Source organism: Kribbella sp. NBC_00359 (assembly GCF_036097425.1).
Lineage (GTDB): Bacteria > Actinomycetota > Actinomycetes > Propionibacteriales > Kribbellaceae > Kribbella.
Window position 1 is genome coordinate 4,646,665 of record NZ_CP107975.1, and the last position, 55,670, is coordinate 4,702,334.

A 55,670-nucleotide genomic window follows, 5' to 3' on the forward strand; every position below is an offset into this window, starting at 1 on the left:
CCCGGCGCCCGCAAGCTCGGCCGCTGCGAGGACTGTCCCTCGAACATCGACCAGAAGCTGTACGACGCCCTGCTCGCCTGGCGCACCGAGCAGGCGGAGACCGAGCGGATGCCCGCCTTCGTCATCCTCACCGACGCCACCCTGACCGCCATCGCCGAGACCCGCCCGACCGACGAGCAGTCCCTCCGCAAGATCCCCGGCATCGGCCACACCAAGCTGACCAAGTACGGCGAGCACATCCTCAACCTCTGCACCCGCTAGTTACCCGCAGGTCGGACGGCCGCGCCTGCCCTTCCGGGCAATCTGGAGGAAATCTGTTGCCAGGCACGGGTTGCGAGGCGCATCCTGAAGGACGTGCCGTGTTCTGCTGATGGCAGACGTGGCAATTAGGTGACAGAGGCAACGATCCCGGAGCGTGCGGATGGCGTCCCGGAGCGTGCCGGAAGCCTGTCCTGGCAGCCAGATCCGGTCGCCTGGGCGGCAACTTCCGGCCAAGTTCGCGAACTGGCGATAAATAGTTTGCGGGCTCCGACTCCGGCGGCGTACTGTTCTTTCTGCGGTCGAAGCCTGGCCGAAAACTTCAAACAACCATAGCGATCGAGCTAACCGCCCGCTTCGCCACAACGAGAGGAGGTGCCCTGGATGAACATCAACACGGTCAAGAAGCCGTTCAGCGACATGGCCGCGCTGCCGTGCGCCCCGATTCAGGGTGCCTCGCCGCGTCTGCACGTCGCGACCGTTGTGCTCATGGCCTCTGGCGCCACCCCGTTCCGGGGCGGAGCTGTCGGCGATGTGAAGTACGGCGGTTCGGGTTCTCGAGCATGGAGTCCACCGGTCTGACATGACGTCAGCCGGCACCTCCAAGGCCGCGGAACCCACCAAAGGGTCCCGCGGCCCTTTTGTTTGTCCCTGAATTTGGCGGTCATCAACCGTTGACCGTCACCGACGACAAGAGATCAGCACAAAAGTCACTGGGAGGTGACCGGAATGAGCGTGAGCTTCCTCGATGTCTTCACCGAGGTGGCAACGTCGCAGGACCTGCCCTGTCGGTCCTACGCGCCAGAACTCTTCTTCGCCGAATCGCCGGCGGACGTCGAGTACGCGAAGTCTCTCTGCACGACCTGCCCGCTGAAGGCCGAGTGCCTGGCCGGAGCGCTCGAGCGTTCCGAGCCGTGGGGAGTGTGGGGTGGCGAGCTGTTCGTCCAGGGTGTGGTGGTTCCGCGCAAGCGGCCACGTGGACGCCCTCGCAAGAGCGACACCGTAACCGCGGCCTGAACGAAACCCAATCCGAATCGAGACTCCGAACCATGACCAACCAGACTTCGCACAGGAGAATTCAGATGCATTTACTTCACGAAGATCTCGCCCGTGCTCATTGTCGTTCTACCTTGCACGACGCCGAGCAGAACCGGCGCTTCCGCCTCGCTCACCAGATCGAGAAGGCGCAGAAGCAGGCCGAGCGGGCCAGCCGGCGAGCTGAGAGGGCCAGCGCACGCGCGCGCCTCGCACTCGCCCGCCTCGTCTGATCCACCCGTAACACACAGCCCGCCGGGCGGTCCGAAAGGGAGGACCGACCCGGCAGGCACCACAGCCTGACCAGCTGAATCACTGAGGGGCGGCATCCACCGGGTGCCGCCCCTCCTTCGTGCCCGAGCCGTGGGGAGGTGCAGACTACTGCCATGGTTAGAGCTACCTGTGCGTTGTGTGGTCAGCAGGCGGAGTCGGAGGACGCGCCGCTGACCTGGGTGACCTCGCTGGAGGACGGCCGCAAGCTGCTGTACTGCGACCGGTGTGCCCGGGAGAACGTCCGCGGCATCGAGGGGAAGCTCGACCCCGTCTATTGGTGAGAAAGTTCTGAACCGGCTGTCGATTCCGGGGTGATCCGCCCGACGCAGGAGTGAAGACCCTCCTGCGGAAGGAACCATCATGACTCTCACCGCCGACGGCGAGACCGTGACGATCGGCCGGCGGCAGTGGATCGCACTGGGCGTCCTCTGCCTCGCCACGCTGCTGGTGTCGCTGGATCTGTTCGTGATGCTGCTGGCCGTGCCGGCGGTGACCGAGGCGCTCGGGGCGTCCAGCAGCCAGCAGCTGTGGATCCTGGACGTGTACGGGTTCATGGTGGCCGGTCTGATGATCACGATGGGCAATCTCGGCGACCGGATCGGCCGCCGCCGCCTGCTGCTGACCGCCGCTGCCGTCTTCGGTGTCGCCTCGATCGTCGCGGCGTACTCGGTCAGCCCCGGCATGCTGATCGGCGCCCGGGCGGTGCTGGGTATCGCCGGCGCCGCGATCGCGCCGTGCACGCTGTCGCTGATCTCGACGCTGTTCCCCGACACACGTCAGCGGGCGACCGCGCTGGGGATCTGGGCCGGATGCTTCACCATCGGCGCCGTGGTCGGTCCGATCGTCGGTGGCGTCCTGCTCAACCACTTCTGGTGGGGCTCGGCCTTCCTGATCGGCGTACCGGCGATGGTCGTGCTGCTGGTGGTCGGTCCGATCCTGCTGCCGGAGTACCGGAACGAGCAGGCCGGGCGGATCGACATACCGAGTGTGGTGCTGTCGCTGGCCGCGATCCTGCCGGCGATCCACGGCCTGAAGCACCTGGCCGCGCACGGCGCCGGCGCGGAGTCCGTCGCCGCCCTGGTGATCGGCGGAGTCTTCGGCTGGATCTTCGTACGGCGTCAGCGTCGCCTGGCCGACCCGCTGGTCGACGTACGGCTGTTCACCCGGCTCACCTTCAGCGTGTCGCTCGGCAGCATGATGACGTACTCGATGCTGTCCGGCGGCGTGATGGTGTTCGTCGCGCAGTACTTCCAGCTGGTGCAGGGCATGACCCCGCTGGCCGCCGGGATCGCGCTGGTGCCGGGCATGCTCACGTCCACCGTCGCCTTCCAGCTGGCGCCGCGGTTGGCCCAGCGGATCCGGCCGGGCGTGCTGATCCCCGCCGGCATCGCGTTCACGATCGTCGGGATGGCCGTGATGACGCAGGCGACCTCGACGACCGTCCTGGTGATCGCGTTCGCGGTCGAGGCCGTCGGCGCCGCGCCGCTGGTCACGCTGGGGACGAACCTGGTCATCGGCTCGGTCCCGCCGGAGAAGGCCGGGTCCGCCGGTGCGCTGACCCAGACCAGCAACGAGTTCGGCTACGCGCTGGGCATCGCGATCCTCGGCAGCGTGGTCACCGCGGCGTACCGCAGCCAGATGGGCGGACGCGGCGGCAACTCCCTGGGCGAGGCGATCACCCAGGGCGTCCCGAACGACGTCCTCGCCGACGCCCACGACGCCTTCACCACCGGCTTCCACCTGGCCGCCGGCATCACCGCCCTGGCCCTGACCGCCATCGCCGTCCTGCTGGCCGTCACCCTTCGCTCGGTGCCGCCGCTCAGTCGGTGAAACCGGGCAGGAACTCCTCCAGGACGGCCCGGAACGGCGCTTCGGCCTCGAGCTGCGAGAGTACGGCGATGCCGCCGATCCAGACGCGGTGGATCAGCAGGTACGACGGCGGCAGGTTGATCTTGAGCGCCATCGACGCGCTGGGGGACCGGAAGTCACCGGTCCGGTTCGCCTGGGCACGCATCCAGGCCCGGCTGAACTGGAACTTCTCGGCCCGGGCCGGTTCGGCGAACGGCGAGAGGTAATCCATCAGCTGGTCAGGGTCGATCTCCATCCGCGGCTTGATGAAGCCTTCCTCGCGCAGCCCGGCCAGGACGGCCGCGGCATCGCCTTCCAGGGAGATCCGCAGCAACCGCCCGATGGCCGGCGGCAATCCCTCCGGCAGCCGCGCGCACAGGCCGAAGTCGACCACGCCGAGCCGGCCGTCGGGCATCACCCGGAAGTTCCCCGGATGCGGGTCCGAGTGCAGCAGACCGGCGTACTTCGGCCCGCTGAACATGAACCGGACGTACTTCAGCCCGATCTCGTCGCGCTCCTGCTGGGTGCCGTCGGTGATGATCGACGACAGTGGCCGGCCCTCGATCCACTCGGACACGATGACGCTGGGGGAGTGCTTGATGACGCGTGGCACCACGAACTCGTCGTGATCCTTGAAGGCGTCGGCGTACTGCTGCTGGGCCTGGGCCTCGCGGTCGTAGTCGAGCTCCTCGCCGATCCGCTCCTGCAGCTCGGCGACCAGCGGCTTCATGTCCAGGCCGGGGACGAACGTCCCGAAGGTCCGGGCGAACCGGCCGAGCTGGCGCAGGTCCGCGCGGAGGGCGTCGGCGGCGCCCGGGTACTGCAGCTTGACCGCGACCTCGCGGCCGTCCATCAGGATGCCGCGGTGCACCTGGCCGATCGACGCGGCCGCCGCGGGCAGGTCGTCGAACTCGGCGAACCGGTCCCGCCAGCGCTTGCCCAGCTCGCGCGACAGGATCGTGTGCACGGTCGAGGCCGGCATCGGCGGGGCGGAGTCCTGCAGCTTCGTCAGAGCGGCCCGGTACGGCGCGGCCAGTTCCTCCGGCATCGCCGACTCCATCAGGCTGAGCATCTGCCCGAACTTCATGGCGCCGCCCTTGAGCTCGCCGAGGACGGCGAACAGCTGGTCGGCCGTGCGGCGCTGGAACTCGGCCAGTACGGTCTCGGCCGGCGTCCCACCGATCCGCTTGCCCAGGCCGACCGTCGCCCGCCCGGCGGCACCGAGCGGCAGGCTGGCAAGTTTGGCGGTCCGGCTCAGCGCCTTACGAGGGAGATCCGACACGCACCCATTCTGTCCGGTCACCCAAGCCGGACGACGGAGGGGCGGTGTCCGGCACGTTCTGCGTGTCGGACCCCGCCCCTACGACTTGGTGCGTCAGGCCTTGCCGAGGATTCGGTTCAGGTTCGTACCGCACTCGGGGCACTTGGCCTTGGCCATGCGCGTGCCCTTGTCGTTGACCTTGACCTCGCCGTCGGCGGTGCGCTTGGCCTTGCACTTGACGCAGTAGAACTCGCCGCTCCAGGTCTCTGCCATGAGGGCCCTCTCCTTGCTCTGTACCAGCCTGGGGTTCCCACCCCAGGCAGTCGTGGATGCTAACGGCAGACTCGTTCTGCCGTAGGCCGTTCGGCCCAGTCGGGATTCACCCTACGGCAGGCGGGAGCAGGCTCAAGCGCACCGGACGGTCCGCGCGCCGCTGGGCTCCGGCGGGGAAAGCCTTTTCCGAACGGTCCGGCAGCACAGAACAGGCTCCCGGTGATCCGCCTTCGGAACCGCTCGGCTTCCCCTCCGAACGGCCCCGGAGGCGATCCGGGAGCCTGTTGGAACTGACGCTAGGAGCCGGCCGCGGCGCTGGCAAGGCCGCGTTGTCCACGCCTGTGGATAACCCTGTGTGCAACCTGTGGGGCGCGCCGCGCGGCACTGTGGACGGGCGGGGGAACAGGGTGTGAACAACCGGAATCGGTGACCCCAAGATCTGGCGTCTGACCTGCGGAAACTCGGATTCACAGGATGTGGACGGAAGAAAGTTGTCAGATTCTCAGGGTACTTTTTGACCCATGGCCGATTCTCCACCGCGACCGATCCCGCCGTTCGTGGACATCCGCCGCAGCAAGCGGCGCAAGCGGACCGTCAGCGCCTACCGGGACGGCGAGCGGGTGGTCGTGCTGATGCCCGACCGGCTGTCCGCCGCGGAGGAGGCGCGCTGGGTCGAGACCATGCTGGCGCGGCTGGACAAGCAGCGCAGCCGATCCCGCGTGTCGGACGAAAAATTGTTGGCCAGAGCACACGAACTCGCGTGTCGTCATCTCCCCGAAGTGCCCGAACCTGCGTCAGTCAGGTGGGTTTCGAACCAAAACAGACGGTGGGGATCCTGCACTCCGGCGGACCGATCCATCCGTTTGAGCACCCGTTTGCAGTCGATGCCCGCCTGGGTGGTCGACTACGTGCTCATCCACGAGCTCGCCCATCTGGTCGAGCCGGCCCACAACGCCGCCTTCTGGGCGCTGGTCCACCGCTACCCCAAGGCCGAGCGTGCCGAGGGGTATCTGGAGGGCATCTCCGCCGCCTCGTCCCTGAACCTCGAGGACTTCTGACCCTCGTGTCGTACGGCGTACGACAAAGGGTGGGGTGGGGCTAGCCCCAGGGTGGACTGGGTGGCTTCCTGCATGGTCGCCGCCTGCTCCGGCCAGCCAGGCTGTGACTCATAGCCAGCGCCGCGCCAGGTGCGCTGGGTGGGGCGCCTGAGGGGGCGCAGAGGGGCAGGGAAGGTATGGCCAGGGGACAGATCACGGTGCGGGCGGCGCGCTGGAGCGCCACCCATCCGTGGCGGGCGATCGCGATGTGGGTGGCAGTCGTGATCGCCTGTTTCGCACTCGGCTCGGTGACCGGGACCAAGCAGTCCGAGAACGAGGGCGACATCGGTGAGGTGACCCGGGCCGACAACATCGTCAAGTCCGGCAACTTCGCCGACCCGGACGTGGAGAGCGTGCTGATCACGGCTCCGTCCGGGACGCTCGACCAGAAGGCGGCCGACCAGGCGGCCGGCGTGGTGATCCAGAAGATGCGCGCCCTCGGTGGGGTCGCGGAGGTCGCCCAGCCGATCGCGTCGGTGAAGAAGGACGCGGTGATCGTCAGGGTCACCCTGAAGGACGGGGAGGGCGACAACCGTGTGCAGCCGCTGCTCGACACGACAGCTCAGCTTCAGCAGCAGTACCCGAACCTCCGGATCGAGGAGGTCGGAGGGCTGTCGATCGACAAGGCCCTCAACGAGACCCTCGGCAAGGACTTCAAGCGGGCGGAGATGTTCAGCCTGCCGGTGACGCTCGCGATCCTCCTGATCGCGTTCGGCGCGCTGATCGCTGCCTCGGTGCCGTTGGTACTGGCGCTGTCCGCAGTCGCAGCCGCGATCGGCCTGTCCGCGGCGGCGTCGCAGCTCGTCCCCGCGGTCGACGCGGTGAACAGCGTGATCCTGCTGATCGGTATGGCGGTCGGCGTCGACTACTCACTCTTCTACCTGCGCCGTGAACGCGAGGAACGCGCGAAGGGTCGCGGTCACGTCGACGCGGTCGAGATCGCCGCCGCCACCTCCGGCCACGCGGTCGTCGTCTCCGGTACGGCGGTGATCATCTCGATGGCCGGGTTGTTCCTGGCCCGGGACGCGGTGTTCTCGTCCTTCGCGGTCGGCTCGATCCTGGTCGTCGCGGTGGCCGTCGTCGGTTCGCTGACCGTGCTCCCCGCCGTACTCGCGAAGCTGGGTCGCTGGGTGGACCGTCCGCGGATCCCGCTGGTGTGGCGACTGACTGCGAACAAGGGCAAGCCGCGCTTCTGGCCGACCGTGCTGAAGCCGGCCCTGAAGCACCCGGTCGCCACGCTGCTGGTCTCCGTCACCGCATTGCTGGCCGTCGCGTCGCCGGCGTTGGGGATGACGCTGAAGTTCCCGGGCACCGAGGATCTGCCGCGGACCACGTCGGTGATGAAGGCGTACGACCGGCTGACAGCGGCCTTCCCGAGCACGGGCACCAGCCACGAGGTCGCCGTCCGCGCACCGGCCAACCAGGCGCCGGCGGTCAAGGCCGCTCTCGCCGAGCTGGTGCAGCGCACGCAGCACGACAAGCTCTTCGCGCAGGACGGTCTCGAGGAGCCGCGGGTCTCCAAGGACGGCACCGTCACGACCCTCGAGGTCGCTACGCCGTACGCGGGTGGCAGCCAGGAGGCGCGTGACTCGCTGACCAAGCTGCGCAAGGAGCTGATGCCGGAGACGGTCGGCAAGGTGCCGGGAGTCGAGTACGCCGTCGGTGGGTTCGTGGCCGCGGACGTCGACTATGCGGCTCACACGCGGGCCAAGTTGCCGCTGGTGATCGGGTTCGTGCTGCTGCTGACGATGATCGTGATGATGGTGACGTTCCGGTCCGTGGTGGTCGCGATCACCGCGATCGGGCTGAACCTGCTGAGCGCGGGAGCGGCGTATGGCGTCGTCACCGCGGTGTTCCAGAACACCTGGGCCGAAGGGCTGCTGCACTTCCGGTCGAACGGGGCGGTGGTCAGTTGGTTGCCGCTGTTCCTCTTCGTGGTGCTGTTCGGGCTGTCGATGGACTACCACGTGTTCGTGGTCAGCCGGATCCGCGAGGCGGTGCTGCGCGGCGTACCGACCAAGCAGGCGGTGGCCGAGGGCATCACCGGCTCGGCCGGCGTGGTCACCAGCGCTGCGGCCGTGATGATCGGGGTGTTCGCGGTCTTCGCGACGCTGAGCACGCTGGACATGAAGCAGCTCGGCGTCGGCCTGGCGGTCGCGATCCTGATCGACGCGACGATCATCCGCGCGGTCGTCCTCCCGAGCGTGATGACCCTGCTCGGCGACGCCAACTGGTGGGCCCCGAAGTGGCTCCGCCGCAAGCCCGCCAAGCACGGGATCCAGCCGCCGGCTCCGGAGGAGGAGCGCGAGCTCACCCCGGTCGGCTGACGGTTCCTTCAGCGCCTCACCCGGTGAAAATCGGGTGAGGCGCTGCCGTTGTTCCGGCAGACTGGCCCGCGGTCCGACACACTGGGGAGACGAACGTGGGCAAGCGTGCTGCGGTGCTGGCCGAGTTGGCCGAGGTGATTCTGGCGGTCGATCGGCCGCATCCGGTCCGGGTGGCCATCGACGGCTGCTCGGCGGCCGGGAAGACGACGTTGGCGGACGAGTTGGCGCAGGTACTGCGCGACCGGACCGACCGCGAGATCATCCGGGCGGGGATCGACTACTTCAAGCGTGCCTTCGCGCTGCGGACGGCGTACCCGGTCGACTCGCCGGAGGGTTACTACCTCGACACCTGGGACAACGAGGCGATCCGCGATCGTCTCCTGATCCCGCTCGGTCCAGGCGGCGACCGGCGCTACACCACCGCCATCATGGAGCCGTCCGCCCGAGCAGCCCTCGAGTCGCCGATCGAGGTGGCCGCCGATGATGCCGTGCTACTGGCTGACGAAGCGTTCCTGCAGCGGCCGGAGCTCGATGATTACTGGGACCTGCGCGTGTACGTGGACGTGAGCTTCGACGTGGTCCTGCGTCGCGGCATCGAGCGTGACCAGCAATGGATGACGTCTGCTGCCGCCGCTGAGCAGCGCTATCTCAACAAGTACATTCCAGGCGAGCGGCTGTACGTCGACCAGCTCAACCCGCGAGACCGTGCACAAGTTGTCGTAGGCAACGAAGACCCGGCCAGTCCCACTCTCACCTTCAACTAGCCTGCCGGGCTCGGTGGGCGGCCGCCTTGACCCGGCTCTGACATTGAGGTGAGCAGAAGCGCCGCTGGCCGTTGCGCGAGACGTCGACGAAGACCCGGTCGCACTGCGGGGCCGCGCACACGCCTAGGCGGCCGGCCAGCCCGGTGCCCAGGGCGAGCGCGAGGCCGGCCGCGCAGCCGGCGGTCCAGCCGTTGACGAGTCCGTCGTCCAGGCCGTGGAAGTGCAGGCTCCAGCCGTCGTTCCGCCGGTCCAGTTGCGGTCGGGAGTTGGTGTCCACGAGCAGCGCGTTCACCTCGTCCGCCGCGCGATCGAGGTCTCCCGCATGCGCGGCTTCGAAGACGATGCGCATCCGCCCCGCGAGCACGGCCAACCGCCGTGCGTCGTCCGCGTCGACGGACGGCCGCGGGTAGCCGATGGCTGCCAAGGCGTCGGAGACGGCCTGCGCCTCGTCGGCCGGCGCGGGGAACGGCGTGCCACCGGAGTAGCCGGGCGTCAGCCGGTTCACGTACTCGACGGAGGCCGCCAGCACGTTGCGGGCGTGACTATCAAAAGACACTTGACCGGTCATGGGTCCTCTCCGTAGGCTCTCGCGTGACCGATCATAGCCACTTAGACAGTCATGGGGGCTGGAGATGAGTGCGGTAGCGACCTTGACCTCGCCCTGGCGCGGGTTGTCTCCGGCGGTGTGGATCCTGGTCACGGCCCGTGCGGTCAACCGGATCGGCGCGTTCACGCTGCCGTTCCTCGGAGTCGTGCTGACCGTCGAGTTCGGCGCGTCGCTCAGCCAGACCGGCCTGATCCTGGCGCTCTTCGGCGCGGCCACGATCCCGTCCCGGTTGCTCGGCGGGGCCGATCGGCTCGGCCGTCGCCGTACGATCGTGCTCGGCCTGACCGGCTGTGCCGTCGCCCAGACCTGGATCGCGTTGAGTCACGCGCTCTGGTCCGCCGTGCTCGCGACCGTGCTGCTCGGCCTCGCTTTCGAGATCTACGAGCCGCCGAGTCAGGCGATGATCGCCGACGTGACCAGTCCGTCCGATCGGCCGGCGGCGTACGGGTTGTACAGCGCGGCGCTGGCCGCGGCCGGAGTGCTGGCCGGCCTGCTCGCCGCGGCGATCAGCCACGTCGACCTGCGCTGGCTCTTCGTCGCCGACGCTCTCACCTGCCTGGCCTGCGCTGTCCTGGTCGCACTCGCCCTTCCAGTCGACGTACGGCGGGAGACGGAAGAGCTCGTCGTCAGGTCCGAGGAAGTCTCGGTGTGGCGGGACCGGCGGCTGTTGCTTCTGCTTGCCTGCGGGACCGTGTTCGCCACCATCTATATGCAACTGGTGATCGGTGTGCCACTGACGTTGCTCGAGCAGGGCCTGCCGAAGTCCGGCACTGGCTTCATCCTGGCGGTGTCTGCGGTGACCTTGATCGTCGCTCAGCGCCTGCTCCGGTTGCAGCAGTTCGACGACTTCCGGGCGATGACAGTCGGCTACGTCCTGCTCGGAGCGGGGCTCGTCGTCACCGCCATCGCGCACAGCCTCACGATCTTCCTGTTCGCTGCAGTGCTCTGGAGCCTCGGCGACCTCTTCCTCCTGACCCGCTATCTCACGCAGGCATCCGGCCTCGCGCCCGAGCACGCCCGCGGCCGCTACCTCGCCGTCTTCGGCCTGAGCTGGGGCATCGCGACCACCATCGCCCCATTGACCGTCACCCAACTTCTCGACGCTGCGGGCCCGAAGGGTCTGTGGCTCACCAGCGCGGCGGTGGCCGCCGCACTGGCTCTCGCCCAACCGTGGCTCAGGAAGCGACTGGCTCGAGCCTGACCGTCAAGCCCTTGGCGACCGGGGTGTTGCTGCCTTTCGCGACGTCGTCGGCCGACATCAGGACATTGGTCTCCGGGTAGTACGCCGCCACACAGCCGCGCGCCGTCGGGTACGACACCAGCCGGAACCCGGAGGCCCGCCGCTCGACGCCCTGGAACTCGCTCACGATGTCGACGTACCCACCGTCCTTCAACCCGAGCTCGGCGAGGTCGTCCGGATTCACGAAGACGACCTCGCGGGTCCCGTTGACGCCGCGGTAGCGGTCCTCGAGCCCGTAGATCGTCGTGTTGAACTGGTCGTGACTGCGCATCGTCTGCAGCAGCAGCCGGCCAGGGGCCGTCGGCAGCCAACTGAGATCGTTCGCGGTGAACTGCGCCTTCGCGTCCGACGTCCGGAACTCGCGCTTGTCCCGGGCCGCGTGCGCCAGCAGGAACCCGCCCTCGTTGGCCCGCAGCCGATCCTCGAAGTCCTCGTACCCGTCAGCCACCCGGCCGATCCGCTGCCGGATCAGGCTGTAGTCCTCGGCGAAGTCGGCCCACGGGATCTGCCCGCTATCCGGTACGACGGCCCGCGCGAGCCCGCAGATGATGCCGATCTCCGACTTCAGCTCCGGAGCCGGCGGTGTCAGATTGCCCGTGGACAAGTGCACCGCGCCTTGCGAGTCCTCGACCGTCACCGACTGCGGTCCGGCCGCGGTGTGGTCGTGATCGGTCCGCCCGAGCGTCGGCAGGATCAACGCCTCGCGCCCGGTGATGGTGTGCGACCGGTTGAGCTTGGTCGAGACGTGCACGGTCAGGTCGCACTCCCGCAGACCCCGGTGCACGACCTCGGTGTCAGGTGTCGCGGAGGCGAAGTTACCGCCCATGGCGAAGAAGACCCGGACCGCACCATCACGCAGCCGCTTCACCGTCTCGGCCGCGTCGATGCCGTGCTCGCGGGGTGAAGTGAACGAGAACTCGGCGTCCAGCTTGTCCAGGAAGGTGTCCGGCATCTTCTCCCAGATGCCCATGCTGCGGTCGCCCTGGACGTTCGAGTGGCCGCGCACCGGGCACGGGCCGGCGCCAGGCTTGCCGATGTTTCCCTGCAGGAGCAGCACGTTGACGATCTCGCTGATGGTCGCGACGGCCTCCCGGTGCTGGGTCAGGCCCATCGCCCAGCAGATCACCGTCGCCTTGGACTTGATGAACCGGTGGGCGAACTCCTCGATCTCCGTCCGGCGCAGCCCGGTCGCGAGCTCGACGGCAGCCCAGTCGAGCTCGGCGTTGTGCTTGGCGTAGAGCTCGTAGCCGCTGGTGTGGCTCTCGATGAAGGACTTGTCCAGCACGGTCCCGGGGCGCGCTGCCTCGGTCTCGAGCAGAAGGTGGCCGACGGCAAGGAACAGTGCCTGGTCGCCGCCGATCCGGATCTGCAGGAGCTGGTCGGCCAGCGTCGTACCCTTGCCGACCCAGCCGCGCGGGCGCTGCGGATTCTTGAAGTTCATCAGGCCCGGCTCGGGCAGCGGGTTCACCGAGACGATGTCGGCGCCGTTGCGCTTGGCGATCTCGAGGTGGCTGAGCATCCGGGGCGCGTTGGTGCCCGGGTTCTGGCCGACGACGACGATCAGCTCGGCCTCCTCCAGCATCTCCAGCGTGACGGCGCCCTTGCCGCTGCCGATCACCCGGGACAGCGCCGTACCGGACGACTCGTGGCACATGTTCGAGCAGTCGGGCAGGTTGTTGGTGCCGTAGGCCCGGACGAAGAGCTGGTAGAGGAAGGCGGCCTCGTTGCTGGTCCGGCCGGAGGTGTAGAAGACGGCGTCGTTCGGGTCGACGAGGGCCTTCAGGTGCCGCGCGACGACCTGGAACGCCTCTTCCCAGCCGACCGGCTCGTAGTGCGTCGCCCCGGCCCGCAGCAGCATCGGCTCGGTGATCCGGCCGAGCTTGCCGAGCTCGAACTCGGAGATCTCGTTCATCGCGTCGACGGTGTGCTCGGCGAAGAAGGCGCGCGGCACGCGCTTGCGGGTCGCCTCCCAGGCCACCGCCTTGGCGCCGTTCTCGCAGAACTCGGCCGCGTGTTTGCGCTTGTGGTCGGGGTCCGGCCAGGCGCAGGACGGGCAGTCGAAGCCGCCGTCCTGGTTCATCTTCAGGAAGACCTTGCCGGTCCGGGCCGGGCCCATCTCACGGAAACCGAACTTGAACGAGGACAGCACGGCGGGGACGCCGGCGGCCTTCTTCTTCGGGTGTTCGATATCGACCATGATTCAACAATAAGTCCAGCTATCACCACGCGCCGGATTGCTGGGCGGGGTTGTGGACAGGTGGCGCTCGGCACCATGGGACGCCGCCTGGATGTGTGACCGCATCCCATAGTGCGCGGCGGCGCGGATTTCTACAGTTGTCGGCCATGGAGACCCGTCGAGCCCTCGTCACCGGAGCTGCGTCCGGCATCGGTGCCGCATGTGCCCGGCGCCTCGCAGCCGACGGCGTACATGTCATCGCAGTCGACTACGACGCCGCCGGACTCGAGGCACTGGACGGTGTGGAGACGGTTGTCGCCGATCTGGCCGACCTGGAGCGACTGCCGGACCTTCCGACGGACGTGGACATCCTGGTGAACAACGCCGGGGTCCAGCAGGTCGCACCGGTCGAGCAGTTCCCGCCAGAGCGGTTCAGCTACATCCTGCGGCTCATGCTCGAGTCGCCGTTCCGCCTGATCCGGCAGACGCTTCCGCACATGTACGGCGCCGGCTGGGGTCGTGTGGTCAACATCAGCTCGGTGCACGGTCTCCGGGCCAGCCCGTTCAAGGCGGCGTACGTCGCTGCCAAGCACGGACTGGAAGGACTCAGCAAGGTCGTCGCCCTGGAGGGTGCGGCCCATGGAGTGACCAGCAACTGTGTGAACCCGGCCTACGTCCGGACGCCGCTGGTCACCGCCCAGCTGGCCGATCAGGCGGCCACCCACGGCCTGTCCGAGGCAGAGGTGCTGGACAAGGTCCTGCTCGAGCCGGTCGCGGTGAAGCGTCTGATCGAGCCGGCCGAAGTGGCGGAGCTGGTCGCGCTGCTGTGCGGCCCGGCGTCCGCCTCCATCACGGGGAGCTCGTTCGTACTCGACGGCGGCTGGACCGCCCACTAGCTCAGGAGAGAGCCCGCCCATGACAACTACAGAACCGGTCCGCACCCGGACGTCGATCGTCCGGGTGGTGGGCGCGAGTCTCGTCGGTACGACGGTCGAGTGGTACGACTTCTTCCTCTACGGCGTCGCCGCGTCGGTGGTGTTCGGCGAACTCTTCTTCCCCAAGGGCGAAGAGCTCACCGGGACGCTCCTGAGCTTCGCGACGTTCGCAGTGGGGTTCTTCGCCCGTCCGATCGGTGGGGTGGTGTTCGGCCACTTCGGTGACCGGTTGGGCCGCAAGCAACTGCTCGTGCTGTCGCTGCTGATGATGGGCCTCGCCACCTTCGCGATCGGCCTGCTCCCGACCTATGCGCAGGTCGGTGCGCTCGCTCCGATCCTGCTGACCGTGCTGCGACTCGTGCAGGGCTTCGCGCTCGGTGGTGAGTGGGGTGGCGCCGTACTGATCGTGTCGGAGCACGGTGACCCCGCACGGCGTGGCTTCTGGGCGTCCTGGCCGCAGGCCGGTGCTCCTGCGGGTCAGCTGATCGCCAACGGCGTACTGGCTGGGCTGGCGGCGTTCCAGTCTGATGCCGCCTTCAACGCGTGGGGCTGGCGCATCCCGTTCCTGTTGTCCGCCGTACTGGTGCTGGTCGGGCTGTGGGTGCGGTTGCGGATCGAGGAGTCACCGGTGTTCCAGGAGGCTCGGGCGAAGCAGGAGCCTGTGGACAAGCTGCCGATCATCGAGGTGATCACGCGCTATCCGCGGGAGGTGCTCACGGCGATGGGCGCCCGGATGGCGGAGAACGTCAGCTACTACATCTTCACCATCGTCATCGCGACGTACGCCAAGGAACACCTGGGCATGGGCAAGTCCTTCGCACTGAACGCCGTCCTGATCGGTGCGGCCGTGCACTTCTTCGCGATCCCGATGTGGGGTGCGCTGTCCGACCGGATCGGCCGGCGACCGGTGTACCTGATCGGTGCGGTGGGTGTGGGTGTCTGGGGCTTCCTCTTCGTGGCCCTGCTGGACACGAAGGACTTCGCTCTCGCCGCGCTGGCCGTCACCGTCGGGCTGGTGCTGCATGGCGCGATGTATGGACCGCAGGCCGCGTTCTTCACCGAGTTGTTCGGCACCCGCGTCCGCTACTCCGGTGTGTCCATCGGCTACCAGCTCGCCTCGATCATCGCGGGCGGTCTGGCCCCATTCATCGCGGTAGCACTGCTCAAGGCGTACGACTCCGGCTATGCGATCGCTGTGTACGTCGCAGTCTGTGCGGTGATCTCCATCGTCGCGGTGACGTCGTACACCGAAACGCACCGCCGGGACCTCACCACCCTCTAACTCCACCCCAAACTCTCTTCTTCTCTCAGGACCACGGAAGACAGCAGAGGTGGCATCATCGCCGGGATGGAAGAGCTTCTGCGGCTGCTGGCCGAGGATGCGCCTGGGAGCGAGCTGGCCCGGGCGGCGGGCGAGGACGCGGTGGCACGCGACCTCGCCCTGCGCATCCGGGCCGGCATCGACGCCAGCAAGAAGCGTGAGGCCGAGCTGTCCGCGCTGGTCGACGTCGCCCGCGAACTCGCCTCGGCGCGCGACCCGGGCGGCGTACTCGACACCATCGTCCACCGGGCCAGGACTCTCATCGGCACGGACGTCGCGTACCTGACCTTGTACGACGCGGCCCGCGGCGACACGTACATGCGGGCGACGGACGGATCCGTCTCGGCCGCCTTCCAGCAGCTTCGGCTGCCCCTCGGCGCGGGCCTCGGTGGACTCGTCGCCGAGACCTACAAGCCCTACTGGACCGCCGACTATCCCTCCGACCGGCGCTTCCGGCACACCTCGCCGATCGACAGCGCGGTCGGCGAGGAAGGACTGGTCGCCATCTGCGGTACGCCACTCATCGTCGACGGAGCCTTCGTCGGAGTGCTGTTCGCCTCCAACCGGACGCGCCGGCCGTTCAGCCGCGAGGAGGTCTCGCTGCTCGGCTCGCTCGCGGCCCTGGCGGCCGTGACGATCGTGCAGGTCCGGGCGGCCACCGAAACAGCGGCGGCACTGGATCAGGTGTCAGCGGCGCACGCCGGCGTCGAACACGCGGCCGCTGCGCACGACCGGTTCGCCGAGATCGTCCTGTCGGGCGGTGACGTGGATGCGATCGCGGCGGCCGTGGCCGAGTTGCTCGACGTGTGGGTCGTGCTCGTCGATGCCGTCGGCAACGAGTTGGCCGTGGCGGGGGACACGCACCGGGCAGCGGTGCCCTGGCAGGAGTCCGAGTCCGGCCGGTTGACCCGGATCGGTGACTGTTGGGTGGTCGCCGCGACCGCGAAGGGTGAGCGCCTCGGCGCTCTCGTCATCGGCGGCGTCGACGACCTGTCCGGCGCGGACCAGCGCATCGTCGAACGCGCCGCTGTGGTCACCGCACTGGTGTTGCTGTTCCGCCGTCAGGCCGCCGAGCAATCCCAACGTGCACAGGCGGATCTGCTGGCCGATGTTCTCAGTGGCAGTGCTGATCCGAGGACACTGACCGATCGACTCCGTCTGCTCGCGCCGAACCACCGCCACGACCGCCTGGTCGTAGCAGTGGTGCGCGGGGACCACTCCGCCGTACGGGCTCGGCTGTCGGCACCACTGGAGGAGAAGCTGGTGCTCTCTGGTCCGTTTGGCGGAGACCTGGTGCTGTTGCTCGCCCGCACCGACCCTGTGTCGGCTGCGCGAGAGTTGGCTGACGTTGCCAAACGGGCCGCGGTGACGATCGCCGTGACCGGTCCGGCGGGTTGGAGCTCGCTGGTCGATGCGCATCGTCAGGCTGCGCGGCTCGCAGCGACCATGCTCCGGCTCGGACGCAGCGGCGAGTCCGCGACACCTGACGACCTCGGAGTCGCCGGTCTGGTTGGTGCCGCGGACGTCGACGTACGGGCGCATGTGCGGCACGTCCTGGGCGCAGTACTCGACTATGACGACCAGCGTGGCACCGATCTGGTCGGCACCCTGCACGCGTACTTCGCAGCCGGCCAGAGTCCGACCAGAGCGGCGACGTCGCTGCACATCCACCCCAACACTGTCCAGCAACGCCTGGACCGCATCGCTGCCCTGCTTGGCGACGGCTGGCAGTCACCGGAACGCGCCCTGGACATCCAGGTCGCGCTCCGGCTGCAGCAAGCCATCAGGGGGTGAGCACGAGCCGTCCGCGGACGCCGCCCTTGGCAAGACGCCGGTACGCCGTTGCCGCATCCTGTAGGGGATAGGTTTCGGCAACCCGCGTCGAGATTGCACCTGCCTCGACCAGTTCGACCAGCTCGGTCAGGTCGCGCCGGTTGGCGTGCAGGAAGAGCTGCTCGACGGTGATGTTGCGGAGGTGCGGCGGCCGTGGCCCGCCCTGCAGATGGACGTGTTGGCCCCCGTTGCGGACTGCCTCCTGTGCACCGACCCCGATGATCGCCGCATCCACCAGAGCATCCACGCCGGCCGGGACGATCTCGCGGACCGCGGTGGCCAGGTCGGCCGAGCGTCGTACGAAGTGATCCGCGCCGAGACGACGTACCAGGTCCTCGTCCTGGTCGCCGGCGGTGGCGATGACGGTGAGGCCTTGGTGCTTGGCCAGTTCGACCGCATACCCACCGACGCCACCGGCGGCGCCAGTCACCAAGACGGTCTGCCCCGAGATGGCGCGTAGTGCTTGCAGTGCGGTGATTGCGTTCAGTGGGATCGTCGATGCGGCGACAGGGTCCAGCGTGGTCGGCGCGACGGCGTCCGCGTCCAGTACGACGTACTCCGCGTGCGTCTTGAGCGATCGTCCGAGCAGATCGGCCAGACCGATCACCGTCGTACCTGGTGTGAGGTCCACACCGGACCCGACTGCGTCGACGCTGCCGGCCACGTCCCAGCCGAGGCCGAACTGCTCTCTCGGCGCAGTCAGACCGAACTGCACAGCCAGCCCCGCGCTCACCGCCAGATCCACCGGGTTGACCGCGGCGGCGGCCACCTTGATCCGGACCTGCCCGGCCGCAGGCTCCGGAATCGGCGTCTCGATCAGCTCGAGGGTGTCCGGGCCTTCCAGCCGCCGGGCCACGAGTGCACGCATCACGTGTCTCTCCTTGTGTCGATACCTTGTTGGCGACACCACTGTCGGAGAGTTACTCTCTATCGGGAAGTACGTACCTCGAAGTGCGTACCGTACGGCGAGGAGAGTCATGCCCACGCGCACCGCCGCTCAGCGCCGGGAAGAGGCAGCCCGCGAGTACGACGCGTTCCTGGCCAGCTGCCCGGCCCGGCAACTGCTGGACCGGATCAGCGACAAGTGGGTGACGCTCATCCTCACCGCGCTCGCCGAAGGCCCGCAGCGGTACTCCGACCTCTCACGCCGGATCGCCGGTGTCAGCCAGAAGATGCTGACCCAGACACTGCGCTCGCTCGAACGCGACGGCCTGCTCACGCGCTCGGTGACGCCGTCGGTGCCGGTCCGCGTGGACTACGAGCTGACGTCACTCGGCCAGAATCTGATGCCGCTGATCTCCGCCATCAAGTTCTGGGCCGAGACGCACATGACCGAGGTCAACGCCGCCCGCACCGCGTACGACGTCGGCGATGGAACCAAAACCTGACAGCTACCCTCAGCTGGAACGCCCCTTTGACCACTCCGGATTCCGGCAAGGAGACACGGTGAGCGAACCAGCCCGCTCCTCCAGCGCGAACGATCGACGAATCGTCGTCCTGGTCCTGCCTTCCACCTCCACCTGGGCCCCACCAGGTCGCTCCCCCGAAGCCTGGCGCCTAGCCCTGGCCGAAGACACCTACGAGGTCCTGGCAGCCCTGGACCGCGTCGAGGTAGCAGTAGCCGTCCTCAACGGCACCGAAGCATCCCTCCAAGAAGCCACCGCCCTCACCTGGCCCGGCACCCCCGTCTACACCGCCCCCACCCTCTACCAAGCCCTAACCCAAGCCGCCACCCTCACCTCCGCTCACACGTCCACCGCGATCGCCACCCCCACCTCCGCGACCGCGTCCGAGGCTGGTGAGTCCACCAGTGGGACCGGCCGAGTGGCGGCTGTGGTTGCTGTCGCGTACGACGCTCCGGACCTCCCAGGGCTCCTGATCGGCAAACTCTTCCGCGCCCTCTCCACCGCCGACATCGCCGTCTGCCCCGCGGAGGACGGCTCCCAGGTAGCCCTCGGCGTCAACCTCCCCATAGCCAACTGGCTGACCGATTCACTCGACCTGAGCCTCGATCTCACCCTCGCGGAACTCGACCACGCCAAACCCCGCCGCCACGCCGTAGCCGTCGGCCCCGGCTGGCACCGCCTCCGCTCACCGGCCGACCTCGCCCGCCTCGACCCCGGCTTGGAAGGCTGGGACGCGACCCGTTCCATACTTCGTCACGCCTGACCCGTCACCTTCTCGCTTCCCGCTCGTTCACCAGGCAGCGGAGAACTTCTGGGGGAAGCTCGCCCGCCGCACTACCGGCCTGCCGATTCCGTTCAGGGGCGGAAATCGACACCAGCCACCACAGCCCTCTGGACCCCGGGGCACCCGGCTCCCTCGCGGAACCAACCCAACCGGGCCATCGGGCAACCGCGCACGGGGAAGCGCGGGCACCAGCAACACAACAAGAACAACAGGGGAACCAAGACAACGGGGAAGCCAAACGCGCCACCAACAAACGCACGACCGGTGGCACGATCGGCGCAACGGGGACGCTCCACCAGCAACAGCGACGGGGACTGCAGTACACGCACCAACCGCCAACGCAACGGGGAGCATGGCGCGCACTCCAGGGGAACGAGCACAACGGGGACGCTCGAACGCCCCAACAGCGAACAATCGCAGTACGCAAACGGGCAAACGTGGCCGGTGGGGCATGGGGGAACGGGGATGCCCCGCCGGCAACACAACGGGGAACACGGAAACGAGGGGGAATCTTCGCCAGCGGTACGCCGGGGCCCAGCGGTACACAACGGGCAACACACCCGCGGAAGAACGGGGCACGGGTGAAGCGCGGCAATGCACGGCGATGCGGGCAACGTGGGCCTGACCCGTTTTGACGGACATCCGAGATCAGGAGCTGGTGCTCCGGAAGGATGTTCATCATGGAGTCTATGGGCAAGAAGAAGCCGCGGCCTCGGCGTTCGTTCACGGCCGAGTTCAAGGCCGAGATCGTGGAGTTGTGTCAGCGCGGTGACCGGTCGGTGGGTCAGGTCGCGAAGGACTTCGACCTGACCGAGACCGCGGTGCGGGAGTGGCTGCGGCAGGCCGAACGCGATGCCGGCACCGGTGATGGCGGGTTGACCACGAGCGAGAAGGACGAGCTGGCGGCGTTGCGGCGGGAGAACCGCCGGCTCCGGGAGGATGTCGAGATCCTCAAGCGGGCGACGGCTTTCTTCGTGAAGGAGACCCGGTGAACTGTTACCCGTTCATCGAGGCGGAGAAGCGAGGCGACCACAGCGTGAAGCGGGCGTGTGAGTTGCTGCAGGTCTCTCGTTCCGCCTACTACGCCGACCGCACCGGCGGCCCCTCGGTGCGCGCGCAGCGCGACGCCGTCCTGACCGCAAAGATCGTCGAGATCCACGACGAGTCCCGCCTGACCTACGGCTCGCCGCGGGTCCACCGCGAACTCCGAGCTCAAGGTGAGAGATGTTCCCGCAAGCGGGTGGTGCGGCTGATGCGAGCCGCCGACCTCCATCGCCGGATCCCGAGACGCTCGAAGAAGACGACGATCCCTGACCCGGGCGCCACCACCAGACCGGACCTGATCGGCCGCGACTTCGGCATCGACCCCGACCACCCCGGCCAGCTGGACCGCCGCTGGTGTGGCGACATCACCTACATCCAGACCTGGGAAGGTTGGCTCTACCTGGCCACCGTGATCGACCTCGCCTCGCGGCGGGTGGTCGGCTGGGCGACAGCCGATCATCTGCGCACCGGCCTGGTCGCCGAGGCGCTCACCGACGCGGTGAATCGGCGCCGGCCGGCGCCCGATGTGCTGTTCCACTCCGATCGCGGCTGCCAATACACCTCGGCCCAGTTCGCCAACCTGGCCAGGGATCTCGGTGTCAGACTGTCAGTCGGCCGCAAGGGCCAATGCTGGGACAACGCGGTCGCCGAATCCTTCTTCGCCACCCTGAAAACCGAACTCATCCACCGCCGCACCTGGCCCACCCGCAAGGCCGCCAGCAGCGCGATCTTCGACTACATCGAGGGCTGGTACAACACCCGCCGACGCCACTCGACCCTCGGCTACCTCAGCCCCGCCACCTTCGAATCAACCCAACCCACCACCCTCGAACAGGTAGCCTGAACCGACCTCACACCAACCGTGTCCGTCGAACCGGGTCAACCCCAACGTTCACCGCCCAGGCATCGGAACATCACCTCGCAGCCGAGAACCGGCGACACCCAACGTGGAGCGTGAGCAAGCACGGGGCACCGGCAAGCCAATCCCCGTGGCACAGCGAGGAAGGAAGACAACGGGGAACGGCAGTCCGCTACGGGGAGCAGCACAGGTGGGCAGGGAACGCGGGGGGAAGCACCGGAGCAACACAACAGAGAAGTAGGGATGCTCCACCAGCACCGCAGCGGTGCGCCACAGGGAACGGAGCCTCGCGGCGAAACAGGGCTGGGGAGCAGGACCTGCGAGGAATCTGGGCTTCACAGGCACCAGACCCACACGGGAACGGAACCAGTGGCACACGCGCTTGGTGGGGGAACTACGCCCAGAGGGAACTCGACCCACGGGGGACGGGGATCGCAAGGACGGGGCCAGTGGAGGAACGGGGTCCACGGGGAACTGTGGTTGAACCAATGGGTGTGCCCGACCGTTGAGCAGGTAGAGGTCGGTTTGCTGAGTTGGTGGTGGAACCGCCCGTACGGGGACCTTGGCCCAGGGGACGGGGACAAACGGTGGACGGGGACCAGGCTCCACGGGGTACGGGGTCTGCGGGGGAAGTGTGGGGTTGGTGGGGGACTGCGCATACGGGGAGCTTGGCCAGGGGACGGGGATGAGTGGTGGACGGGGACCAGGCTCGATGGGGGTACGGGGTCCGCGGGGGAAGTGCGGATTGGTGGGGGACCGCGTGTACGGGGAGCTTGGCCCACGGGGGGACGGCGATCAGGGGCGGGGACCAGGCCTTCAGCTGGGGGCGGGCTACGGGGAAGTGTCGGTTGGGGGACTGCGCCTACTTCGGAGCTGGCCTACGGGGGACGGGGATCACGGGGGAAGTGGGGATCACGGGGGAGCGGGGGTCCGCGGTGGGAGGGGAGTTCACGGGGGGAATGGGGCTCTGCGGGGGTGGGGTCCCACGGGAACTCTTGGCGGGGGAGCGGGTCGGCTTGTCGAGTCGGCCCGCAGACCCTCAGCCGCGGCGTCGCGACGGACGCCGCGGAGTAACGCGACGGAGGCCTCGGAGTAAGCAGACTTCCTGGGCCGGCGAAGGGGGCGACTGGCTACCGGCCCCGCACCCTGGTCCGCGAGGGCGCGTCTTGCTGGCTGGGGATTACGCCGTACTTGGTGAGTTCCTTTTCGACCAGGTGGAGGTCTTGTTGGCCGGGGAGGGCGTCGATCTTGGCGTCGACCTTGCGGACTTCGGCCAGGCCCTGCTCGCCGCCGTACAGGTAGCCGAGCATGTGTTTGACTTCGGCGGGCGGCATGATTGTCGAGCCGACGATTCCCCAGCCCATTGAGAGGGCGAAGCGGGCGATCTTCTGGGCCTTGTTGCTGCGGAGGAGTCGGTCGCGTGCCTGGCTGTTGTAGAAGGCGACGTGGCGGGTTTCTTGTTTGGCGATCCGCTTGAGGATCTCGGTCAGGACCGGGTGGCGCTCGGCTTGGATCAGTCGGGTGTACGCCGAATGGGCGCACCACTCGTTGATCGCGCCCCACGCCATGTGGGTCGCGACGAAGTCCTCGCCGATGATGTTCGCCAGCAATGATTGCCGGATCGGCGCCAGGCGGTCCCGCCAGCCGAGGCGGGAGCGGACCGCGCGGGTGTGTTCGGGGCCGGTGGGGACGCCGTGCCGCTCGAGGACCTCGTCGAGCACTTCGCCGTGCCAGTACTCCTCGAGGTTCCACATCGTCAGGAAGACGGTCACCTCGGGGTCGGCGTGCGACGGCGTGACGAGCAGGTCGCGCAGGTAGCAGACAGTGTGGGTCTCCACGTCGCTCATGTAGCCGAGGCAACGGAGCGCGTCACTGGACAGCGGCTGGGTCTCGAACGTGGACATGTCGAGGTCGTCCCAGCGGATGCGGGTCGAAGTCTGGGCGTAGCGATCGATGTCGAAGCTCACGAACATCCTTCGGCACACTAAGGCGACCGGATGGTCGCAATCCGACGACTGACAACGAGCGTACGACCTCCCGCCGACCGTCCGCCACGAACTTCTCCGGCAGCGTCCTGCCACCTCAACCAACCACCCATCCGACCCTGCGGGGAAGTACGGCGATGGGCACGCGCACCGATCGGCGCGCGCAGAGGAGACGGACGCGGACCGATGGGGCGCACCCGGGGAGACTGGGTGGACGGACTGGGGGCGCCTCCACCGATGAGGGCACATCGGACGGCGGACCGATGGGGTGCACCGATGGGCGCAGCGGGCCGCTGGCGGGCGTCGGAGGGCGGCGGATCGATGTGGGCGCGGACTGGCAGGCGGATCGGTCGAAGCGACCGTCACCCGCCTCCAGGTCGACCCGTCGGCGGCAGACTGCGGGTGCAGGTGGTGCGGTGGACCGGTGGTGGCGCGCATTGGCGGGCGTCGATGGTTGGGGTGCACCGGGGCGTGGACTGAGGGCGCCGCTTGATGTCGGGGCGATCGGGGGCACGTGGACCGGTCGAAGCGACCGTCACCCGCCTCCAGGTCGACCCGTCGGCGGCAGACTGCGGGTGCAGGTGGTGCGGTGGACCGGTGGTGGCGCGCATTGGCGGGCGTCGATGGTTGGGGTGCACCGGGGCGTGGACTGAGGGCGCCGCTTGATGTCGGGGCGATCGGGGGCACGTGGGGCGCGCACCGCGCGTTGGCGGGCAGCGGATCGGTCGGGGCGCACCGTCGGGCGGTGGAGCGGTGGTGACGCAGGCGGGCGGGGTGAACCGAGGGCGCGCCGATGGGTGTCGGGGCGAGGGGCACGGGCTGATGGCGCCTTCGCGCCGGGCGGGCGGGCCTGTCCGGCGGCCGGCGGTGCCGGCTGAGTGGTCCTAGGTGTCGGGCCCTAGGTAGGACGCACAGATCTAGATGTCTGGCGCTAGCTCGGGTGCACAGTTCTAGATGTCTGGCGCTAGCTGGGCCGAGCTGTGGTGGTGAGGTGGTGGTGGGCTTTGGTGGCTAGGTGTTGGAGTGTGGGGTCTGTGTCGGCGGGGAGGGCGTTGATGGGGAACCAGGCTAGGTCGTGGGATTCGTCGCTGACGACGTAGTTGGTGGTGGCGGTTGCGGTGACCAGGAACTGGACGTCTAGGTGGAATGTGCCGGCGCAGCCGCCTGCCAGGATCTGGTGGCGGGAGAGTTGGAGTGGGGCTGGGGCGATCGTCAGGTCGGGTAGGCCTGATTCCTCGGCGGATTCGCGGAGGGCGGCGCCGGCGAGGGTGGTGTCGCCGGGTTCGCAGTGGCCGCCGAGTTGGAGCCAGCGGCCGACTGTCTTGTGCAGGGTCAGGAGGATGCGACTGCCCGAGGCGTCGACGACGAGAGCGCTGGCCGTGATGTGCTCCGGGCGGCAGCTTCGCCACATGCCGTCGGGGTGCTGCGCCAGATGCTGCAGGTAGTGCTGTCGCAGCTTCTCCTGTTCAGCATCGGGCGCAGTCCAGTTCTCCAGCGTCGCTACCGCATCACCATGAAGCACCCGGCAAGTCTCCACCATCCGTCGCTCGGGCTGGGTGGTGCGTTCTACTTGCCGTCGTCGCCCTCGGTGGGCGGCTGATCGGACGGGCCCTCGTCCGGGAAGAAGTCGGTGATGTCGATGTCGGCCAGCTCGCCGGCGTGCTGAGCGAAGCCGATCGGGTCATCGAGGTCGGCGGCGCTGGGCAGGAGATCGGGGTGCGACCACAGTTCGTCGCGTCCCTCGACACCCCGGGCGTCGCGCACCGCGGCCCACAGGTTCGCCGCGTCACGGAGCCGGCGCGGCCGCAGCTGGAGTCCGACCAGCGTGGCGAACGTCTGCTCCGCGGGCCCACCAGCGGCACGACGCCGCCGTACCGTCTCGGCGAGCTGAACGGCGGACGGCATCCGGTCCTTGGTCGCCTCCCGTACGACGTCGTCCACCCAGCCCTCGACCAGCGCGAGGGCGGTCTCGAGCCGGACCAGCGCTGCCTTCTGCTGCTCCGAATCCTCGGGCTCGAACAGGCCACCCGCGAGCGCCTCCTGCATGGCCTCCGGGTTCTGCGGGTCGATGTCGGCCATCGCGCTCTCGATCTTGGAGGTGTCCACCTCGATGCCCGCGGCGTAGTCCGCCACCGCGGCCAGCACGTGCTGCCGCAGCCACGGCACGCCCGCGTACAACCGCTGGTGTGCGACCTCGCGCAGCGCCAGGTAGAGCCGCACGTCCTCGTCGGTCAGCCCCAGGCCCTCGGCGAACTTGGCGACGTTGTCCGGGAGCAGGATGGCCTGACCGGTCGGACCGAGCGGCAGGCCGATGTCGGACGAGCTCACGACCTCGCCGGCCAGCTCGCCAAGCGCCTGACCCACCTGCGCGCCGAAGACTGAACCGCCTAGCTGGCGCAACATGCCGGCCATCGGCCCCGCGAACTGCTGGGCCTCGGCCGGGAGCGCGTTGCCCATCGCTCCGGCGACGTGCTCGGCGACCGGGTCGACGATCGTCTGCCACACGGGCAGCGTGTTCTCGACCCATTCCGCGCGGCTCCAGGCCGCGGAGGTGGCAGACACTTCCGGCAGCGTGGTCGCCTCGTCGAGCCAGTGCTCGGCCAGGCGGACGGCGTCCGATACCCGATCAGTGTCCGCAGGCGTGATCGACCGGTCTCCGGCGGCGGAGACGGTCTTGCGGGCGATGTCCTTGGCCAGGTCCCAGTTCACCGGCTTTCCGTCGGTGGAACCGCTCAGCAGCTGCTGGACCTGGGCGAAGATCGCGTTCAGGTCCGGGGTGCCGCCCGCGCCGGCCGCACCGGAGAACTGCTGGAACATGGCCTCGAACGGAGTTCCCTTGAACGGGTTGTCCGGTTCGTCGCTCATCGGAGTGGGCCTTCCTGTGCGGGTGGGGCGTACAACTCCAACGTACTGGTTCCACCCATCAGTTCCGCCCCCGGCGAACGCTTTACCCTTCCAGTTCGCCCCGGGCAGAGCCGCCGCCCGCCCGCAGGCGGCCTGGGGCGTGGGTAGGTGAGCGAGGCAACAGTCCCGCGGGGTGCGCATCGCGACACGGACAGCAGCCCCGAGGTACGCCGGCGCGTGGTGTGGAGCGCGTACGGCGATAGGCGGCCGCAAGCGTGGAAAAGGGAGGGCATGTGCGGGTCTGGACGGGCGGGAGGGAGAATCGGGGTGGGTGAGGGATAGTTCGGGTAGGTGTGCGGTCGGGGGAATGCTGGGAATGAGGACTGGATGAGCGACACGATCAGGCTGCTGGACATCCGCGAGGATGCACTGTCCAGCGACGAGGTGCTGGCGGCTGTCGCCGACCCGACCGCTGGTGGGACCGCTCTCTTCATCGGGACCGTGCGCAACCACGATCAGGCCAAGCCGGTCGATCGCCTCAGCTATGAGGCTCACCCGGACGCGCTCGAGCACCTGCGGACGGTCGCGGAGCGTATCTGCGCGGACCCCGCGGTGACCGCTCTGGCCGCCGTACACCGGACCGGCGACCTGAAGATCGGGGACACCGCGGTAATCGTGGCCGTGGCCGCCGCGCACCGTGATGTGGCGTTCGCCGCGTGCCGCCGGTTGATCGACGATCTCAAGGCCGAGGTCCCGATTTGGAAACACCAGCACTTCACCGACGGTGCCAGCGAGTGGGTCGGCGCTCACTGACACGTACGCTGGGCGCATGAAGGTGGCCGGATGAAGGTTTTGGCATGGCTGGCGTTCCCGCTGGTCGCCACGCTGCTGGCGATGTGCTGGGCGGCGTGGCGTGGGCGGAGCCGTGGTCCGCGCCGGTCCGGTGGCGCCTTCGCGTCGGTCGAAGACTTCCGTCGTTTCAACGAGGCAATCGCCGCTCCCGGACCCCGCGCGACGCCTGAACGCCGCCGCGGCCTCGGCCGCCGCGCTGACACACCGTCCACCAAGATCGCAGGGCAGGGTTCGTGACACGTCGTACCGCCACATTGGTCGCCTCGATCGTCGTGCTTGTCATCTCGCTCGGACTGGTCACCGCCTTCCCGGTGCCGTTCGTCTCGTTCAGCCCTGGGCCGGTCAAGGACACCCTGGGTGCGACGAAGAACAAGCCGGTCATCGAGATCACCGGTCACGAGACTTTCCCGACGACCGGCCAGCTCGACCTCACCACGGTGTCGGTCACCTCGCCGGACCGGCAGCTGACGCTGCCGCAGGCGATGCGGAACTGGCTCGACCCGCACCACGACCTGTTCCCCCGCGACATCATCTATCCGCCGGACCAGAGCGCGGATCAGGTCGAGCAGCAGAACACCGCGGAGATGACCGGCTCGCAGGACAGCGCGATCGCGGCCGCTCTGCAGGCGGCGAAGGTCCCCTTCCACGCGAAGGTCTCGACGGTCGCGAAGGACACCCCGGCGGACGGCAAGCTGAAGCCCGGTGACATCGTGCTGGCCGTCGACGGCCAGACGGTGACGCAGGTCCCGCAGGTCGGCGACTTCGTCCGTGAGCACAAGGTCGGCGAGAACGTCGTCTTCCTGATCCAACGTGGTGGGGCCGAGCAGACCGTGCAACTGAGGACCGCGGCCACCCCGGGCGAGGCCACCCGTCCGATGGTCGGTATCACCATCGGCGTCGATTCGCCGGTCAAGGTGACGGTCAACCTCGGCCAGGACATCGGCGGCCCGAGCGCGGGTACGGCGTTCGCACTGGCCATCTACGACAAACTGACACCGGGCCCGCTGCTGGACGGCAAGCATGTCGCCGGCACCGGCACGATCGACGCGCTCGGCCAGGTCGGCGCGATCGGCGGCATTCAGCAGAAGATCGCCGGCGCCAAGAACGACGGTGCCACGGTGTTCCTGGTCCCGGCTCCGAACTGCGCGGCGGCACTGCACGCCGATGTGAAGGGCATCCAGCTGGTGAAGATCACCACCCTGAGCGACGCGATCGCCGCATTGCAGGCGGTCACCAGCGGAAAGGGGAATGTCCCCGCATGCACATCCTGAGCCACCTGTACGCACCGGCCAGCCGAAGTGGAGACCTGCCGGCATGGATTCCGTAGGCACTCTTCCTCCTGACGCGCTCAGTCGCGCAGTGATCGAGATCGAGAAGCACGTGAGCAGCGCGGGCTGGGACCAGCCCGCGCAGTTGTTCGCGCTGGTCCCGACCGAGGAACTGCTCCGCGCCGAGCCCCAGCTGGCCGCGGAACTCGGCACCGAGGACGCGTCCCAGCCCCTGACCCCGGTTGCCCAGGGTGAGCTGCCCGGCGTTCTCGAGGACGAGCACCTGGCCGACGCGCTGGCCCGGATCGAATGGCCCGACGGCGTGACCGGTTGTGCGCTCGCGATCGAGCGGATCGTCCTGCCGGCCTCCGCCGAGGCCGGCCTCTCCAGCGTCGAGTCCGATGCCGAACTCGCCCGGATGGCCGGCAGCGACCCGCGCCGGCACGAGGTCCGGATGGTCGCCGCGGTGCTCCGCGAGGGCGACCGGTTCGGCGCCGTCCGGCTGCGCTCCCACGACGAGGACGGAGCCGTGCTGACAGGCACGGACTTGGTCCCCACGCTTTGCGAAGTACTGTCATTGACATTCGAACCTTCGGTCGGCAGCCGGCCGGGCCGGGGTCCTGGGGTCGACGGCATGAGTGACGACGAGGAGAAGCGACGATGAGTGACGGCGTCTACGACATGCCGGAGGAGCCGCGGCGGACGCGGCGAACATCTGGAGGACGTCCCCGGGCCCTCCTGCCGACGATCGCCACCCTGATCGTCCTGCTGATCCTCTTCAGCGTCTTCACCGATGTCTGGACCCAACGGCTCTGGTACCGCTCGGTCGACCTCGGCTCCGTGTTCAGCACCGTGCTTGGGACGCGGGTGCTGCTGTTCTTCGTCGTCGGCCTTCTGATGGCGACCGCGGTCGTCGCGAACATCGTGATCGCCTTCCGCACCCGGCCGCGGGTCGCCCTCGCACCATCGCCAAGCCCTGGCTTCGAGCGGTACGGCGATCTGCTGCAGCAGCGCGGGAAGATCGCCATCGGCGTGGTCGCGACCCTCATGCTCGTGTTCGGCGGCTCGGCCGCGTCTGGGGAGTGGAAGGTTTTCCTGGCCTGGCGGAACCGGACCCCGTTCGGTGTCACCGACAAGCACTTCAACAAGGACATCGCATTCTTCGTCTTCGACTACCCGTGGCTGCGCGTGCTGCTCGGCTTCGGCTACTCGATCGTGCTGCTCTCGCTCGTCGCTGCGATCATCACCCACTATTTGTACGGCGGTTTCCGTCCTTCCGCGAAGGGCCAGAAGGCTTCTGGCGCGGCGCAGGTGCAGTTCTCGGTGCTGCTCGGTCTGCTCGTCCTGCTCAAGGCGTTCAGCTACTGGCTGGACAGGTTCGGCCTGACGACATCGGACAGCAGGCTGTTCACCGGTATCTCCTACACCGGTGACAACGCTGTCCTGCCCAGCAAGGAGATCCTGGCCGTCATCGCGGTGCTGTGCGCCGGCCTGTTCTTCGCCAATGTGGTCCGCAAGACCTGGTTGCTGCCCGGCGTGGGCACGGTCGTGCTGATCCTGTCGGCGATCCTCCTCGGTGCCCTGTGGCCGGCCGCGCTGCAGCAGTTGCGGGTCCGTCCGAGCGAGCCGGTGCGCGAGGCGCCGTACATCACCAAGAACATCGAGGCGACGCGCCAGGCGTACGGCCTGGAGAACACCAAGGTCATCAACTACGCCGCGACGACGACGGCGAAGCCGTCCGAACTGCTCGCTGACACCGAGGTGCTGCCCGGGATCCGGCTGATCGACCCAACCGTGGTCGGCCCGACCTTCGAGCAGTTGCAGCAGGTCCGTGGCTTCTACTCGTTCCCGACCGATCTCGACGTCGACCGGTACAAGATCGGCGACAAGGTCAACGACACCGTGATCGCGGTCCGCGAGGTGCAGGTCGACCGGTTGCCGGCCGGCCAGCGCAACTGGAACAACGACCACACCGTCTACACCCACGGCTACGGCGTCGTCGCCGCCAACGGCAACCAGCGCGCCGCCGACGGTACGCCGGTGTGGTCGGAGAAGGATCTGCCACCGACCGGTCAGCTCGGCGACTACGAGCCGCGGATCTACTTCGGCGAGCAGTCTCCGGACTACTCGATCGTCGGCGGACCAAAGGGCGGCCAGGCAGTCGAGCTCGACACCCCTGAGGGCAAGAGCGGCGGCGACCCGACGCTGAACACCTACCAGGGGAAGGGCGGTGTCCCGATCGGCTCGTTCGGCAACCGGTTGCTCTACGCAACGAAGTTCCGGGACGCGAACCTGCTGCTGTCCAGCCGGGTGAACACCGACTCGAAGATCCTCTACGACCGCAGTCCGCGGGAGCGGGTCGAGAAGGCGGCGCCGTGGCTGACGCCGGACGGCGACCCGTACCCGGCGATCGTCGACGGCCAGGTCGTCTGGATCGTCGACGGCTACACCACCTCGGCGAACTACCCGTACTCCGAGAAGGTCGCCCTGGACGACAGCACCCGGGACACCACCACCGGCCGCGGGACCATCGCGCAGCAGCCGAGCGAGCAGATCAACTACATCCGCAACTCGGTCAAGGCCGTCGTCAACGCGTACGACGGATCGGTCCAGCTGTACGCCTGGGACGAGAGCGACCCCGTCCTGAAGACCTGGATGAAGGCGTTCCCCGGCACGGTCAAGCCGCGCTCGGACATCTCGCCGCAGCTGATGTTGCACCTGCGCTACCCGGAGGACATGTTCAAGGTCCAGCGCGACCTGCTGGCCAAGTATCACGTGACAGATGCCGGCACCTGGTACCAGAACAGCGACCTGTGGCGCGTCCCGGCCGACCCCACCGCGGTGTCGTCCGGCAGTGACTCGTCCGCTCAAATCAAACAACCGCCCTTCTATCTCTCTTTGCGGATGCCCGGTCAGACCGATCCGAAGTTCTCCCTGACGTCGGTGTACGTGCCGAACGCCGAACGCGAGAACCTGACGGCCTTCATGGCCGTCGATTCCGAGGCCTCGTCGCCGGACTACGGTCAGTTCCGGATCCTCCGATTGCCGGGGAACCTGCAGATACCCGGTCCAGGACAGGTCTTCAACAAGTTCCAGACCGACGACGGCATCAGAACGGCGCTGCTGCCGATCAACCAGCCGACCAGCGGCGCCAGAGCCCAGTTCGGCAACTTGCTGACGCTGCCGCTCGGTGGTGGCCTGCTCTATGTCCAGCCCGTGTATTCGGTCCGGACCAGTGGACCCGGTAGTTATCCGGTACTCCGGTACGTGTTGGTCTCCTTCGGTGATCGGGTCGCCTTCGGCGCGACGCTGACCGAAGCGTTGAACAAGGTGTTCAACACCAGCGTCGATACCGGTGAGCAACCCCCTGGTACGAAGACGCCGACCACGCCGGTGAACCCGACGGTCAAGCAGGCGCTGGCCGAGGCACAAGCCGCGTACACGGCTGCCCAGGCTGCCCTGAAGGCGGGCAATCTGGCCGAGTACCAGATTCAGGTCAACAACATGAAGAACGCGATCGACAGGGCGGTGGCAGCCGGCGCTACACCGACCACTCCGGCGCCGACCGGGCCACCGACGACGACGCCGTCCGGAGCCCCGCCGCCATCATCGAGTCCGTCGGCGTCACCGACAGGCTGATCCACGGGCTGTTCCCGGGGCGGCGACACCGACACCAGTCGGCGTCGCCGCCCCATTTCGTTGCCCACAGCACCGGCGCCGTGCGGATTGCCAGGGCACCTGCGCCGCGCAGGGCCTACGGCATCACGTCTCCGGATGGAAGCCGGCAGCCGTGTCGAGAACGTCCTCGTCGGTGAACCGGTCGGGGTCGATCGTGACCTCGGCCGCTACCCCCGGCGCGACGAAGTAGAACACCTCGTCCCCCGTGAACAGGCCGTCGTACCCACCGACCTTGACAGGGGTCAGCTCCCAGTTGTCCGGATCCTTCTCCTCGTACTCGATCAGGAAGGTCTTCAGCGCCTCGAGGTCGGTCAGCTTCTCACCGCGGAGCGTCTTCACAGTCAGATCGACCTTGAACGCACCCTCCGGATCCGGACCGGTCTCCCAGACCCGGCTGTGGAAGCTCACGTCCTCCCACTCGTACTCGAAGTCGCTCGGCGTACCGATGCCGTCGGGTAGGTGCTCGATCACGAAACCGTCCAAGGTGCATGCCCTTTGCTCAGTCGATGGAGGTGCGACGGAGTACGCCGGCTCGATCGCGCTAGCCGCCGTCGCGGTGGTCGTCCAGGCACCGAGTGAGGCGAGGACGATCGCGCTCCCGATCACGATACGACGGGAACGAAGGGAAGAACGCGACATGGCTGCCTCCTGGGAACCGCGACGCCCCGCCTGCTGCGAAACGCCTTCTTGCCCAAGAAGATGCAGCGATCACCGCGCCGCCCGGCCGACGAATTCGAACCTGTGGACAACCCGACCCGATCAGTACCCGATCAGTCGATGCAGCCGATGGAACGTCTGCCGGAACCCCAACCTCGGCCACGTACGAGACGACAGCAGGTTCGTCACCCGCCAGTCGGTCACCACAGATGTGTACCCGGTATCGGCCGACCACTGCAGCACAGCCTCACCCAGCGCCCGCCCCGCGCCCAGCCCTCGAACGTCCGGCAGTACGGCGGCGAACCCGAGGAAGCCGGCGTTGTCCGGCCGAGCCAGCCCAGTGTGGCTACTGGACTTCTCCAACGAACACCCGATGGACGACCCGATCACCTGACCGTTGTACTCGGCAACGAAGGTCGCATAGTCCTGGTCGTCGATCGACTCCTCCCAGTCCGCCAGCGCCTCCTCGAGCGTGGGCATGTCCCCGGCGGAGAACACCGGCGAGAGCCCCTGGTGCTGAGGCAGTACCAGATCCAGCTCCGCGAGTACGGCGATGTCCTCGCGCGCCGCCCGTCGTACGACGAGATCCCGCGGCGGAAGCGGGGTGGTCAGCGCCGGCTGGATCGCGTGGGCATGCTGCGAGCCGAAGCCCAGCCGGAACCACGCGTCGATCAGCTCCGCGTCGTCGGGCACCAGCACGTAGTGCGCGATACGGCCGTCGTCCACCCACTTGGTGGCCGCGGCGGCGTACAGATCACGGATGTGTTCTGGCTCACGTACGGCGTGGCCCGCGGACTCCACCCAGATGTTCGGACCCCACACGGGTGATGTCTTGGGGGCGGCCAGCAGATAGCCGGTCACCTCGTCGCCTTCGGTCAGCACCGCACCGGATGCGCTCTCGCTCTCCCACACCGCGGTGACCTCGACCAGGGCGAGCTGCTCGTCCTCATACTCGGCGGGGAGCAGAGGGTGACGCTTACGGTGGTCCTTGTGCCGCTGCGCGAGCAGACCGGCGGCCGCGCGCAGATCCGCCTCCTCGAACGGCCGGATGACGTGTCTCGACATACCCGGACGGTACGCCGCTCGCCCGCCGCTGACACGTGTTTATCGCCGTGCCGGAGCCACACCGGCACCCGATTTGGTTGCTCAGCCACGATCCTCTAAACTAGAGACACAACGACGCGGGGTGGAGCAGCTCGGTAGCTCGCTGGGCTCATAACCCAGAGGTCGCAGGTTCAAATCCTGCCCCCGCTACGGAAGAAGGCCCGGACCATCAGGTCCGGGCCTTCGCTTTGCGGTCTAGGTCCTGACCTGCGGGGACTTCATGTCAATCCGGTCTGGTCAGGCCAGCGCCTTGGCCTTGAGGGAGTCGTACTCCGCCTCCGTGATCGTTCCGGAATCGAGCAAGTCTTTGGCGCGTGCAATCTCGTCGGCCGGGCTCTTGGAAGTGCTTGCGACCTCCTGGATGTACTTGTCCTGCGCGGCCTTCTGCTGCGCGAACGCCTTCTGCTGCCGATCGCTCATGCTCCGGCCCCGAACGATGAGGTAGATCAGTGCCCCCAGCCACGGCACGAAGATCAGCAGGATCGCCCATCCAGCCTTTGCCCAACCGCTGAGCGAGTGGTCGCTGAACAGGTCCCACAGGCATCGGAACCACACCATCAGTGCGGCGATCCAGATGAAGAACCAGAAGCTCCACAGGAGCACTTCCCCGAAGTCGTTCGTCATTGCGTCCATGGCCGTTCCCTCCCAGACACGAGGGCACGCGCCGCCCGTGAGCGCCGCGTACCCGACAGTTCGTCAAAGTCACCATCGCAACGACGCGGTCAAAACGCTAGCTCCTCGCTCCGGCGAGTCGGACTGTCAACGGCCTTCCGGCGACCGGCCAGTCCCAACTGCCGTGGAAACGGACGTACCAGGGCGATCAAGGCCCGCGATCAGGTCCGGGTCCTCGCTTTGTGGGGTCGGGGAGTTGCGGTGGGTACTGGGTGGGTATCTGCCCGACTCCCGTTAAGGAGCACCCGATGTTCGCGATCATCGCTGCTGTCATCTTCGGTCTTTCGCTCATCCTCGACTGGGCGAACGTCCGAGCCAGCGACGCGTTCACCCCACAAACACTGCTCACCGCTGGTCTGCTGTGCGTCGCACTGCACCTGGCCGGCGTCGGCACCTCACGCCGCTGGGGCCGGCGCCGCTGAGAACTGCTGATCGACCAGGCGCCCGGCTCACACGAGCCGGGCGCTTCGTCACTCTGAATCAAGCCATGTCGGATAGTAGATTTATCTCTTGCATAGGAAAGTCATGGCCGGTACCGTCGGGGGATGACCAACAAGCTGACGAATGACGCGCATCGGCACCTTGGCATCATGCCCGCGTACCCGTTCTACGGTGGGCCTCCCGTGAACCCGGACACCCTGGCGCGGGCGACGGTCGGCGAACTGATCGAGGATCTCGACCGGGAGGGTGCCGAGCGTGCACTCGTGCTGCCCAACTACGGTGTACCCGACGCGTCAGTCTCGTTCGGATTCAATCCGCTGGTCATCGAGGCGGCGGCTAAGGACGACCGGATCAGCTGCGGGCTGTGGGTGTCCCCGCGGCCGCAGGACGCCGAGCTCACCACTGCGGCCCTCGCCCTGGCCGGCGAGCCGGGCGTCGTCGCGCTGAAGACCAGCTTCCTGCTGGGTGGTGCGGTCGAGGACCCGGAGTGTGCTCCGCAGCTCGAGCAGATCTTCAGCACCGCACGCGAGCGCGGCCTGGTGGTTCACGTCCACACGTCGCCCGGTGCGGCGTCCGACATCGACCAGATCGGCAAGCTGGTCGACCGGTACGGCGACGACGTCAAGATCCACCTCGTGCACTTCGGTGGTGGCATGAGCGGGCACATCAAGCTGATCAACGAGCGGTTCTTCAGTTGGATCGAGGCCGGCAAGCAGGTCTATACCGATACCAGTTGGGCGATCGGCTTCGCGCCGCGCTGGCTGGTCCGCGAGATCGAGCGACGCGGGATCGGCCATGACCGGGTGCTCTTCGCCAGCGACGAGCCGTGGGGAGACTACGTCGGCGAGGTCGCCCGCCTCCGCGACGCCGCCGGCGACGGCGAACTGGCCGACCTCCTCCTCCGCGACAACTTCACCACCCTGTACGGCTCCTGACCTACCGCTTCAGCCAAATGACGGCATCTGGCTCGACACGCGGGCTTGGGTCAAGGGGACACGTTCGAGGTGAAGTGGTCGCCTCTGCGGAGTGGGGTTTGGGGGTGGAACCGGTTGTTGACGGTTGTGTTCCGGAGCAGGACCGCGGACGTGGTCAGACCTGGGGAGTACTGGGCGGCGTCGAGTTGAGGCCGGTTCTGGATCTGCAGGTGCAGGTGTGGCTCGTCGGTGTTGCCTGAGTTACCGACCTGGGCGACGGGCTGACCGGCGTGGACCCGGTCGCCGACCGAGACCTGCAGGCTGTTCTGCCGCAGATGGGCGAGAACGACGTACCGCCCGGCGCCGATGTCGACCACTAGGACGTTGCCCTCCGGGTGATCGAGGTTGACGGTTCCGACAGGTTCGTCGCGGAGTTTGCTGGTTGCTGCGGTGATCACGCCGTCGCTAGGGGACAGCACCGGCTCGCCGAACGCGTAGTAGTCCTCCAGATTGTGTCCGGCGCCGGCGTGGGTGCTGTTATCGCGCACCTTGAGGATGTCCACTGCGTCTCGCTGGTTCGCCGCGATGTGGTGGTAGTTGACGAGTTCGGCGTTACCTCCGTGCCCGACGTACCACTCGCCGACCAGCGGTGAGTCGATGGCTACACCGTCGGTCGCCGGCCGATAGGTGATCGCGAGCTGGGTTGCGAGGAAGACGGAGCCAATAGCGACCAGTGCATTCGTCGCCGCGAAAGTACGGCGCCGGGGCAGCAGGATGGCGATGACCGGCAGCGCGACCATTCCGGCGATGAAGATCGGATAGGCGTTGCCGAAGTCCGCACGCAGTACGTCGTACGTACCTGGCAGCACCGTCAATGCGACGAGAGTCCAGAACACCAGGTGGTTGACGGACAGGCGCCGGCCGGCGCCGTTCCGCCGATGCCGCAACCTCGACACGATGAGGACAGGCACCACCAGGTAGACCAGTGCGACCAGCCCCAGGAACGTGATGCCGCTGGTGAAGCACACCGCACCGACTACCAGGCCGGTCACCGCGAGCAGGACGGTACGCCGGGTTACCTCGAAGCGAGGCGCCGGTCCGTCGATACGAGTCAATGCGAGCGGTAGAGCGATCACGACGAGAGCTATGACAAGCAGTCCGTCGAAAGCGACCTCCGGGCTACCGGGCAGCGCGATCAGGGCCCGCGTGAGGACCGGCACGAGCGCCAGCACCGCGCAACCAGCGACAACCGCTGCGCCGATCGCTATGTTGCGCCGGCTGAGTCCGACGTAGCCGGTGTCCAGGGCGGTGAGCCAGGCGAGCAGGAGCCCGATCGCGGCGAGTGCGACGGGAACGGGGGCGACGCCGAGCAGCAGGAGCGCTACGGCGATGCCGGCGCCACCAAGGATGAGCGCCGTACGAAGGGTGCGACGTTGACGCCGCGGACAAGCAGTAGAGGTTGTCATGTCCCGACGGTCGCCGTCGTGGTGTCCCGTCAGCCAGGGGACCTGCTCCCAGGTCGTAGTCGGGACCTGGCTCCCGTGCATCCGGGACAGGTCCGGGCACACGCTCCTGGTCGACAGTCACTCGACTCAAGGAGCACATCATGACCGTCATCGTCGAAGACACCTCGGCCCGGCAGCGGCCGGCGCCGGTCTTCACCGGCCGGGTCCGCTGGGTGGCGGCCGCACTGACCGTAACCGGTGCCGCACTGCAGGTCGCCGAGTTCCTGCTCGAGCCCGGTGGGAACGCGGGGGCGGCGAACCGCATCAGCTGGTGGCTGGCCCACCCGGACCGGATCGCGTTCTCGAAGGCCGCCGGCATGCTCGCGGTCCCGTTCCTGCTCGGGCAACTGTTCGTGATGGTTGCCATCGCGCGCCGCCACTCGCGCCGGATCGCGACCGCGGCGGCTGTGTGCCTCACGGCCGCCATGACCGGCCTTGCGGCGATCCAAGGCGTGGAGATGGCGGCGTTGTGGACGGCGCGGGCCGGCCATCGAGACGCGGCCGTGGCCATCCTGGACGTGAGCAGCCCAGGGCTGCCGGGAGCGGTGTTGTTCGTGCTGTTCTTCGCTGGTGCGCTGTTCGGGACCGTACTGCTCAACATCGCGCTGTGGCGGTCACCGTCCGTGCCGAGGCTCGTCGTGGTGTTCGGGGTGGGCTTCGTGATCATGGACCTCGTCCTCGGGTGGGGCATCGCCGGACACCTCTCGGCGCTGGCAGCGGGCCTGGTGCTCGCCTGGGCGATCGTCACCGGCTACGGCCGCACTGCCCACCAACGGCGCTGGATGCGCGCACACTGAGCATGAGATGAGCGTTCGGAAGTGGCCTCTGGCCCCGGTGATCGTCGCCGGGGCCACCGGCGCGCTCGCGATCACGTCACTGACTCTGGCGCTGACCACGGTGACGACTCCTGGAGAGCTCATCGGCGAGAACCGCGCGAACCAGTGGATGGCGGGACTGGCGCTCGGCGTCGTGGGTGCACTCGTACTGCGCGCACGGCCGGACAACCGGCTTGGCTGGGTACTCGCCGCAGCGGGCGTGTGCGCTTCAGCAGGTTCGGTCTGCTCGGAGTACGCGGCGGTTGCTCTTGGTACGGCGCCACTCGCCGGAGTAGCGGCGTGGCTCGCAGCAGTCTTGTGGCTACCGCCGTTCCTGGCAGTGGTTGCCGCCGTACCCCTGCTGTATCCGGACGGCAGGCTGCCGTCGCGTCGGTGGCTCTGGCCGGCTCGCGCCGCGTTGCTGGCAGGGTGCTTGGCGCTGTTCTCGTTCGCGACGAGTCAGGCGGCTCTGGACGACGCGGGCTTCCCGCAGGTGCGCAATCCGCTCGACCTGCCGGTCGATGACAGCGTCCAGCTCGGGGTGACCGCGGCTGGATTCGTCGTGGTGCTCGCGGTCGGTGTCGCCGCCGTACTGGGTGTCGTACTGCGGATGCGGCACGCCGATCCCGAGCGGCGGCAGCAGGCCGCGTGGTTCGTCGCCGCGATCGCACTAGCCGGACCAGTGGCGTTCATCCCGGTACCACAGGTCGTCGACTTCGTCATCAACGTCGTGGCGCTCTTCTGTCTCGCGGTCGGCATCGTTCGCCACCGCCTGTTCGACATCGAACTCGTACTGTCGCGCACGGTCGTGTACGCCGCTCTCACGGCGGTTGCGCTGGGCATCTATCTCGGTGCGGCGGCACTGCTGGGCGCCAGATCCGACGCCGGCCTGGTGCCGGCGGTGATCGCCGCGGTCGCGGCCATGCTGCTCGCCGGCGCACGGAGTTGGCTGCAGGCCCTGGTCGACCGGCTGATGTACGGCGAACGCCGCAACCCACTGGCCGCGCTGACCACCTTGGGCGACCGGCTGAGTTCCGCTCTCGACGCCGATGACGTCCTGCCCGCGACCGTCGACGCAGTGCGCACCTCCCTCAACCTGCCGTACGCCGAGGTGCGTCTGGCCGGCGAGGACCGACCGGCGTACGCCTCTGGCAGCCGGCCGGAGCGAGTGGCCCGGTTCCCCTTGAGCCATGCGGGCGAAGAGGTTGGACTGCTGGTGGTGGGTCTGCGGCGCGGCGAGCACGAGCTGGCTGCGCCGGACCGGCGGCTGCTGGAGGCGTTCGCCCGCCAGGCCGGTGTCGCGGCCCACGGCGTCCGGGCGACCCGCGAGCTGCGCCGGTCCCGCGAACGCGTCGTCTCCTCGCGCGAGGAGGAACGCCGCCGCATCCGAAGGGACCTGCACGACGGACTCGGCCCAGCGCTGGCAGGTATCTCTCTCGGCCTGGAGACCGCGGGTCGGGTGGCAGCGCGCAGTCTGTCGGAGGCGTCGCTGCTACTGCAGGAGCTGCGCGGTGATGCCGCGGACTGCGTCGACGAGGTACGCAGGATCGTCGCGGACCTGCGGCCGCCCGCGCTGGATGCCGGCCTGGTCGGTGCGCTGCGACACCAGGCCGACCTGCTGACTGCTCGCTCCGGTGGGCGACTGGTGATCAACGTCGCCGACCACGACGGATCGGCCGAGCTGCCGTCCGCGCTCGAGGTCGCCGCGTACCGGATCGCGACCGAGGCGATGACAAACACTCTCCGGCATGCGCACGCCAGCGGCTGTCAGGTGGACGTGCGGTACGACGGGCACCGGCTGCTGCTCACGGTCGCGGACGATGGCAGCGGCGAACCGGCGCGGGCCGTCGGTACCGGCCTGACCTCGATGCGGGAGCGAGCCGAGGAACTGGGTGGCTTCTGCACCGTGACGTTCCGCCCGGGCACCGGTACCGAGGTCTCGGCATCCCTGCCCGGAGGTACGCCGTGATCCGCGTGCTCGTCGCCGACGACCATCCGGTGTTCCGTCGCGGCCTGGTCGGCGTACTCACCGAGGAGCCGGAAGTCGAGGTGGTCGGCGAGGCAGGAGACGGTGACGCGGCGATGGCGCTCGCGGCGGAACTAGGCCCGGACGTGGTGCTGATGGATCTCCACATGGAAGGCACCGGGGGCATCGCCGCCACCCGCCGGCTCACTGCCGAACTGCCGGACATCGCCGTGCTCGTGCTGACCATGCTCGACGACGAGGAGTCGTTGCATTCGGCGCTGCGCGCGGGTGCGCGGGGTTATCTGGTGAAGGGCGCGTCGGGTGATCGCATCCTGCAGGCGGTGCGAGCCGTGGCGGCCGGCGAGGCCGTCTTCGGCGCCGACGTCGCGGGGCTGGTGCTCGGCCGGCTCATCTCCGAGCGCAGGACGGTCCGGCCGGGGCCGTTCCCGATGCTCACCGACCGCGAGGAGGAGATCCTGACGCTGATGTCCCACGGCCGGACCAACATCGAGATCGCCCGTCGCCTGGTCGTGTCGGACAAGACCGTCCGGAATCACATCACCAATATCTTCGCGAAGCTCGGCGTCGCAGACCGCTCCCAGGCCATCATCCGAGCCCGCGACGCCGGGCTCGGCTGACCACCAGCGCCGTTACTTGACCGCGAGTTCGCCCAGCTCGGACCAGTCGTCCTGGGGCACTTTGAAGTTGACGATGCGGGGAGTCTCCACCAGGTGCTGGGGGAGGTGTTGCTGGGCGGCCTTGAAGTGGGCCGAGGTGACGTGGGCGGTGGCCGCGTCGTCGTCGGCGAAGGCTTCGACCAGCACGTACTCCGCGGGGTCGTCCAGGGACCGGGACCAGTCGAACCACAGGCAGCCCGACTCGGCCCGGGTCGCCGCGGTGAAGTCCGCGGTGATGGACGCCCAGTTCTCGGCATGCTCCGGCTTCACGCGGAACTTGGCAGTGATGAAGATCATGACCAACAACCTAGCGCAGGGTGAAGCCGGTGCCGATGGGATCGTGCGGGTCGAGGCTGAAGGTCGCGGTGCCGGTTCGGTACGCCGCCCCCTCCACCTCGGTGATGACCCCGCCAGCGGTTTCCTCGACCACGCGCCCGACGAACGTGGTGCCGACGATGGAGTCGTGCCGCAGCACCTGCCCCGGACCCAGCCGGCCCTCGTCGTGCAGCAGGGCCAGGCGGGCCGACGTACCGGAACCACAGGGGGAGCGGTCGGCCTCGCCGTCGGCGAAGATGGTCAGGTTGCGCTGGTGCGGACCGTCGTCCAGCGTGCCGAGGTCGTCGTACAGGATGGTCCCGTAGAGACCGCTCAGCCGGGGATCGGTGGGATGTACGGCGACCGGGTCGAGCGCCCATTTGATCTCGCGGCCGATCGCCACCAGTTCGGCGTACGACGGCGGTGTCACCGAGAGCCCGACCGACGAGGCCGGCACCGAGGCATAGAACGCACCGCCGAAGCTGATGTCCGCCACCACGTCACCCCGCGACGTCTTCACCTGCACCGCACGATCCACGACATACGACGGAACGTTGCGAAAGGCAACGCTGGTCACGGCCCCGGCGGAACAGCTGACCCGGGCAACGACCCGCCCGGACGGTACGTCGATCACAACGTCGGTCACGCCATCCGGTGCAGCGGAAACTAGGCCGGTCTCCACCGCCCAGGTGCCCAGCGCGATCGTCCCATGTCCGCACGCTGTCGAGTAGCCGTCCTTGTGCCAGAACAGTACGCCGAAGTCCGCATCGTCATCATTGCCCGGGACAACGAAGCCGCCGTACATGTCCGCATGTCCGCGCGGCTCGTTCACCAGTAGTTGCCGGATCGCGTCAACCTCGGACGACGTCTGGGCGAACACGCGCCGGTCCGGCACGGTCGCGCCAGGGACGTCGACGGACGTCACGATCCGGAAGGGCTCGCCGGCTGTGTGGTAGTCAACGACCTCGGTCATTGAGATGCCTCCGCGAGTGCGATCGATCGGTCCCGCGCGGCTTCGGCCGCCGCCATCACCGCCGAGCGTACGGCGCGATTCTCGAACTCGCGTACCGCGGCGATCGTCATGCCTCCGGGACTGCTCACCGCGGCGCGCAGCTGTACCGGGTCGGCACCCGGCTCCCGCAGCATCATCGCCGCGCCGACCGCGGTCTGGATGACGAGCTCCTCGGCGAACGGACGGGGCAACCCGACCAGGACGGCCGCGTCGATCAGCGCTTCGGCGAGATAGAAGAAGTACGCCGGTCCGCTGCCGGAGATCGCTGTGATGGCGTCGAGCTGCTGCTCGGGCACCTGCACCACTCGCCCGACCGTTTGCAGTAGTGCCTCGACCTCGGCCAGGTGAGCCGGGGTCGCATGCGTCCCGCCGGCCAGGGCGATCATGCCCTCGCCGACGGCAGCAGGAGTGTTGGGCATGCAGCGGACCACGGGCGTCTTCGTGCTCAACGCCTGCTCGATCTGACCGATCCGGACCCCACCCGCGGCCGAGATCAGCAGTTGGTCGTCGGCGACCTCGCCGACCAGGTCGGCGAGGAGACCGCCGACGTGGTGTGGCTTGACCGCGATCAGCACGGTGCTCGCCGTACGCACGGCCTCGGCCAGTGGAGGTGTCGCGATCCCGAACCGATCACGCAGGTACGCCGCTCGCTCGGCGGACGACTCGACGACCTGGATCTGGTCCGGTGTGTACCGCGGGGACTCACCGCCGAGCAGTCCGGACAACAGGGCGGTACCCAGGTTGCCCCCTCCGACGAACACGAGCTGATGGCGATCCATGGCATGCACCTCTCGGACGAGCGAATGACGACGACCGTAGTACATGTTACACAAATCTGAGCCACTGTAATGTCTGATACCTAGAATCCGAGCTGCTGACGGATGGTCTCCAAGGTGTGCGCGGTCTCGAGGGTTCGCTCGGTGTCGACGGCGGCGAGCGCCTGGGCCAGGGCGTCGGTGGTGAGGATGATCGTCAGGACCTCAGCGGTGATGCCGGTGACCGTGTTCGGCACGTGGATCGCCACGGTGACGTCGTTCGCGAGCCGTTCGGCGACCAGCGGCTCGCTGAGCAGGATGATGGCGGCGCCAACCGCCTGGGCCCGCTCGATCACGGTCTCCGCGTCGGTGGTGAGCCGGCCGGGGGCGATCACGATGACCACGTCGTCGCGGCCGACCGGCAGCAGGTCGTCCGCCAGCCGGAAACCGGCGGTCTCGATGCAGCGGCTGCGGCGCCCCAGCCGGCGGAGCTTCAGCGTGAGGTGCTCCGCGGCAACGAAGTTCGCGCCGAATCCATAGGTGACGATCTCGCGCGCGCCGGCCATCAGCCGGATGGCCTCGGTGTACGCGTCCATCGACAGATGCTCGTCGAGGTACTGGATCCGCTCGATCGCCTCGGCGATCACCCGATCCCACACGTGCTTCGGGTCGCCGCCGGTCGCCTCGATCCGGTTCCGCAGCCGCTCCTGCCGGTGCGTGGTCGTGAACGGTGCCGCGACCTGGTCCTTCAGTTCGGCCAGGCCGGCATAGCCGAGCGCCTGCAAGGTCCGGATCACGGTGGCGTTGCTGGTCTTGGTCGCCGTACCGAGTTCCTGGGCGGACAGGTAGAGCAGTTCCTCGGGAGAGATCTCCGACAGTGAACGACAGACCGTTCGGGCGGCCGGGGTGAATTCGTCCCAGTGCTCCCGGATCCGGGAGCGGAGCTCGGCGATCGCGGGATTCTTCGTAATCCCTGTTACATCATCGGCCATCTGTGTATCATCCGATCTCATCGCGCGTGTAACGAGTAGTCCAGGAACTTGAGTTCTGTAACAGCATCGCAGACGAGAGAAGCCGATGACCCATACCTCCACCGTTTATCAGCGTGGCGCGACCCCGATCTTCGCCTCGCAGGCGGATCCGCGGCTGCACTACTGCCTGTACGTGCCGCCGCGACTGGCCGACGACGAGCAGGCGCCGCTGGTCGTGATCCAGCACGGCACCGCCCGGTCGGCGGCGAACTATCGCACCCAGCTGAAGGAGTTCGCCGAGGACCAGGGCGTCGTGATCCTGACGCCGATCTTCCCGGCCGGGCTGGTCGATCCGGACGACCTGCACAACTTCAAGTTCATCGAGTACGAAGGGATCCGGTTCGACCGGATGCTGCTGGCGATCGTGGACGAGGTCGCGGCCCGGTTCCCGGTGGCGGCGGAGCGGTTCTACCTGCACGGCTTCTCCGGCGGCGGGCAGTTCACGCACCGGTTCCTCTACCTGCATCCGGACCGCCTCGCCGCCGCGTCGATCGGCGCGCCGGGCCGGATCACCCAGCTGGACGACACGCTGCCGTGGTGGCTGGGGACCAAGGGGTTGGAGGAGAAGTTCGGTCAGTCGATCGACTTCGAGGCGTTGCGCCGGGTGCCGGTCCAGCTGGTGGTCGGCTCCGAGGACGTCGAGACCTGGGAGATCATGAACCGCGGCGAGTCCAACTGGATGGACGGCGCCGAACTCACCGGCACCACCCGGATCGAGCGCCTCCGCACCCTCGAGGCGAACTACCGCTCCCACGGCCTCGACATCACCTTCGACGTGGTCGAGGGCGCCGCCCACTCCGGCCGCAAGATCCTCCCCACCGTCGAACGCTTCTTCACCGACCAGCTCAAGAATCGGTAAGCCCTAAATACGTCAGTACGGCGAGCACCCGCCGGTTGCTCGCGTCGTCGTCGACAATGCCGAGCTTCCCGAACAGCGAAGTGGTGTGCTTGCTGATGGCGCTCTCACTGAGGAACAGCCGTTCGCGGATGGCCTGGTTGGAGAGACCTTCCGCCATCAGGCCGAGCACGTCGCGTTCGCGTTCGGTGAGCCGGTCGAGCCGCTTGGTCGACGTTCCGCTGGAGAGCAGTTTCGAGATCACGGCCGGGTCCATCGCGGTCCCGCCGGCGGCGACTCGCTGCAGTGCGTCGATGAACTGATCAGCCTCGAACACGCTCTCCTTGAGCAGATACCCGACCCCGGCCGCGCCGTCGGTCAGGAGCTCGCGGGCGTACAGCTGCTCGACGTGCTGGGACAGGATCAGGACCGGTAGGCCGGGCACTTCGCGACGGGCGGCGAGTGCCGCGCGGAGACCTTCGTCGGACTGTGTCGGTGGCATCCGGACGTCGATGACGGAGACGTCCGGCCGCCACTTGAGGAGTGCGCCGAGTGTCTCGGGCCCGGTGGTCGCGGTTGCCACCACCTCGTGCCCGTAGGCCTCGAGCAGGCGAACCATTCCGTCCCGCAGCAGGTAGAGGTCTTCGGCTACAAGGATTCGCATGGCACCGTCATCCTCGCATGCGTCGGACCGCCTGCCGGGCTGCTGATCTCCAAGGTGCCGTCGAAGGCGGAAAGCCTCCGGCGTAGGCCCGCGATTCCGCCTCCCGCATCCGCGTCCGCGCCGCCCCGGCCGTTGTCCTCCACCAGCACTACAAGGGCAATCTCCTCGCGGCCGATCGTGATCCGAGCCTGGGTGGCCCGGGAATGCTTCACGGCGTTGGTCAGTAGCTCGGCGATTCCGAAGTACAGAGCGGACTCGATCGGCGGATCCAGCCGCAGCTCACCGTCAGCAACAACGGAAGTCTCGAGCGGGCTGTCCATCGCCAACGCGCGTACGGCGTCCACCAGCCCGCGCTCGTTCAGCACCGGTGGGTTGATCCCCCGGACCAGTTCGCGCAGCTCCGACAATGAGGTCGCGGCTCCGACCCGTGCCTCGCGAAGCAGCGCCTTGGCCTGGCGTGGGTCGGTCTCCATCAGCTTCTCCGCTGTCGCGAGCGAAAGCCCGAGCGCGACCAGCCGTGCCTGCGCTCCATCGTGCAGATCGCGCTCGATCCGGCGGATCTCGGCGGCCTGCGCGATCGTCGCATCGGCACGCTGTGCGGTCAGCTCGTCGACGCGATCCGACAGGGCCATCGCCGGCGTCGGGCGCAGGAAGCGTACGGCGACCGGCGCGAAGACCCGCCAGGCGTACGGCGCACTCGCGCCCGCCACCACCAGACCGGCCACTCCGAGCAGCGGCATCGACCGAGCGAACCCGAGGACCGCTGCTACAACGCCGGCCGGCGGAACCGCGGCAGTCAGGCCGGCGGTGACCACCAGGACCGCCGCGAACCTCAGATCACGCCAGTTCGCCGGGTCCGTCCACCGCACGCGCATGGCCAGATCCTTCTCGGCGTCCCGGCGACTCCGCTCGTACGAGTACCCGTTCCACCAATAGCCGGTGGACAGCTGCGTCACCGGTCCGAGCTCCCGATAACCGGCCGGGATGACAGTGCCCGTCCACCGGACGACGAGTGCGCGGACCATCCGGCACACCGGCCGGAGAAGCAGGAGAGTCCCGACGCAGGCCCACACGAGTGGTGCGATCCACGTCCACGGGTTCCCCCACCAGATCGCAACGGCCACAGCGGAAGCCCAGACGGCCGGCACCAGCAGGCTGACGACCAGTACGACGCACGCCCGGACGAACCCGACGCAGGCACTTGCTACCCACGACATCAGAACCTCTTCCTCGCTACGGTTGGTGACTTCACTCTGCACCAAGCGGCCCGCGAATTCGGCCAGATCGTCGCCGAAGTAGGGCTAGCCCCACCCAACCGGGGGTCCAGCCGCATACCGCGCCGTACGCATGGTTTCTAGCGTCGAAGCCATGCCGCACAACACGACACTTCCCAGCCGGACCAGCCTCTCGACATCGCGGGTGTGGTTCGTCGACAACCTGCGGGTATTGCTGATCTCGCTGGTGATACTGCACCACATCGCCTGCATCTACAGCGGTCTCCCGGCCTGGTACTACACCGAGCCGCCGACCAGTGGAGCCGTCGGCCTCGGGCTGTCGGTCTTCCTGCTGCTCAACCAGGCCTGGTTCATGGGCGCGTTCTTCCTGCTCTCCGGTCTGTTCACGCCCGCGTCGTACGATCGCAAGGGTCCACGCGCCTTCCTTCGCGACCGGCTGATCCGCCTGGGGATCCCGCTGCTGGTGTTCTACTTCGTACTCAACCCGATCCTGTACCTGGGGACGGATCACGGCGGCTACCTGAACACCATCGGGTCCGGGCCGCTGTGGTTCGTCCTCGCGCTCCTCGTCCTGGACACGTCGTACGTCGCCTTCCGCCACGTGACCAGGTCCCGCAACCGAAGCCTTCGGCCGCTCAGCTTCCGCGGAGTGATCGCGTTCGTGGTGGTGCTGGCGGTTCTCACCTACGCGCTGCGGATCGTGATCCCGATGGGTTTCACCGTGCAGGTCATCGACTTCCCGACCGCCGACTACCTGCCGCAGTACGTCAGCTTCTTCGTGGTAGGGACCGTGGCGTACCGGCGCGGCTGGCTACAGACCACCTCCGCCAGGATGGGGAAGGCCGGGCTCGGCCTGGCGGTCGTTGCCACCCTCGTCTTCCTCCCGCTCGCGGTCAGCGGCGGCAACTGGGCAGGGCATGGGACCGTGAGTTCGCTGTTCTACGCGCTGTGGGACTCGAGTTTCGCGGTCGGCCTCGTGCTAGGTCTGTTGACCTTCTTCCGCCGCAGGTTCAACAGCCAAGGATCGCTGCGGCGGCACCTGTCCGGCCACGTGTTCACCGTGTACGTGATCCATGCGTTCGTGGTGACCGCCGCAGGTCACGCACTCAGTGTGCTGGAGCTCCCGAGTCTGGCGAAGGTCGCGATCGCTGCTGTCGTGGTCCTGCCGGCCTGCTTCCTGCTCGCCGGGCCGGTCCGGCGGCTTCCCGGCGTACGGCGGGTGCTCTGAACAGACGTCAGCCGCTGTGCCCGGGGTGGGCAGCAGCGGCTGACGTTTGCTACGGAGCGACCTGGAGGGGTGTCAGGCGGCTTGCGGAACGCGAGTGCGGTTCTTCGCGGCCCAGACGGCCCGGCGCAGCTTGGCCTTGTCCGGATAGCCGGCGGCGCGGCCGATCATGTACACGTCGTGGCTGCGCATGTTGACCATGCCGGCGACGTACCAGACCGGGCTTCCCTCGGCCAGCATGGTGACGATCATCGAGTTGACGGTGCTGTCGGCGGTGGTGTTCATCCTGACCCTCTCCTTTGGTCGCTCCTGTTAGTTCGGAGCAGTTGGTCGCTCTTACTGATACGTCGGACCAGGGCAGCCGGATTCGACACACCTCGACAAAGTATTTTTGGCGCGGTGACGATCACCCCGAGCGATCCGTACGCCGCCTACTCCGCCCTCCGTACGTCCGGTCCGGTCCACCGCATCGCCGGACCCGACGGAAGCCCCGCCTGGCTCGTGACTCGGTACGACGACGTCCGCCGGGCACTCGCCGATCCACGACTGTCCGTCGACAAGCGCAACGCACTGCCCGGCAACTACCGCGGCCTGAGCCTCCCGCCGGCCCTCGACGCCAACCTGCTCAACATGGATCCGCCCGACCACACCCGGATCCGGACTCTGGTCACCCGTGCCTTCACGCCGAGCCGCGTCGTCGAGCTGGCCGGTCCGATCCGTCGTACGGCGGGCGCCCTGCTCGAACCCGTCGTACGACGAGGCCACGGCAACCTGGTCGCGGAGTACGCCGCACCACTGCCGATCACCGTGATCTGCGACCTGCTCGGCGTACCGGAGGAGATCCGGACCGACTTCCGGGCATGGACGGACACGGTGCTCGCGCCGCCCGGTCCGGACGAGGCGCGGGCCGCGATCGGCGCGATGCTGAAGTTCTTCGCCGGACTGATCGAGAGCAAGCGGTTGGATGCCGGCGACGATCTGGTCAGTGATCTGATCGCCGCGCGGGATCACGACGACCGGCTGACCGACGACGATCTGACCTCGCTCGTCTTCTTGATCCTGTTCGCCGGCTACGAGAATGTCGTCCACCTGATCGGCAACGCCACGCTGGCACTGCTCGACGACCGGGCACTCTGGGAGCAGCTGCTCCGGGATCGGTCCTTGCTGCCGTCCGCGGTCGACGAGCTGATGCGGTACGACGGTCCCGCGCCGCTCGCGATCAGGCGGTTCCCGGTCGAGGCCGTGGAGATCGGCGGTGTGGTGATCCCGGCGGGGGAGACCGTGCTGCTCGGACTGGCGTCGGCGAACCGGGACGCGGACCGGTTCCCGGATGCGAACCGGGTCGACTTCGACCGCACTGCCGGCGGACATCTCGCCCTTGGTCACGGCATCCACTACTGCGTCGGCGCACCGCTGGCCAGGCTCGAGATCGCGATCGCGCTGGAGGCGTTGCTCGATCACACGCCTGAGTTGGCGCTCGCCGTACCGCGAACCGAGCTCACATGGCGCGACTCCATCCGCACCCGCGGACTGGTCGCGCTCCCGGTCTTGACAGGTACAGACCGGAAAACAGAGCGCCCCGATCAATGACCGGGGCGCTTGTCCGTGTGAGTCCCGGGGGGAGTGGGACCACCACACGTTGGGGGGGACCTTTACGTTAACTCGACCAAGGGGTCATGGTGTAACCCCCGGTGCGTCGAACTGTGCCAAACCTGCGCTCAACGGCTGGTCTGTCGTCGGTACAACGACGTAGCCAGCAGGACCGAGAACAGGAGCAGACCACAACACCACGCCAGCGCGATCCAACCGTTGTTCCCCATCGGCGTCCCGATCAGCAGACTGCGGACGGTCTCGATCACCGGCGTGATCGGCTGGTGCTCGCTGACCGGCCGCAACCAGGACGGCATTGTCTCCGGCCGGACGAACGCGCTGCTCAGGTACGGGAGGAACAGCATGAAGAAGCTCAGCGTGCTGGCCGACTCGACCGACTTCGCGATCACACCCAGACCTGCCGCGAGCCAGGAGAGCGCGAGTACGTAGAGCAGCAGCAGCCCGATCGTGGCGAGCCAGTCGAGCACGCCGCCGCCCGGCCGGAACCCCATCGCCAGCGAGGCGAGGACGACGATCGCCGTCGCTGCCGCATTCCGCGCGACGCTGCCGGTGACGTGCCCGGCGAGGACGGCGAAGCCGCGGATCGGCAGTGAGCGCAGCCGGTCGATCATCCCGCTGTGCATGTCGTCCGCGACCACCATCGCCGTCGACGCGGCGCCGTACCCCGTGGTGAGCAGCAGGATCCCCGGTACGACGTAGTTGATGTACTCCGTCCCGGTGCTGATCGCGCCGCCGAACACGTACACGAACAGAGCCATCATCAGCAGCGGCATCAGGATCGACGCGAACAACGAGTCGACGTTGCGTCGCGCGAGCCGGACACTGCGATCCGCCATGGTCGCCACGTCCTCGAACGCGGCCGCGATCCCTTGTGTGACATCACTGAACTCCTAGGCGGTGAGTGCGAGGAAGACGTCATCGAGCGTCGGCCGGTGCGACGACACTCGCTCCGGCTGCAGCCCGTTGTCGCGCAGCACGTCGAGCACGTGATGCAGGTGCGCCGCCGTACCGTCGGACGGAATGCTCAGCACGTCCTGATCGGCCGCCCCGTCCAGTACACCGGTTGCCTTGAGCAACTCGAGGTCGGTCCTGAAGCGCAGCTCGATGCGCTCACCGCCGACCTGCGACTTGAGTGCGTCGGCGGTGCCGGTGGCAACGATCCGGCCGTGGTCGAGCAGTACGATCCGGTCGGCGAGCCGGTCCGCCTCCTCCAGGTACTGCGTGGTCAGCACGATCGTGGTCCCGTCCCGGACGAGCTCGCCGATCGTGTCCCACATCATCGACCGGCTGGCCGGGTCGAGCCCGGTGGTCGGTTCGTCCAGGAAGATCACCCGCGGCCGCGCGATCAGGCTCATCGCCAGGTCGAGCCGCCGCCGCATCCCGCCGGAGTAGGTCTTCACCCGCCGGTCCATCGCGTCGGTCAGCCCGAACTGCTCGAGCAGTTCGCCGGTCCGGCGGCGTGCCGCGGGCCTGCCCAGATGCATCAGCCGGCCGACCATCACGAGGTTCTCCCGGCCGGTCTGGTTCTCGTCGACCGCGGCTGACTGTCCGGTCAGGCTGATTACGCCCCGGACCTGCGCCGGCTGACGGAGTACGTCGTACCCCGCGATGGTCGCGTGGCCGGCGTCCGGCCTGGTCAGCGTGGTCAGGATGCGCACGGTGGTTGTCTTGCCGGCGCCGTTCGGGCCGAGCAGTGCGAGCACCGAACCCTCCGGCACCCGCAGGTCGACCCCGGCCAGCACCTCGGTCGCGCCGTACGACTTCCTGAGTTCGGCTGCCTCGACGATCATGGGTCTCCCTTACTGCGTATTGGATACGCTAAATAGCGTAGCAGGTACGCAGTGCGGGTTGGCAACCCCTAAACTGAGGCGGTGGAGAACAACGAGCTGCCGGCCGATGTGGCGGCGATGTGGCGGTTGCGGGAGGCGCCGCGGCGCGGGCCGAAGCCGTCACTGACCCTCGACGACATCGTCCGGGCCGCGATCGAGATCGCCGACGCGGAGGATCTGGCCGCCGTCTCGATGGCGCGGGTGGCCGAGCGGCTGGGCAACTCGACGATGGCGCTCTACCGGCACGTGAAGAGCAAGGACGAGCTGCTGGTGATGATGTCGGACGCCGCGCTCGAGCGTCCTGAGCCGCTGCCGGAGGACATCGACTGGCGGACCGGTCTGACCTTCTGGGCGGACGGCGTACTGAGCGCGATCCGCAAGCACCGGTGGTACGCGAAGCTCCCGATCACCGGACCGCCGGCCGGTCCGAACAACCTCGCCTGGTTCGACTCCGCTCTCGGTGCGATGAAGGACACCGGCCTGCCGGAGGCGGCCAAGGTCGGCGTGGTGATGGGCCTGATCACCTATGTCCAGGGCGAGATCCGGGTCGCGTTCGACCTGGCCGCTGGGTACGAGGCGAACCCGGCCGCCTTCCAGCAGTTCGGCACGACCCTCGCGCGCGTCGTGGATCCGCGGGTGTACCCGGCGGTGTTCCGCCTGGTCGAGGCGGGTGTCTTCGACGAGGTCGGAAGCTTCGAGGAGGACAACGAGGCCGATTTCGACTTCGGCCTGCAGCTCTACCTGGACGGCGTCGCCGCGTTCATCGATCGGGTCTGTCAGTCCAGCTGAATGATCGCGTCGGCCGATCGGGCGGTCGCGGCGATGAGCTGGGCGTTGCGTTCGTCGGACCCGTAGGTGCGTTCGTGCGCTTCCTCGGGGGATCTGCCGTAGCGGCGGTGCCGGGCTTCGAGTCGTTCGTGCCGCAGTTGCTCGGGCACTTCGACGTACCAGCACTGGTCGACCAGTGTGCGGATGGTTGCCCACGGCATCTCGTCGAAGAGCAGGTAGTTGCCTTCGGTCACGATCAGCGTGACCTCGGGCGCGACTCCGATGCTCGCGGCGATCGAATCCTCGAGCCCGCGGTCGAAGCGCGGCGCCCAGATCTGCTCGTCCGGCGACTCTTTCAATCTCCTGAGCAAGGCGACGAACCCATACCCGTCGAACGTGTGCGGCGCACCCTTCACCGCCGCCAGGCCCAGCCCCTCCAGCACCGACTGCGCCAGGTGGTACCCGTCCATCGGCACCAGCGCGGCCTTGTGCCCGTCCGCGATCAACTTGGCGGTGAGTTGCTCGGCGTACGTCGACTTCCCCGCCGCCGGCGCTCCGGTGATCCCGAGGATGGATCGCCGTTCGCGGGTGGCGAGGTCGACGGCACGGTCATACGCGGTGGCCGGGTCCAGAGTCAGCACCCGTCGATCCTAGTCAGCCGAGGTACCCGTCCGGGCGGATGACGATCTCGTCACCGTCCTGCGCGTGGTAGTGGTCGAAGGCTTCCGGAGAGGTGTACGCCGAACCGCCGTGGCGGGCCAGGTTGACGGTGTGCGGATGAGTTGACGGGGTGGTGGGGGAGAAGCGCAGCAAGGTCTCGTGTGGTCCGCGGAAGAGGTCGAAGAGGCGGATCTTGTTGCCCGAGGCATCTACCAGTGGAGCGTCGGGCGCGCGGTCGCCGGGGGCGATCGGGCGGGTGTCGGAGCGATCCCGGTAGGAGACGTCGAGCTGGCGGGTGTTCTCGCCGCGTTCCAGCGCGGACTCGTCGCCGTCGACATGCTTCTGCATCAGGTCCTCGCTGATCCCGAGCACGCGCTCGGCATTGGTGCGACGCTCGGTCTCGTACGTCGCGAGCACTTCTTCACGCCCGTCCGCCAGCTTCCATCCGAGGTTGTACGCGTCCTGGACGCCGGTGTTGAGGCCCTGGCCACCGGTCGGCGGGTGGACGTGGGCGGCATCGCCGGCGATGAACACCCGGCCGACCCGGAACCGCTCGGCCAGCCGGACGTTGGGCCGCCACACGGTCGACCAGGTGAGATCCCGCAGCTTGGCCACACCGGGACCGGCGTACCGATCCACCAGCCCCTGCAGGGTTTCGATCGACGGGTCGACGTCGTCCTCACCGAGTGGTGCGCCGAACTGGAACTGGTCCCCACCCGCGAGCGGCGTCGCCGCGATCCCGGCCATCGGGTTGTCCTTGGCCGCGAACCAGTAGCCGTACTCGTGATCCAGCCCGTCCATCGCGACATCACCGAGCAACATCCGGATCGACTCGTCCGTCGTACCCACGAACGCGATCCCGAGCTGCTTGCGGACGAAGCTCCGGCCGCCGTCCGCGCCGACCAGGTAGTCCACCTCAAGGGTCTCGCCGGTGGAGAGCTTGGCGGTCACCGAGTCGTCGTCCTGGGTGAAGCCGATGATCGCGGTGTCCAGCTCGACGCGTACGCCGTAGTCGGCGAGCTTGTCGCGGAGGATCTTCTCGGTGCGGGACTGACCGAGCATCCAGGCGTTCGGGTAGGGGACGTCCGGGGTCGGCTCCTCGGGCTCGGCCATCCGGCGTGCGTCGACGTACGTGCCGTCGAGGTAGATCTTCATCAACGGCAGCGATCGGCCCTGCGCGAGCACCTCGTCCAACACGCCGAGATCCTCGAAGACCTCGAGCGTCCGCGGCTGCAGCCCATCGCCCCGCGATCCATCGAAGTACTCCGTCGCCTTGTCGATCAGGCGTACGGCGATACCGCGCCGGGCGAGGTCGATCGCCAAGGTCAGGCCGGTTGGTCCGGCACCCGCAATCAGGACGGTCATTGTGGTCTCCTCGGGTGAATCGTAATTCACTGAATTCAGATTCAGTTTGAACGTCGCTAGGGTTCTGTGTCAAGGAGGTCGTGGTGACGGACACGGTGAGCCGCCGGCAGCGGGCGGCCGGGACCGAGGCGGCGCTGAAGCAGGCCGCGCGGGAGGTGTTCGCCGAGCGCGGATACCTGACCACGAAGATCACCGACATCACCGCGGCCGCGGGCCGGGCGACGGGGTCGTTCTACAACCACTTCGCGAGCAAGGAGGAGCTGCTCGAGGCGCTCCTGAAGGACATGCTCGCGGAGGCCGACGAGCTGGTGGTGGACGAGGCCGGCCACGACGCCGACTTCAGCAAGATCTCAGCGATCCGCTGGCACGTGGCCGCGTTCTGGCGGTTCTACCAGGCGCATCTGCCGGAGATGATCGCAGTGAAACAGGCCGCGATGGCCGACCCGGAGCTCGGCCGCCGGTTGCAGCAGATCATGGCCGACGACGATGCCCACATGATCGAGCACTTCGCCCACCTGCCGAACCCGCCGACCGACCCGCTCGTGGAGATCTCCGCCATGAACGCGTTGCTGGAAGGCTTCGCCTACACCTGGCTCGTCGTGAACCCGGCCAACGGCCAGACGATCACCGACGACAAGGCGATCGACACCCTCACCAACCTCCTCCACCACGGATTGGCCGGGAACAAGTAGACGGACTCTCGTGCGAAGGACCCCCGATGCGCACAATGAGAAAATCTGTTGGGCCTGTTGGGGAGGCATCGTGGCCGACATTGAATCCGTTCAGTCCAAGGTCCCGCTCGGTCGCAAGGTGCGGGCCGGACTGGGTGCGCTGCTGGCCCTTCTGGTGATTCTGACCGGCGTGGCGATCGCGCTCGTCGTCAATCTCAGCAGAGGCGAGACTCGGGTGAAGGACGACGTTCCGTACACGACGGCAATTGCCTCGGCGTCGCTGGACGCGAAGAGCGTCGCCAACGACCAACGCGGGTTCTTGCTGACCGGCGACGTGATGTACCTGCGCGAGGCCGACCAGCGCGCGGCTGATGCCCGCCGGGAGTTCGCGGTCGCGGTGCAAGCTGCTACCACGGAGGAGCAACGCGGCGCGGCACGTGAGTCGAGCGCTGGATTCGACCGCTGGTGGACAGCCACGCGCGCCGAGTTCGCGACCTACCGGACCGGCAACAAGCAGGCGGCGATCGCGGCGTCACTAGGTCCGGACCGGGAGCTGCGCAAGCAGTACGAGGAGTCGCTGCAGCGGACCCGGAGCCTTGGTCAGGCCTCGCTGCAGTCCGCCACGAGCTGGCTGCCTGGCTCGGCAACGAGGGCCGTAGTCATTCTCGTCGGCTGCCTTCTCGCGGCCCTTCTGGCCGGCATCGTCATCGCGTATTGGCTGGTGCGGCAGATGTCCTCGCCACTCTTCAAGCTCGCGGCGATCCTGACCGCAGAGCCACTCTGACGCCTAGTCCTCTGGGGGTGGTGGCTCCTCGGCGCCTTCGCGTTCGTCGCGGGCGGCCCACTCCATCAGCGTGTCGAGGGAGTAGACGTTGTCATCGATCGACGCGTGGAGGTCGCCCAGCTCGGCGAAGCGGGCGGGGACGGTCTCGATGGTGAAGTCCTTCGGGTCGACGTCGTCGACCTCGTCCCAGC

General features: G+C 68.0%; 57 protein-coding genes and 1 tRNA gene (2 of these 58 only partly in view). 34 read left to right on the plus strand and 24 right to left on the minus strand.

Features of this window, described 5'->3' with window-relative positions; genetic code table 11:
- From OG876_RS22890 to OG876_RS22915, 6 genes are all read left to right on the plus strand, one after another.
- On the plus strand, positions 1-261 hold the end of the coding sequence (locus OG876_RS22890) for an ATP-dependent DNA helicase UvrD2 (protein ID WP_328518650.1). Its footprint begins 1,863 nt before the window's first position; only the last 261 of its 2,124 coding nucleotides appear in the window; its start codon lies off the left edge, out of view; the stop codon is at positions 259-261.
- A gap of 381 nt (positions 262-642) precedes the next feature.
- Complete coding sequence (locus OG876_RS22895; RefSeq protein WP_328518651.1) at positions 643-840, plus strand: hypothetical protein; 198 nt, start codon at positions 643-645, stop codon at positions 838-840.
- A gap of 147 nt (positions 841-987) precedes the next feature.
- On the plus strand, positions 988-1,275 hold the full coding sequence (locus OG876_RS22900; RefSeq protein ID WP_131285495.1) for a WhiB family transcriptional regulator: 288 nt from the start codon (positions 988-990) through the stop codon (positions 1,273-1,275).
- Positions 1,276-1,307: 32 nt separating this feature from the next.
- Entirely contained in the window at positions 1,308-1,526 is a 219-nt protein-coding gene (locus OG876_RS22905) for a hypothetical protein (protein ID WP_328518652.1), read from the plus strand.
- 153 nt (positions 1,527-1,679) lie between these two features.
- A complete protein-coding gene (locus OG876_RS22910; RefSeq protein WP_328518653.1) occupies positions 1,680-1,847 on the plus strand; it encodes a hypothetical protein in 168 nt (55 codons plus the stop codon).
- Positions 1,848-1,926: 79 nt separating this feature from the next.
- Positions 1,927-3,396, plus strand: a complete 1,470-nt coding sequence (locus OG876_RS22915; RefSeq protein WP_328518654.1) for an MFS transporter — start codon at positions 1,927-1,929, stop codon at positions 3,394-3,396.
- On the opposite strand, the gene OG876_RS22920 is transcribed toward OG876_RS22915, so the two are convergent.
- Positions 3,386-4,696 carry an ABC1 kinase family protein gene (locus OG876_RS22920; protein WP_328518655.1) on the minus strand — a complete coding sequence of 437 codons (1,311 nt, stop codon included), beginning with the start codon at positions 4,694-4,696 and terminating at the stop codon, positions 3,386-3,388. The two genes, OG876_RS22915 and OG876_RS22920, sit on opposite strands and share 11 nt — an antisense overlap.
- A gap of 93 nt (positions 4,697-4,789) precedes the next feature.
- Positions 4,790-4,948: a DUF5679 domain-containing protein gene (locus OG876_RS22925; protein WP_012922897.1), complete on the minus strand. Its 159-nt coding sequence runs from the start codon at positions 4,946-4,948 to the stop codon at positions 4,790-4,792.
- 521 nt (positions 4,949-5,469) lie between these two features.
- Between OG876_RS22925 and OG876_RS22930 the strand changes: the two genes are divergently transcribed.
- The 3 genes from OG876_RS22930 (at position 5,470) to OG876_RS22940 (ending at position 9,136) form a co-directional block, all read left to right on the plus strand.
- Positions 5,470-6,006, plus strand: a complete 537-nt coding sequence (locus OG876_RS22930; protein ID WP_328518656.1) for a M48 family metallopeptidase — start codon at positions 5,470-5,472, stop codon at positions 6,004-6,006.
- A 176-nt stretch (positions 6,007-6,182) separates the two neighbouring features.
- Positions 6,183-8,372: an MMPL family transporter gene (locus tag OG876_RS22935; RefSeq protein ID WP_328518657.1), complete on the plus strand. Its 2,190-nt coding sequence runs from the start codon at positions 6,183-6,185 to the stop codon at positions 8,370-8,372.
- Between the two features lie 95 nt (positions 8,373-8,467).
- The gene (locus tag OG876_RS22940) at positions 8,468-9,136 is read left to right on the plus strand and encodes a uridine kinase (RefSeq protein ID WP_328518658.1); all 669 of its coding nucleotides are present in this window, start codon (positions 8,468-8,470) and stop codon (positions 9,134-9,136) included.
- Here the strand turns inward: OG876_RS22940 and OG876_RS22945 are convergent.
- Entirely contained in the window at positions 9,129-9,704 is a 576-nt protein-coding gene (locus OG876_RS22945) for a CGNR zinc finger domain-containing protein (protein ID WP_328518659.1), read from the minus strand. The genes OG876_RS22940 and OG876_RS22945 overlap by 8 nt on opposite strands.
- 64 nt (positions 9,705-9,768) lie before the next feature.
- On the opposite strand from OG876_RS22945, the gene OG876_RS22950 reads away from it, so the two are divergent.
- On the plus strand, positions 9,769-10,944 hold the full coding sequence (locus OG876_RS22950) for an MFS transporter (protein ID WP_328518660.1): 1,176 nt from the start codon (positions 9,769-9,771) through the stop codon (positions 10,942-10,944).
- Here the strand turns inward: OG876_RS22950 and OG876_RS22955 are convergent.
- Complete coding sequence (locus tag OG876_RS22955; RefSeq protein WP_328518661.1) at positions 10,919-13,180, minus strand: FdhF/YdeP family oxidoreductase; 2,262 nt, start codon at positions 13,178-13,180, stop codon at positions 10,919-10,921. The two genes, OG876_RS22950 and OG876_RS22955, sit on opposite strands and share 26 nt — an antisense overlap.
- Positions 13,181-13,326: 146 nt before the next feature.
- On the opposite strand from OG876_RS22955, the gene OG876_RS22960 reads away from it, so the two are divergent.
- The 3 genes from OG876_RS22960 (at position 13,327) to OG876_RS22970 (ending at position 17,209) form a co-directional block, all read left to right on the plus strand.
- Positions 13,327-14,055, plus strand: coding sequence for an SDR family NAD(P)-dependent oxidoreductase (locus OG876_RS22960; protein ID WP_328518662.1), 729 nt, complete (start codon positions 13,327-13,329; stop codon positions 14,053-14,055).
- A gap of 19 nt (positions 14,056-14,074) precedes the next feature.
- A complete protein-coding gene (locus OG876_RS22965; RefSeq protein ID WP_328518663.1) occupies positions 14,075-15,376 on the plus strand; it encodes an MFS transporter in 1,302 nt (433 codons plus the stop codon).
- Between the two features lie 66 nt (positions 15,377-15,442).
- The gene (locus OG876_RS22970; protein WP_328518664.1) at positions 15,443-17,209 is read left to right on the plus strand and encodes a helix-turn-helix domain-containing protein; all 1,767 of its coding nucleotides are present in this window, start codon (positions 15,443-15,445) and stop codon (positions 17,207-17,209) included.
- Here the strand turns inward: OG876_RS22970 and OG876_RS22975 are convergent.
- Positions 17,199-18,116, minus strand: a complete 918-nt coding sequence (locus tag OG876_RS22975) for an NADP-dependent oxidoreductase (protein ID WP_328518665.1) — start codon at positions 18,114-18,116, stop codon at positions 17,199-17,201. The genes OG876_RS22970 and OG876_RS22975 overlap by 11 nt on opposite strands.
- A 109-nt stretch (positions 18,117-18,225) precedes the next feature.
- Between OG876_RS22975 and OG876_RS22980 the strand changes: the two genes are divergently transcribed.
- The 4 genes from OG876_RS22980 to OG876_RS22995 all read left to right on the plus strand — a co-directional run bounded on the left by OG876_RS22980 (position 18,226) and on the right by OG876_RS22995 (position 21,326).
- Complete coding sequence (locus OG876_RS22980; protein WP_328518666.1) at positions 18,226-18,636, plus strand: winged helix-turn-helix transcriptional regulator; 411 nt, start codon at positions 18,226-18,228, stop codon at positions 18,634-18,636.
- Between the two features lie 58 nt (positions 18,637-18,694).
- Positions 18,695-19,417: a hypothetical protein gene (locus OG876_RS22985; protein WP_328518667.1), complete on the plus strand. Its 723-nt coding sequence runs from the start codon at positions 18,695-18,697 to the stop codon at positions 19,415-19,417.
- Between the two features lie 701 nt (positions 19,418-20,118).
- On the plus strand, positions 20,119-20,430 hold the full coding sequence (locus tag OG876_RS22990; RefSeq protein WP_328518668.1) for a transposase: 312 nt from the start codon (positions 20,119-20,121) through the stop codon (positions 20,428-20,430).
- On the plus strand, positions 20,427-21,326 hold the full coding sequence (locus OG876_RS22995) for an IS3 family transposase (protein WP_328518669.1): 900 nt from the start codon (positions 20,427-20,429) through the stop codon (positions 21,324-21,326). The genes OG876_RS22990 and OG876_RS22995 overlap by 4 nt, the downstream gene beginning before the upstream one ends.
- A 1,145-nt stretch (positions 21,327-22,471) precedes the next feature.
- Here the strand turns inward: OG876_RS22995 and OG876_RS23000 are convergent.
- The 3 genes from OG876_RS23000 to OG876_RS23010 form a co-directional block, all read right to left on the minus strand.
- Positions 22,472-23,308: a ferritin-like domain-containing protein gene (locus tag OG876_RS23000; RefSeq protein WP_328518670.1), complete on the minus strand. Its 837-nt coding sequence runs from the start codon at positions 23,306-23,308 to the stop codon at positions 22,472-22,474.
- Between the two features lie 982 nt (positions 23,309-24,290).
- On the minus strand, positions 24,291-24,848 hold the full coding sequence (locus tag OG876_RS23005) for an NUDIX hydrolase (RefSeq protein WP_328518671.1): 558 nt from the start codon (positions 24,846-24,848) through the stop codon (positions 24,291-24,293).
- A 44-nt stretch (positions 24,849-24,892) separates the two neighbouring features.
- A complete protein-coding gene (locus tag OG876_RS23010) occupies positions 24,893-26,191 on the minus strand; it encodes a zinc-dependent metalloprotease (protein WP_328518672.1) in 1,299 nt (432 codons plus the stop codon).
- Positions 26,192-26,557: 366 nt separating this feature from the next.
- On the opposite strand from OG876_RS23010, the gene OG876_RS23015 reads away from it, so the two are divergent.
- The 5 genes from OG876_RS23015 to OG876_RS23035 all read left to right on the plus strand — a co-directional run bounded on the left by OG876_RS23015 (position 26,558) and on the right by OG876_RS23035 (position 31,929).
- Positions 26,558-26,983 (plus strand): molybdenum cofactor biosynthesis protein MoaE, encoded by a 426-nt coding sequence (locus OG876_RS23015; RefSeq protein ID WP_328518673.1) that lies wholly within the window; start codon positions 26,558-26,560, stop codon positions 26,981-26,983.
- A gap of 30 nt (positions 26,984-27,013) precedes the next feature.
- Positions 27,014-27,259, plus strand: coding sequence for a hypothetical protein (locus OG876_RS23020; RefSeq protein WP_328518674.1), 246 nt, complete (start codon positions 27,014-27,016; stop codon positions 27,257-27,259).
- Complete coding sequence (locus OG876_RS23025) at positions 27,256-28,293, plus strand: YlbL family protein (RefSeq protein WP_328518675.1); 1,038 nt, start codon at positions 27,256-27,258, stop codon at positions 28,291-28,293. The genes OG876_RS23020 and OG876_RS23025 overlap by 4 nt, the downstream gene beginning before the upstream one ends.
- Positions 28,294-28,381: 88 nt before the next feature.
- Complete coding sequence (locus tag OG876_RS23030) at positions 28,382-28,954, plus strand: PPA1309 family protein (RefSeq protein WP_328518676.1); 573 nt, start codon at positions 28,382-28,384, stop codon at positions 28,952-28,954.
- Positions 28,951-31,929, plus strand: a complete 2,979-nt coding sequence (locus OG876_RS23035; protein WP_328518677.1) for a UPF0182 family membrane protein — start codon at positions 28,951-28,953, stop codon at positions 31,927-31,929. Before OG876_RS23030 ends, OG876_RS23035 begins: the two co-directional genes overlap by 4 nt.
- Positions 31,930-32,052: 123 nt before the next feature.
- On the opposite strand, the gene OG876_RS23040 is transcribed toward OG876_RS23035, so the two are convergent.
- Both OG876_RS23040 and OG876_RS23045 read right to left on the minus strand, forming a co-directional pair.
- Positions 32,053-32,607, minus strand: a complete 555-nt coding sequence (locus OG876_RS23040) for a hypothetical protein (RefSeq protein WP_328518678.1) — start codon at positions 32,605-32,607, stop codon at positions 32,053-32,055.
- A 120-nt stretch (positions 32,608-32,727) separates the two neighbouring features.
- Positions 32,728-33,690 (minus strand): GNAT family N-acetyltransferase, encoded by a 963-nt coding sequence (locus tag OG876_RS23045; protein ID WP_328518679.1) that lies wholly within the window; start codon positions 33,688-33,690, stop codon positions 32,728-32,730.
- Between the two features lie 115 nt (positions 33,691-33,805).
- On the opposite strand from OG876_RS23045, the gene OG876_RS23050 reads away from it, so the two are divergent.
- A tRNA-Met gene (locus OG876_RS23050) sits at positions 33,806-33,879 on the plus strand.
- 87 nt (positions 33,880-33,966) lie between these two features.
- Here the strand turns inward: OG876_RS23050 and OG876_RS23055 are convergent.
- Positions 33,967-34,362 carry an SHOCT domain-containing protein gene (locus OG876_RS23055; RefSeq protein WP_328518680.1) on the minus strand — a complete coding sequence of 132 codons (396 nt, stop codon included), beginning with the start codon at positions 34,360-34,362 and terminating at the stop codon, positions 33,967-33,969.
- A 287-nt stretch (positions 34,363-34,649) separates the two neighbouring features.
- On the opposite strand from OG876_RS23055, the gene OG876_RS23060 reads away from it, so the two are divergent.
- Together OG876_RS23060 and OG876_RS23065 are read left to right on the plus strand one after the other, a co-directional pair.
- Positions 34,650-34,823: a hypothetical protein gene (locus tag OG876_RS23060; RefSeq protein ID WP_328518681.1), complete on the plus strand. Its 174-nt coding sequence runs from the start codon at positions 34,650-34,652 to the stop codon at positions 34,821-34,823.
- 123 nt (positions 34,824-34,946) lie between these two features.
- On the plus strand, positions 34,947-35,777 hold the full coding sequence (locus OG876_RS23065; protein WP_328518682.1) for an amidohydrolase family protein: 831 nt from the start codon (positions 34,947-34,949) through the stop codon (positions 35,775-35,777).
- A gap of 50 nt (positions 35,778-35,827) precedes the next feature.
- On the opposite strand, the gene OG876_RS23070 is transcribed toward OG876_RS23065, so the two are convergent.
- Positions 35,828-37,222, minus strand: coding sequence for a M23 family metallopeptidase (locus OG876_RS23070; protein ID WP_328518683.1), 1,395 nt, complete (start codon positions 37,220-37,222; stop codon positions 35,828-35,830).
- 140 nt (positions 37,223-37,362) lie between these two features.
- Here OG876_RS23070 and OG876_RS23075 point away from each other — a divergent pair, with 140 nt between their 5' ends.
- The 3 genes from OG876_RS23075 to OG876_RS23085 are packed head-to-tail and all read left to right on the plus strand — an operon-like array spanning position 37,363 to position 40,680.
- On the plus strand, positions 37,363-38,058 hold the full coding sequence (locus tag OG876_RS23075; RefSeq protein WP_328518684.1) for a hypothetical protein: 696 nt from the start codon (positions 37,363-37,365) through the stop codon (positions 38,056-38,058).
- 7 nt (positions 38,059-38,065) lie between these two features.
- A complete protein-coding gene (locus tag OG876_RS23080; protein WP_328518685.1) occupies positions 38,066-40,045 on the plus strand; it encodes a sensor histidine kinase in 1,980 nt (659 codons plus the stop codon).
- Entirely contained in the window at positions 40,042-40,680 is a 639-nt protein-coding gene (locus tag OG876_RS23085; protein WP_328518686.1) for a response regulator transcription factor, read from the plus strand. The genes OG876_RS23080 and OG876_RS23085 overlap by 4 nt, the downstream gene beginning before the upstream one ends.
- Positions 40,681-40,692: 12 nt before the next feature.
- On the opposite strand, the gene OG876_RS23090 is transcribed toward OG876_RS23085, so the two are convergent.
- From OG876_RS23090 to OG876_RS23105, 4 genes are all read right to left on the minus strand, one after another.
- The gene (locus OG876_RS23090; RefSeq protein WP_328518687.1) at positions 40,693-41,016 is read right to left on the minus strand and encodes a putative quinol monooxygenase; all 324 of its coding nucleotides are present in this window, start codon (positions 41,014-41,016) and stop codon (positions 40,693-40,695) included.
- A 10-nt stretch (positions 41,017-41,026) separates the two neighbouring features.
- Positions 41,027-42,007, minus strand: a complete 981-nt coding sequence (locus OG876_RS23095) for a proline racemase family protein (protein ID WP_328518688.1) — start codon at positions 42,005-42,007, stop codon at positions 41,027-41,029.
- Positions 42,004-42,825 carry a pyrroline-5-carboxylate reductase gene (proC, locus tag OG876_RS23100; protein WP_328518689.1) on the minus strand — a complete coding sequence of 274 codons (822 nt, stop codon included), beginning with the start codon at positions 42,823-42,825 and terminating at the stop codon, positions 42,004-42,006. The genes OG876_RS23095 and proC overlap by 4 nt, the downstream gene beginning before the upstream one ends.
- Before the next feature lie 80 nt (positions 42,826-42,905).
- The gene (locus OG876_RS23105) at positions 42,906-43,793 is read right to left on the minus strand and encodes a MurR/RpiR family transcriptional regulator (RefSeq protein ID WP_328518690.1); all 888 of its coding nucleotides are present in this window, start codon (positions 43,791-43,793) and stop codon (positions 42,906-42,908) included.
- Between the two features lie 85 nt (positions 43,794-43,878).
- On the opposite strand from OG876_RS23105, the gene OG876_RS23110 reads away from it, so the two are divergent.
- Positions 43,879-44,691 carry a PHB depolymerase family esterase gene (locus tag OG876_RS23110; protein ID WP_328518691.1) on the plus strand — a complete coding sequence of 271 codons (813 nt, stop codon included), beginning with the start codon at positions 43,879-43,881 and terminating at the stop codon, positions 44,689-44,691.
- On the opposite strand, the gene OG876_RS23115 is transcribed toward OG876_RS23110, so the two are convergent.
- Entirely contained in the window at positions 44,678-45,331 is a 654-nt protein-coding gene (locus tag OG876_RS23115; RefSeq protein WP_328518692.1) for a response regulator transcription factor, read from the minus strand. The genes OG876_RS23110 and OG876_RS23115 overlap by 14 nt on opposite strands.
- Positions 45,316-46,548, minus strand: a complete 1,233-nt coding sequence (locus tag OG876_RS23120; protein ID WP_328518693.1) for a sensor histidine kinase — start codon at positions 46,546-46,548, stop codon at positions 45,316-45,318. The genes OG876_RS23115 and OG876_RS23120 overlap by 16 nt, the downstream gene beginning before the upstream one ends.
- A 151-nt stretch (positions 46,549-46,699) precedes the next feature.
- Here OG876_RS23120 and OG876_RS23125 point away from each other — a divergent pair, with 151 nt between their 5' ends.
- Positions 46,700-47,794, plus strand: a complete 1,095-nt coding sequence (locus OG876_RS23125) for an acyltransferase family protein (protein WP_328518694.1) — start codon at positions 46,700-46,702, stop codon at positions 47,792-47,794.
- 72 nt (positions 47,795-47,866) lie between these two features.
- On the opposite strand, the gene OG876_RS23130 is transcribed toward OG876_RS23125, so the two are convergent.
- Complete coding sequence (locus OG876_RS23130) at positions 47,867-48,076, minus strand: hypothetical protein (protein WP_328518695.1); 210 nt, start codon at positions 48,074-48,076, stop codon at positions 47,867-47,869.
- Positions 48,077-48,190: 114 nt separating this feature from the next.
- Between OG876_RS23130 and OG876_RS23135 the strand changes: the two genes are divergently transcribed.
- Positions 48,191-49,381: a cytochrome P450 family protein gene (locus OG876_RS23135; protein WP_328518696.1), complete on the plus strand. Its 1,191-nt coding sequence runs from the start codon at positions 48,191-48,193 to the stop codon at positions 49,379-49,381.
- A gap of 128 nt (positions 49,382-49,509) precedes the next feature.
- Here the strand turns inward: OG876_RS23135 and OG876_RS23140 are convergent, their stop codons facing one another.
- Both OG876_RS23140 and OG876_RS23145 read right to left on the minus strand, forming a co-directional pair.
- Complete coding sequence (locus OG876_RS23140) at positions 49,510-50,238, minus strand: ABC transporter permease (protein WP_328518697.1); 729 nt, start codon at positions 50,236-50,238, stop codon at positions 49,510-49,512.
- Between the two features lie 54 nt (positions 50,239-50,292).
- Positions 50,293-51,192 carry an ATP-binding cassette domain-containing protein gene (locus OG876_RS23145; protein ID WP_328518698.1) on the minus strand — a complete coding sequence of 300 codons (900 nt, stop codon included), beginning with the start codon at positions 51,190-51,192 and terminating at the stop codon, positions 50,293-50,295.
- An 81-nt stretch (positions 51,193-51,273) separates the two neighbouring features.
- Between OG876_RS23145 and OG876_RS23150 the strand changes: the two genes are divergently transcribed.
- Complete coding sequence (locus tag OG876_RS23150) at positions 51,274-52,020, plus strand: TetR/AcrR family transcriptional regulator (RefSeq protein WP_328518699.1); 747 nt, start codon at positions 51,274-51,276, stop codon at positions 52,018-52,020.
- Here OG876_RS23150 and OG876_RS23155 read toward each other — a convergent pair.
- Both OG876_RS23155 and OG876_RS23160 read right to left on the minus strand, forming a co-directional pair.
- Entirely contained in the window at positions 52,008-52,640 is a 633-nt protein-coding gene (locus OG876_RS23155; RefSeq protein ID WP_328518700.1) for a nucleoside/nucleotide kinase family protein, read from the minus strand. The two genes, OG876_RS23150 and OG876_RS23155, sit on opposite strands and share 13 nt — an antisense overlap.
- A gap of 13 nt (positions 52,641-52,653) precedes the next feature.
- The gene (locus OG876_RS23160; RefSeq protein WP_328518701.1) at positions 52,654-54,024 is read right to left on the minus strand and encodes an FAD-dependent monooxygenase; all 1,371 of its coding nucleotides are present in this window, start codon (positions 54,022-54,024) and stop codon (positions 52,654-52,656) included.
- 83 nt (positions 54,025-54,107) lie between these two features.
- Between OG876_RS23160 and OG876_RS23165 the strand changes: the two genes are divergently transcribed.
- Positions 54,108-54,716 (plus strand): TetR/AcrR family transcriptional regulator, encoded by a 609-nt coding sequence (locus OG876_RS23165; protein WP_328518702.1) that lies wholly within the window; start codon positions 54,108-54,110, stop codon positions 54,714-54,716.
- A gap of 70 nt (positions 54,717-54,786) precedes the next feature.
- Positions 54,787-55,479, plus strand: a complete 693-nt coding sequence (locus tag OG876_RS23170) for a hypothetical protein (RefSeq protein ID WP_328518703.1) — start codon at positions 54,787-54,789, stop codon at positions 55,477-55,479.
- A gap of 3 nt (positions 55,480-55,482) precedes the next feature.
- On the opposite strand, the gene ligD is transcribed toward OG876_RS23170, so the two are convergent.
- On the minus strand, positions 55,483-55,670 hold the 3' end of the coding sequence (gene ligD / locus OG876_RS23175; RefSeq protein WP_328518704.1) for a non-homologous end-joining DNA ligase. 790 nt of this gene lie beyond the right edge of the window; 188 of the gene's 978 nt are visible here — the last part of the coding sequence; its start codon lies beyond the right edge, outside the window; the stop codon is at positions 55,483-55,485.

What these genes read in the sequence shown, in the direction of transcription:
- OG876_RS22895 (WP_328518651.1), top strand. Translation starts at nt 643, where the DNA reads ATGAACATCAACACGGTCAAGAAGCCGTTCAGCGACATGGCCGCGCTG.
- OG876_RS22900 (WP_131285495.1), top strand. Translation starts at nt 988, where the DNA reads ATGAGCGTGAGCTTCCTCGATGTCTTCACCGAGGTGGCAACGTCGCAG.
- OG876_RS22905 (WP_328518652.1), top strand. Translation starts at nt 1,308, where the DNA reads ATGACCAACCAGACTTCGCACAGGAGAATTCAGATGCATTTACTTCAC.
- OG876_RS22910 (WP_328518653.1), top strand. Translation starts at nt 1,680, where the DNA reads ATGGTTAGAGCTACCTGTGCGTTGTGTGGTCAGCAGGCGGAGTCGGAG.
- OG876_RS22915 (WP_328518654.1), top strand. Translation starts at nt 1,927, where the DNA reads ATGACTCTCACCGCCGACGGCGAGACCGTGACGATCGGCCGGCGGCAG.
- OG876_RS22925 (WP_012922897.1), bottom strand. Translation starts at nt 4,948, where the DNA reads ATGGCAGAGACCTGGAGCGGCGAGTTCTACTGCGTCAAGTGCAAGGCC.
- OG876_RS22930 (WP_328518656.1), top strand. Translation starts at nt 5,470, where the DNA reads ATGGCCGATTCTCCACCGCGACCGATCCCGCCGTTCGTGGACATCCGC.
- OG876_RS22935 (WP_328518657.1), top strand. Translation starts at nt 6,183, where the DNA reads ATGGCCAGGGGACAGATCACGGTGCGGGCGGCGCGCTGGAGCGCCACC.
- OG876_RS22945 (WP_328518659.1), bottom strand. Translation starts at nt 9,704, where the DNA reads ATGACCGGTCAAGTGTCTTTTGATAGTCACGCCCGCAACGTGCTGGCG.
- OG876_RS22950 (WP_328518660.1), top strand. Translation starts at nt 9,769, where the DNA reads ATGAGTGCGGTAGCGACCTTGACCTCGCCCTGGCGCGGGTTGTCTCCG.
- OG876_RS22955 (WP_328518661.1), bottom strand. Translation starts at nt 13,180, where the DNA reads ATGGTCGATATCGAACACCCGAAGAAGAAGGCCGCCGGCGTCCCCGCC.
- OG876_RS22960 (WP_328518662.1), top strand. Translation starts at nt 13,327, where the DNA reads ATGGAGACCCGTCGAGCCCTCGTCACCGGAGCTGCGTCCGGCATCGGT.
- OG876_RS22965 (WP_328518663.1), top strand. Translation starts at nt 14,075, where the DNA reads ATGACAACTACAGAACCGGTCCGCACCCGGACGTCGATCGTCCGGGTG.
- OG876_RS22970 (WP_328518664.1), top strand. Translation starts at nt 15,443, where the DNA reads ATGGAAGAGCTTCTGCGGCTGCTGGCCGAGGATGCGCCTGGGAGCGAG.
- OG876_RS22975 (WP_328518665.1), bottom strand. Translation starts at nt 18,116, where the DNA reads ATGCGTGCACTCGTGGCCCGGCGGCTGGAAGGCCCGGACACCCTCGAG.
- OG876_RS22980 (WP_328518666.1), top strand. Translation starts at nt 18,226, where the DNA reads ATGCCCACGCGCACCGCCGCTCAGCGCCGGGAAGAGGCAGCCCGCGAG.
- OG876_RS22990 (WP_328518668.1), top strand. Translation starts at nt 20,119, where the DNA reads ATGGAGTCTATGGGCAAGAAGAAGCCGCGGCCTCGGCGTTCGTTCACG.
- OG876_RS23010 (WP_328518672.1), bottom strand. Translation starts at nt 26,191, where the DNA reads ATGAGCGACGAACCGGACAACCCGTTCAAGGGAACTCCGTTCGAGGCC.
- OG876_RS23015 (WP_328518673.1), top strand. Translation starts at nt 26,558, where the DNA reads ATGAGCGACACGATCAGGCTGCTGGACATCCGCGAGGATGCACTGTCC.
- OG876_RS23020 (WP_328518674.1), top strand. Translation starts at nt 27,014, where the DNA reads ATGAAGGTTTTGGCATGGCTGGCGTTCCCGCTGGTCGCCACGCTGCTG.
- OG876_RS23035 (WP_328518677.1), top strand. Translation starts at nt 28,951, where the DNA reads ATGAGTGACGGCGTCTACGACATGCCGGAGGAGCCGCGGCGGACGCGG.
- OG876_RS23040 (WP_328518678.1), bottom strand. Translation starts at nt 32,607, where the DNA reads ATGTCGCGTTCTTCCCTTCGTTCCCGTCGTATCGTGATCGGGAGCGCG.
- OG876_RS23045 (WP_328518679.1), bottom strand. Translation starts at nt 33,690, where the DNA reads ATGTCGAGACACGTCATCCGGCCGTTCGAGGAGGCGGATCTGCGCGCG.
- OG876_RS23055 (WP_328518680.1), bottom strand. Translation starts at nt 34,362, where the DNA reads ATGGACGCAATGACGAACGACTTCGGGGAAGTGCTCCTGTGGAGCTTC.
- OG876_RS23060 (WP_328518681.1), top strand. Translation starts at nt 34,650, where the DNA reads ATGTTCGCGATCATCGCTGCTGTCATCTTCGGTCTTTCGCTCATCCTC.
- OG876_RS23065 (WP_328518682.1), top strand. Translation starts at nt 34,947, where the DNA reads ATGACCAACAAGCTGACGAATGACGCGCATCGGCACCTTGGCATCATG.
- OG876_RS23070 (WP_328518683.1), bottom strand. Translation starts at nt 37,222, where the DNA reads ATGACAACCTCTACTGCTTGTCCGCGGCGTCAACGTCGCACCCTTCGT.
- OG876_RS23075 (WP_328518684.1), top strand. Translation starts at nt 37,363, where the DNA reads ATGACCGTCATCGTCGAAGACACCTCGGCCCGGCAGCGGCCGGCGCCG.
- OG876_RS23080 (WP_328518685.1), top strand. Translation starts at nt 38,066, where the DNA reads ATGAGCGTTCGGAAGTGGCCTCTGGCCCCGGTGATCGTCGCCGGGGCC.
- OG876_RS23090 (WP_328518687.1), bottom strand. Translation starts at nt 41,016, where the DNA reads ATGATCTTCATCACTGCCAAGTTCCGCGTGAAGCCGGAGCATGCCGAG.
- OG876_RS23095 (WP_328518688.1), bottom strand. Translation starts at nt 42,007, where the DNA reads ATGACCGAGGTCGTTGACTACCACACAGCCGGCGAGCCCTTCCGGATC.
- proC (WP_328518689.1), bottom strand. Translation starts at nt 42,825, where the DNA reads ATGGATCGCCATCAGCTCGTGTTCGTCGGAGGGGGCAACCTGGGTACC.
- OG876_RS23105 (WP_328518690.1), bottom strand. Translation starts at nt 43,793, where the DNA reads ATGGCCGATGATGTAACAGGGATTACGAAGAATCCCGCGATCGCCGAG.
- OG876_RS23110 (WP_328518691.1), top strand. Translation starts at nt 43,879, where the DNA reads ATGACCCATACCTCCACCGTTTATCAGCGTGGCGCGACCCCGATCTTC.
- OG876_RS23115 (WP_328518692.1), bottom strand. Translation starts at nt 45,331, where the DNA reads ATGCGAATCCTTGTAGCCGAAGACCTCTACCTGCTGCGGGACGGAATG.
- OG876_RS23120 (WP_328518693.1), bottom strand. Translation starts at nt 46,548, where the DNA reads ATGTCGTGGGTAGCAAGTGCCTGCGTCGGGTTCGTCCGGGCGTGCGTC.
- OG876_RS23125 (WP_328518694.1), top strand. Translation starts at nt 46,700, where the DNA reads ATGCCGCACAACACGACACTTCCCAGCCGGACCAGCCTCTCGACATCG.
- OG876_RS23130 (WP_328518695.1), bottom strand. Translation starts at nt 48,076, where the DNA reads ATGAACACCACCGCCGACAGCACCGTCAACTCGATGATCGTCACCATG.
- OG876_RS23140 (WP_328518697.1), bottom strand. Translation starts at nt 50,238, where the DNA reads ATGGCGGATCGCAGTGTCCGGCTCGCGCGACGCAACGTCGACTCGTTG.
- OG876_RS23145 (WP_328518698.1), bottom strand. Translation starts at nt 51,192, where the DNA reads ATGATCGTCGAGGCAGCCGAACTCAGGAAGTCGTACGGCGCGACCGAG.
- OG876_RS23160 (WP_328518701.1), bottom strand. Translation starts at nt 54,024, where the DNA reads ATGACCGTCCTGATTGCGGGTGCCGGACCAACCGGCCTGACCTTGGCG.